Source organism: Actinomycetes bacterium, from assembly GCA_036000965.1.
GTDB lineage: Bacteria > Actinomycetota > CALGFH01 > CALGFH01 > CALGFH01 > DASYUT01.
The window spans coordinates 1-57,444 of the sequence record DASYUT010000063.1 but is presented as its reverse complement, the minus strand read 5'-3'; the positions used below and the strand labels follow the sequence as shown (position 1 = coordinate 57,444).

At 72.9% G+C, this 57,444-nt stretch carries 48 protein-coding genes and 1 pseudogene (1 of these 49 only partly in view); 17 read left to right on the top strand and 32 right to left on the bottom strand.

All coding sequences use genetic code 11. The annotated features are described in order from the left end of the window. Positions 1-505, top strand: the 3' portion of a protein-coding gene (locus tag VG276_04915; GenBank protein ID HEV8648745.1) for a TetR/AcrR family transcriptional regulator. 65 nt of this gene lie to the left of the window's left edge; 505 of the gene's 570 nt are visible here — the last part of the coding sequence; its start codon lies off the left edge, out of view; the stop codon is at positions 503-505. A gap of 39 nt (positions 506-544) precedes the next feature. Here VG276_04915 and VG276_04910 read toward each other — a convergent pair whose 3' ends face one another. Then, a complete protein-coding gene (locus tag VG276_04910) occupies positions 545-973 on the bottom strand; it encodes a hypothetical protein (GenBank protein ID HEV8648744.1) in 429 nt (142 codons plus the stop codon). A 412-nt stretch (positions 974-1,385) separates the two neighbouring features. Here VG276_04910 and VG276_04905 point away from each other — a divergent pair, with 412 nt between their 5' ends. The 4 genes from VG276_04905 to VG276_04890 all read left to right on the top strand — a co-directional run bounded on the left by VG276_04905 (position 1,386) and on the right by VG276_04890 (position 6,639). Further along, a complete protein-coding gene (locus VG276_04905) occupies positions 1,386-1,589 on the top strand; it encodes a hypothetical protein (protein ID HEV8648743.1) in 204 nt (67 codons plus the stop codon). A 209-nt stretch (positions 1,590-1,798) separates the two neighbouring features. Then, entirely contained in the window at positions 1,799-5,284 is a 3,486-nt protein-coding gene (locus tag VG276_04900; GenBank protein ID HEV8648742.1) for an AAA family ATPase, read from the top strand. Between the two features lie 58 nt (positions 5,285-5,342). Beyond that, the gene (locus VG276_04895; GenBank protein HEV8648741.1) at positions 5,343-6,089 is read left to right on the top strand and encodes a hypothetical protein; all 747 of its coding nucleotides are present in this window, start codon (positions 5,343-5,345) and stop codon (positions 6,087-6,089) included. Between the two features lie 58 nt (positions 6,090-6,147). Beyond that, entirely contained in the window at positions 6,148-6,639 is a 492-nt protein-coding gene (locus tag VG276_04890) for a hypothetical protein (GenBank protein HEV8648740.1), read from the top strand. A gap of 182 nt (positions 6,640-6,821) precedes the next feature. Here VG276_04890 and VG276_04885 read toward each other — a convergent pair whose 3' ends face one another. The 3 genes from VG276_04885 to VG276_04875 all read right to left on the bottom strand — a co-directional run bounded on the left by VG276_04885 (position 6,822) and on the right by VG276_04875 (position 9,403). Further along, entirely contained in the window at positions 6,822-7,391 is a 570-nt protein-coding gene (locus tag VG276_04885; protein HEV8648739.1) for a nucleoside monophosphate kinase, read from the bottom strand. Positions 7,392-7,537: 146 nt separating this feature from the next. Then, positions 7,538-8,647, bottom strand: a complete 1,110-nt coding sequence (locus VG276_04880) for a VIT1/CCC1 family protein (GenBank protein ID HEV8648738.1) — start codon at positions 8,645-8,647, stop codon at positions 7,538-7,540. A gap of 177 nt (positions 8,648-8,824) precedes the next feature. Then, positions 8,825-9,403, bottom strand: a complete 579-nt coding sequence (locus VG276_04875) for an isochorismatase family protein (GenBank protein ID HEV8648737.1) — start codon at positions 9,401-9,403, stop codon at positions 8,825-8,827. Positions 9,404-9,824: 421 nt separating this feature from the next. Between VG276_04875 and VG276_04870 the strand changes: the two genes are divergently transcribed. Next, positions 9,825-10,670 carry a sulfurtransferase gene (locus VG276_04870; protein HEV8648736.1) on the top strand — a complete coding sequence of 282 codons (846 nt, stop codon included), beginning with the start codon at positions 9,825-9,827 and terminating at the stop codon, positions 10,668-10,670. A 298-nt stretch (positions 10,671-10,968) separates the two neighbouring features. Further along, entirely contained in the window at positions 10,969-12,675 is a 1,707-nt protein-coding gene (locus VG276_04865) for a SpoIIE family protein phosphatase (protein ID HEV8648735.1), read from the top strand. Positions 12,676-12,811: 136 nt separating this feature from the next. Here the strand turns inward: VG276_04865 and VG276_04860 are convergent, their stop codons facing one another. Together VG276_04860 and dut are read right to left on the bottom strand one after the other, a co-directional pair. Further along, a complete protein-coding gene (locus VG276_04860) occupies positions 12,812-13,699 on the bottom strand; it encodes a hypothetical protein (protein HEV8648734.1) in 888 nt (295 codons plus the stop codon). 126 nt (positions 13,700-13,825) lie between these two features. Then, positions 13,826-14,266 (bottom strand): dUTP diphosphatase, encoded by a 441-nt coding sequence (dut, locus tag VG276_04855; GenBank protein ID HEV8648733.1) that lies wholly within the window; start codon positions 14,264-14,266, stop codon positions 13,826-13,828. A gap of 253 nt (positions 14,267-14,519) precedes the next feature. Between dut and VG276_04850 the strand changes: the two genes are divergently transcribed. Together VG276_04850 and VG276_04845 are read left to right on the top strand one after the other, a co-directional pair. Beyond that, positions 14,520-15,323, top strand: a complete 804-nt coding sequence (locus tag VG276_04850) for a hypothetical protein (GenBank protein HEV8648732.1) — start codon at positions 14,520-14,522, stop codon at positions 15,321-15,323. A 181-nt stretch (positions 15,324-15,504) separates the two neighbouring features. Beyond that, the gene (locus VG276_04845; protein HEV8648731.1) at positions 15,505-15,711 is read left to right on the top strand and encodes a cold-shock protein; all 207 of its coding nucleotides are present in this window, start codon (positions 15,505-15,507) and stop codon (positions 15,709-15,711) included. Between the two features lie 103 nt (positions 15,712-15,814). Here the strand turns inward: VG276_04845 and VG276_04840 are convergent, their stop codons facing one another. The 3 genes from VG276_04840 to VG276_04830 form a co-directional block, all read right to left on the bottom strand. Then, positions 15,815-17,806 (bottom strand): VWA domain-containing protein, encoded by a 1,992-nt coding sequence (locus VG276_04840; GenBank protein ID HEV8648730.1) that lies wholly within the window; start codon positions 17,804-17,806, stop codon positions 15,815-15,817. A 3-nt stretch (positions 17,807-17,809) separates the two neighbouring features. After that, positions 17,810-19,249: a sigma 54-interacting transcriptional regulator gene (locus VG276_04835; GenBank protein HEV8648729.1), complete on the bottom strand. Its 1,440-nt coding sequence runs from the start codon at positions 19,247-19,249 to the stop codon at positions 17,810-17,812. A gap of 168 nt (positions 19,250-19,417) precedes the next feature. Further along, a complete protein-coding gene (locus VG276_04830) occupies positions 19,418-19,939 on the bottom strand; it encodes a 5'-3' exonuclease H3TH domain-containing protein (GenBank protein ID HEV8648728.1) in 522 nt (173 codons plus the stop codon). 138 nt (positions 19,940-20,077) lie between these two features. On the opposite strand from VG276_04830, the gene VG276_04825 reads away from it, so the two are divergent. Then, complete coding sequence (locus tag VG276_04825) at positions 20,078-21,679, top strand: ISL3 family transposase (protein ID HEV8648727.1); 1,602 nt, start codon at positions 20,078-20,080, stop codon at positions 21,677-21,679. 3 nt (positions 21,680-21,682) lie between these two features. Here VG276_04825 and VG276_04820 read toward each other — a convergent pair whose 3' ends face one another. The 10 genes from VG276_04820 to VG276_04775 form a co-directional block, all read right to left on the bottom strand. Continuing rightward, entirely contained in the window at positions 21,683-22,246 is a 564-nt protein-coding gene (locus VG276_04820; GenBank protein ID HEV8648726.1) for a hypothetical protein, read from the bottom strand. A gap of 52 nt (positions 22,247-22,298) precedes the next feature. Continuing rightward, positions 22,299-22,970, bottom strand: a complete 672-nt coding sequence (locus tag VG276_04815; protein ID HEV8648725.1) for a TetR/AcrR family transcriptional regulator — start codon at positions 22,968-22,970, stop codon at positions 22,299-22,301. Beyond that, positions 22,970-25,201 carry an MMPL family transporter gene (locus VG276_04810; GenBank protein HEV8648724.1) on the bottom strand — a complete coding sequence of 744 codons (2,232 nt, stop codon included), beginning with the start codon at positions 25,199-25,201 and terminating at the stop codon, positions 22,970-22,972. Before VG276_04810 ends, VG276_04815 begins: the two co-directional genes overlap by 1 nt. Positions 25,202-25,281: 80 nt before the next feature. Next, positions 25,282-26,523: a cysteine desulfurase-like protein gene (locus tag VG276_04805; GenBank protein ID HEV8648723.1), complete on the bottom strand. Its 1,242-nt coding sequence runs from the start codon at positions 26,521-26,523 to the stop codon at positions 25,282-25,284. Between the two features lie 102 nt (positions 26,524-26,625). After that, positions 26,626-28,752 carry a nitrate- and nitrite sensing domain-containing protein gene (locus VG276_04800; GenBank protein ID HEV8648722.1) on the bottom strand — a complete coding sequence of 709 codons (2,127 nt, stop codon included), beginning with the start codon at positions 28,750-28,752 and terminating at the stop codon, positions 26,626-26,628. A gap of 402 nt (positions 28,753-29,154) precedes the next feature. Next, the gene (locus VG276_04795) at positions 29,155-29,358 is read right to left on the bottom strand and encodes a hypothetical protein (protein HEV8648721.1); all 204 of its coding nucleotides are present in this window, start codon (positions 29,356-29,358) and stop codon (positions 29,155-29,157) included. A gap of 280 nt (positions 29,359-29,638) precedes the next feature. Further along, positions 29,639-30,715 (bottom strand): ferritin-like domain-containing protein, encoded by a 1,077-nt coding sequence (locus VG276_04790; protein HEV8648720.1) that lies wholly within the window; start codon positions 30,713-30,715, stop codon positions 29,639-29,641. Between the two features lie 139 nt (positions 30,716-30,854). Further along, positions 30,855-32,324: a peptide ligase PGM1-related protein gene (locus VG276_04785; GenBank protein HEV8648719.1), complete on the bottom strand. Its 1,470-nt coding sequence runs from the start codon at positions 32,322-32,324 to the stop codon at positions 30,855-30,857. A gap of 304 nt (positions 32,325-32,628) precedes the next feature. Then, positions 32,629-33,069: a SufE family protein gene (locus tag VG276_04780; protein ID HEV8648718.1), complete on the bottom strand. Its 441-nt coding sequence runs from the start codon at positions 33,067-33,069 to the stop codon at positions 32,629-32,631. Continuing rightward, positions 33,066-33,983, bottom strand: a complete 918-nt coding sequence (locus VG276_04775; GenBank protein HEV8648717.1) for a sulfurtransferase — start codon at positions 33,981-33,983, stop codon at positions 33,066-33,068. The genes VG276_04780 and VG276_04775 overlap by 4 nt, the downstream gene beginning before the upstream one ends. A 329-nt stretch (positions 33,984-34,312) precedes the next feature. On the opposite strand from VG276_04775, the gene VG276_04770 reads away from it, so the two are divergent. After that, entirely contained in the window at positions 34,313-36,229 is a 1,917-nt protein-coding gene (locus VG276_04770; protein ID HEV8648716.1) for a DUF4012 domain-containing protein, read from the top strand. Positions 36,230-36,425: 196 nt separating this feature from the next. On the opposite strand, the gene VG276_04765 is transcribed toward VG276_04770, so the two are convergent. From VG276_04765 to VG276_04755, 3 genes are all read right to left on the bottom strand, one after another. Continuing rightward, positions 36,426-37,445, bottom strand: coding sequence for an ATP-binding protein (locus VG276_04765; GenBank protein HEV8648715.1), 1,020 nt, complete (start codon positions 37,443-37,445; stop codon positions 36,426-36,428). Positions 37,446-37,635: 190 nt separating this feature from the next. After that, positions 37,636-38,319 carry a response regulator transcription factor gene (locus VG276_04760; GenBank protein HEV8648714.1) on the bottom strand — a complete coding sequence of 228 codons (684 nt, stop codon included), beginning with the start codon at positions 38,317-38,319 and terminating at the stop codon, positions 37,636-37,638. Positions 38,320-38,404: 85 nt separating this feature from the next. Continuing rightward, positions 38,405-38,839, bottom strand: a complete 435-nt coding sequence (locus tag VG276_04755; GenBank protein HEV8648713.1) for a hypothetical protein — start codon at positions 38,837-38,839, stop codon at positions 38,405-38,407. Between the two features lie 392 nt (positions 38,840-39,231). On the opposite strand from VG276_04755, the gene VG276_04750 reads away from it, so the two are divergent. After that, the gene (locus VG276_04750) at positions 39,232-40,128 is read left to right on the top strand and encodes an amidohydrolase family protein (protein ID HEV8648712.1); all 897 of its coding nucleotides are present in this window, start codon (positions 39,232-39,234) and stop codon (positions 40,126-40,128) included. A gap of 193 nt (positions 40,129-40,321) precedes the next feature. On the opposite strand, the gene VG276_04745 is transcribed toward VG276_04750, so the two are convergent. Together VG276_04745 and VG276_04740 are read right to left on the bottom strand one after the other, a co-directional pair. Next, the gene (locus VG276_04745) at positions 40,322-40,663 is read right to left on the bottom strand and encodes an MmcQ/YjbR family DNA-binding protein (GenBank protein ID HEV8648711.1); all 342 of its coding nucleotides are present in this window, start codon (positions 40,661-40,663) and stop codon (positions 40,322-40,324) included. Between the two features lie 311 nt (positions 40,664-40,974). Then, a complete protein-coding gene (locus VG276_04740; GenBank protein HEV8648710.1) occupies positions 40,975-42,426 on the bottom strand; it encodes a PLP-dependent aminotransferase family protein in 1,452 nt (483 codons plus the stop codon). A 109-nt stretch (positions 42,427-42,535) separates the two neighbouring features. On the opposite strand from VG276_04740, the gene VG276_04735 reads away from it, so the two are divergent. Beyond that, positions 42,536-43,039, top strand: a complete 504-nt coding sequence (locus VG276_04735) for a hypothetical protein (GenBank protein ID HEV8648709.1) — start codon at positions 42,536-42,538, stop codon at positions 43,037-43,039. Between the two features lie 179 nt (positions 43,040-43,218). Here the strand turns inward: VG276_04735 and VG276_04730 are convergent, their stop codons facing one another. The 4 genes and pseudogenes from VG276_04730 to VG276_04715 form a co-directional block, all read right to left on the bottom strand. Continuing rightward, positions 43,219-43,515, bottom strand: coding sequence for a Clp protease N-terminal domain-containing protein (locus VG276_04730; protein HEV8648708.1), 297 nt, complete (start codon positions 43,513-43,515; stop codon positions 43,219-43,221). Continuing rightward, a pseudogene (locus VG276_04725) lies at positions 43,516-43,776 on the bottom strand (Clp protease N-terminal domain-containing protein). Then, a complete protein-coding gene (locus tag VG276_04720; protein HEV8648707.1) occupies positions 43,704-43,907 on the bottom strand; it encodes a helix-turn-helix domain-containing protein in 204 nt (67 codons plus the stop codon). The pseudogene VG276_04725 and the gene VG276_04720 overlap by 73 nt, the downstream one beginning before the upstream one ends. Positions 43,908-44,252: 345 nt before the next feature. Then, positions 44,253-50,717 (bottom strand): LAGLIDADG family homing endonuclease, encoded by a 6,465-nt coding sequence (locus tag VG276_04715; protein ID HEV8648706.1) that lies wholly within the window; start codon positions 50,715-50,717, stop codon positions 44,253-44,255. Between the two features lie 257 nt (positions 50,718-50,974). Here VG276_04715 and nrdR point away from each other — a divergent pair, with 257 nt between their 5' ends. The 3 genes from nrdR (at position 50,975) to VG276_04700 (ending at position 52,624) form a co-directional block, all read left to right on the top strand. Further along, positions 50,975-51,472, top strand: coding sequence for a transcriptional regulator NrdR (gene nrdR, locus VG276_04710; protein ID HEV8648705.1), 498 nt, complete (start codon positions 50,975-50,977; stop codon positions 51,470-51,472). Between the two features lie 205 nt (positions 51,473-51,677). Then, positions 51,678-52,223 carry a Chromate resistance protein ChrB gene (locus tag VG276_04705; protein HEV8648704.1) on the top strand — a complete coding sequence of 182 codons (546 nt, stop codon included), beginning with the start codon at positions 51,678-51,680 and terminating at the stop codon, positions 52,221-52,223. Beyond that, positions 52,220-52,624, top strand: coding sequence for a DUF1232 domain-containing protein (locus VG276_04700; protein ID HEV8648703.1), 405 nt, complete (start codon positions 52,220-52,222; stop codon positions 52,622-52,624). The genes VG276_04705 and VG276_04700 overlap by 4 nt, the downstream gene beginning before the upstream one ends. A 152-nt stretch (positions 52,625-52,776) precedes the next feature. On the opposite strand, the gene VG276_04695 is transcribed toward VG276_04700, so the two are convergent. After that, positions 52,777-53,157 (bottom strand): LysM peptidoglycan-binding domain-containing protein, encoded by a 381-nt coding sequence (locus tag VG276_04695; protein HEV8648702.1) that lies wholly within the window; start codon positions 53,155-53,157, stop codon positions 52,777-52,779. Between the two features lie 199 nt (positions 53,158-53,356). Here VG276_04695 and lexA point away from each other — a divergent pair, with 199 nt between their 5' ends. After that, complete coding sequence (lexA, locus tag VG276_04690) at positions 53,357-53,974, top strand: transcriptional repressor LexA (protein HEV8648701.1); 618 nt, start codon at positions 53,357-53,359, stop codon at positions 53,972-53,974. Positions 53,975-54,099: 125 nt separating this feature from the next. Here the strand turns inward: lexA and VG276_04685 are convergent, their stop codons facing one another. From VG276_04685 to VG276_04675, 3 genes are all read right to left on the bottom strand, one after another. Beyond that, entirely contained in the window at positions 54,100-54,738 is a 639-nt protein-coding gene (locus VG276_04685) for a GNAT family N-acetyltransferase (protein HEV8648700.1), read from the bottom strand. 89 nt (positions 54,739-54,827) lie between these two features. Next, complete coding sequence (gene hflX, locus VG276_04680; GenBank protein HEV8648699.1) at positions 54,828-56,210, bottom strand: GTPase HflX; 1,383 nt, start codon at positions 56,208-56,210, stop codon at positions 54,828-54,830. 59 nt (positions 56,211-56,269) lie between these two features. Then, complete coding sequence (locus VG276_04675; protein HEV8648698.1) at positions 56,270-57,436, bottom strand: LL-diaminopimelate aminotransferase; 1,167 nt, start codon at positions 57,434-57,436, stop codon at positions 56,270-56,272. Positions 57,437-57,444 lie beyond the last annotated feature (8 nt).

Below are 57,444 nucleotides of genomic sequence, written 5' to 3'. Positions count from 1 at the left end.
TGTCCTCGCCGTCGGCGTGAACCGCATCATCGCGGAAGCGGACGTGGCTCCCATGACGCTCTACCGGCAGTTCGGGAGCAAGGACGAGCTGGTCGCGTCCACCCTCGAGCAGTGGAGCACCCAGTGGCTGCACTGGCTGGCCGACAAGCTCGACCGGTCCGGAGACGACCCCGAGGCCCGTTTCGCGGCCCTGTGGGACGTGCTTGAGGAGTGGTTCGCGGCCGACGACTTCCACGGCTCCTTCGTGACCAATGCCGCCGCCGAGCTGCGCAGCGAGCCCGAGCATCCCGGCCACAAGGTGATCGCGGCCCACCGGCAGGCCATGCGCCAGCTGCTCGAGGACCTGGCCAAGGCGGCCAGCGCCTACGACGCGGCGATCCTGGCCGCCCAGCTCCAGGTGCTGATCGACGGCGCCGTGGCCACCGCGACCGTCGACCGCCGGCCCGGCGCGGCCCGCAGCGCCCGGCAGCTCGCGAACGCCGCTCTGGTCGCCAGCTCGTCGTAGCGGCACCCACCCCCGCGACCGCGCGGCACGCGTGCCCGCTCAGCCCGGCCCGTCGTCCAGGGCGATCTCGGTCAGCTCGCGCGCGTGCCTGGCCAGCCTCGGCTCACGGTCGACCAGGGCGCCCACGATGGTCCCCTCGACCAGCACCTGGAGCTGGACGGCGAGCCCGGCGGGATCGCGGACGCCGGCCGCGTTGGCCAGGTCCTCGAGCAGCTGGCGCATGGCCTGCCGGTGGGCCGCGATCACCGGATCCCCCGGGTCGCGTCGCGGCCCGGCGGTGGCGGCGGTCACTGCCGAGACGTGGAACTCGTCGGTCGCGAACCACTCCTCAAGCACGTCCCACAGGACGAGCAGCCGCGACCGCGGCGTGCTCCCGCGGTACGCGAGTTCCTGCCCCAGCCATTCGAGCCACCGCTCGCTCGACTGCTGAAGGGTCGTGGGTCTGCGGTCATTGTTGGTGTTGGCCATGCCACTGCCCTGCGAGGACGCTGTCTGCGGCGTAGATCGGACGCTTGAATCGAAAGGGGCAAAGGTCCGGGACATCCTTCTATCTGGATGCCGCCAGATGCAAGTCACGGCCCCTCCACTGCCTTGCTGAGCTGCGAGGACGTCGGCGCCCAACGCCTGGCGCAGCCGCTTGACCCTTGACTTAGAGATAACGATCTCTATCATATGACTCTGCGTCCCCGGAGCACACCGAGCCGGCAGGGCCCTCGTTTCGCTTGCTCATTTCTGCGCACTTTTAATAAATCGTTACTAGACAAACGTATGTCTAGTCCTATACAGCCGCGCCCCTGAGAGATAACGTTCTCTATCACCACCTCGTACAGCGCGAGGGTGGCGCCGCTCACGGCAAGCTCGGCACGACCCGGAGGTGCCCATGCTTCCCACCCGCCCCCTGCGGGCCGTCCTCACGGTCATGCTCATGGTCTTCGCGACCATGAGCAGCCGCATCCAGCACGCCCTGCTCTGCTCCAAGCACTGGCTCACCGACGGCCCAGCCCTGCGGGCGGGGTACGCCGCCGCGGTCTGGGCCGCCGTCGCGCTCCTGGTCTTCGCACCCTCGAAGATCGTGTGGGGGTAACGGCATTGGGGACAGCCGGCCTCTGAACCGCGCGGGTGCGCCCGGTGACCACCGGGCGCACCCGTTCCGCGTGCGGGGTGGCCTCCACCGGTGGGAAGCCCCGAGGGCACGACGGGCACGGCGCCGGGCGACTACGCTTTAGGGCATCGGAGCCGGTCGCGACGCCGGGGCGCGTGCGGCCGGCCGCGGCCGGCGACCGAGGAGCCGTCATGGGTGAGCCCGCTCCGCCCGGCGTCGCCCCGCCAGGGGCCGAGCGCAAGCTCGTCACCGTGCTACTCGCTGACGTGGACGAGGCGGTCGAGGACTTCACAGAGCCCGACCCCGAGGACGTGGCGCGGACGCTCGCCCGCCACCTCGCGCGGGTCCGGGCCGAGGTCGAGGCGTTCGGCGGCACGGTCGAGCAGACCGTCGGCGGTCGCACGGTGGCCGTGTTCGGGGTCCCGCGCACCCGCACCGACGACCCGGAGCGTGCGGTGCGCGCCGCGCTCGCGATCCGCGACGCCCTGAGCAGCCCCGGCCTGGGCGGGCCGGACCCCCGGACCGGTCCAGGGGTGCGGCTGCACGTCGCGGTCGCCACCGGCGAGGCGCTGGTCCGCCCCGGGACGGCCGCCGCCGGCCGCCAGCGGGTGCTCGGCGATCCCGTCACCGTCTGCGCCCGCCTGCTGGAGATCCAGCGGGAGGGCGCCGTGCTGGTCACCGAGGCGACCGGGCGGGCCACCGAGCGGACCGTCAGCTACGCGCCGGCCGGTGCCATCGCCCTCGGCGGGGGCCAGCCGGTCGCGGTGTGGAGCGCGCTCGGGCTGCGCACCGACCCCGTTGAACAGGCCGGGCAGCGGCCCTCCCACCCGCTGGTGGCCCGCACCCGCGAGCTCGGGCTGCTGCTGGACCGCTTCGAGACCGCCCGCGGCAGCGGCACGCCGCACCTGGTCACCCTGGTCGGCCCGCCCGGCATCGGCAAGAGCCGGCTGGTGGCCGAGCTGGCCGGCCGGGTCCGCGCCGGCACCGACCCGGCCACCTGGTGCCAGGGCTGCTCCCTGCCCTACGGCCACGGGGTGACCTTCTGGGCGCTGTCGATGATCGTCAAGGCCCAGGCGGGCATTCTCGAGACCGACACCGCCGCGCAGGCGGAGCGGAAGCTGGCCCGGGCCGCAGCCGCCGCCGTGCCCGACCCCGACGTCGCGACCTGGGTGGCCGGGAAGCTCCGCCGGCTCGTCGGGGCGAGCGCGCCGGCGGGGCCGGCCTCGGGCGACCGCGAGGAGGCCTTCGCCGCCTGGCGGCGCTTCCTGTACGGGCTGGCCCGGCGCCGCCCGCTCGTTCTGGCCGTCGAGGACCTGCACTGGGCCGACGACGCCTTGCTTGACTTCCTGGAGCGCCTGGCCGCCCCACAGGCCCCGGCCGAGGCGGGCCCCATCCCGCTGCTCGTCGTGGCCACCGCCCGGCCCGAGCTGCTCGAGCGCCGGCCGGACTGGGCGGCCGGCCCGCGCGACGACGCGGACGCCCCCGGCCCGGGCACGGCAGCCACCCCCGGCCCGGGCACCGCGGACACCCGCAGGCTGGGCACGGCAGCCACCCCCGGCCCGGGCACCGCGGACACCCGCAGGCCGGGCACGGCAGCCACCCGCAGCCTGGTCGCCCTCGAGCCGCTCTCCGACCGTGACACCGGCCAGCTGCTCGAGGCCCTCCTGGCCCGCCACGGGCTGCCCGGGACCGTCGAGCCGGCGCTGCTGGCCCGGGTCGGCGGCAACCCGCTGTTCGCCGAGGAGTACGTGCGCATGCTGCGCGACCGCGGGGCCATGGGGCCGCACGGCGACCGCGAAGCCTCGGCCAGCGCGGCAGCCATCCCCGAGACCGTGCACGCGATCGTCGCTGCCCGCCTCGACGCCCTGCCGCCCGGGGAGAAGGCCGTGCTGCAGGACGCCGCCGTGCTCGGCCAGGCCGGGTGGGTGGGGGCGCTCACCGAGATCGGTCACCACGAGCGGGCCGGCCTCGAGGCCCGCCTGCGCCGGCTCGAGCAGCGCGAGCTGCTGCACCGGGCCTGGCGGTCCCGGGTCGCCGGCGAGGTCGAGTACGCGTTCAGCCACGTGCTCGTGCGCGACGTCGCCTACGGGCAGATCGTGCGGGCCGAACGGGCCGGCAAGCACCGCCGGGCCGCCGCCTGGATCGAGGCGCTCGCCTCCGACCGCGCCGAGGACCGCGCCGAGCTGCTCGCCTATCACTACCAGGCCGCGCTCGGCTTCGCCCGGGCCGCCGGGCAGGACGTGCCGGGCCTGGCCGACCGCGCCCGGGCCGCCCTCCGGGACGCGGGCGACCGGGCCGCGGCGCTCGGCGCCTGGGCGACCGCGGCCCGCTACCACGCCCAGGCCAGGGACCTCTGCCCGCCCGGCGACCCCGAGCTGCCAGCGCTCGAGCTGCGCCTCGGGCGCGCCCGCTGCCAGGGTGAGGGCGCCGGGCAGGAGGAGCTCGCCAGGGCCAGGGACGGACTCCTGGCAGGGGGCGAGCGGGCGCTCGCGGCCGAGGCCGAGATGCTGCTCGGCGAGCTCGCATTCCTGCACGGCCGGGGTGAGGAGCGGGCCGCCCGCCTGGACCGGGCGCTCGCGCTGGCCGCCGACGCCCCGCCCTCCCGCTCCAAGGCCGCGGTGCTCAAAGGCTGCATGATGCACCTGGTGATCGCCAGCAGGCACGCCGAGGCCCACGGCGTCGCCGAGGAGGTGCTCGCCATGGCCGGAGGCCTCGGGCTCCACGACCTCGAGGCCGACGCCATCGGCACGATCGGGCTGGCCCGGGTCGACGCCGGCGACGCCCGCGGCCTGGCCGACCTCGAGCGCGCCACAGCGATCCTCGAGTCGCTCTCCTCCCCCGGGTCGATCGTGTGGCACCTCAACCTCGCCTATGCCCACGCCGCCCTCGGTGACCTCGTCCGCTCCTCGGCCGCCCTGTCGGCCGCGTCGCGGGCGGCAGGGCGGTTCGGGTCGATGCGGCGGCTGCGCTCGATCGCGCTGCAGCGGGTCGCCGAGTGCTACTGGGCCGGCCGCTGGGACGAGGCGGTGCGCATCGTCGACGAGGACCTGGCCGGGGACGACCGGGAACGCCACTACCTGGAATGGGAGTGCCGCGTCTGGCGCGGCCGCATCCGCCTCGCCCGCGGCCGGGTCGACGCGGCCCTGGAGGACGCCCAGGCGGCGCTGGCGCTGGCCACGGATGCGGCCGACCCGCAGGCCCTCAACCCGGCCCGAGCCTTCGGCGCCCGCGCCCTGCTGGCCGCCGGCCGGACCGACGCGGCCAGACGGACCGCCGACGAGCTGCTGGCCGGGCTCGGCGGGAGCGCCCTCGGGCCGGACCTCGGCGCCGACCTGGGCGCGGTGCTGGCCGCGCTCGGCTACCCGGACGAGGCGCTCGACGCCCGCCGGATCCCGCCTTCGGCCTGGCTGGAGGCGGCCCGGGCCCTGGTGGCCGGCGAGCCGCACCAGGCCGCCGAGGTCTACGCACGGATCGGGTCGCGCCCGGACGAGGCGTACGCCCGCCTGGCCGCCGCCGGCCGGGCCTGGGCCGCGGGAGCGGTCGCCGAAGGCGAGGCCGAGCTGGCCGCCGCGACCGCCTTCTACCGCGAGGTCGGGGCCGGCGCCTGCCTGGCCGAGGCCGAGGCCATGCGGGCCCGGCAGCCCGGCGCTTCCACGCCGGCCGTCCGTCCCCGGTAGGCATACCCGCGGATAGTGGCATTACCGTCGCATTAGCGCCGGCTGCGACCTTCCCGGTATGGAGCGACCCACTCCCAAGCACCTGGCCGAAGCGCGCGGGTACCCGGCGCTGGCGCGCAACTCGGTGCTCATCGAGTCCCTGGGCGCGCTGCTCGCCATCGCCCTGGCGGTCACGCTGGTGGTGGCGCTGCTGATCGAGCGCCCTGGGTCGCGCGGAGACGGGCGCCGAGCCCCGACGGCGTCGCCGGCGTCCACTGCGGCCCGGGCCGTCGCCCCACCCATCCCCACCGCTGTCTCCACGCCGAGGGTGGGCACGACCAGACCGCCCGAGCCCACCGGGCCGCGGTACGACCCCGGCTTCGAGGCGGGCCTGGAAGGCTGGCGGCCGGTTGGCGGGGCGAGGCTCGAGCGGCTGGACGGGGCCAGGAGCGGCTCCTGGGCGGCGAGCCTGGCCGCCGGGTCGTCGCCCAACCCGGGCATGAGCGCCTCGGACGTGGCCAGGTGCGCGCCCAAGACCGCCTACAAGGCGTCCGCCTGGGTGCGGGCGAGCCGCCCGGGCACGACCATCACCTTCAACCTGCTCGAATACGTGAACGGCAAGCGGCTCGCGGTCGACACGGTCGGCGCGGTGCTTCCCGGCAGCGACTGGCAACGCATCGAGGTCGACCACTTCACCCACGTCCCCAGGGCCAGGCTGGCCATGGAGCTCGTCGCCTCCGGCCTGCCGCCCGGGTCGAGCGTGCTCGTCGACGACCTCGAGATCCGCGCGACGCCCACCGCGCAGACGTTCACGACCACGCGCTGACGGCCCACCCCGGGCCCAGCCGAGCCCGCCCTCCGGGCGGGAGAAAGGATGAGAGCACATGCGGTGGTACCGGTTCCTCCTGGCCGGTGGGGTCACGGCCGCGCTGCTGCTGCCGTCGGCGGCCGTGGCCGAGGGCACGCGCGTCACCCTGGACGACATGACCTGCACCGGCATCGGCGTCATGGGCGCCGGCCTGCCCGCGGGCACCCCCCTGGACCTGGCCCTGGTGAACCGCGACAACAACAAGAACACGGTGATGACGCGCAAGACGGTACGGACCTCGGCCCAGGGACGGTTCGCGACCCGGATGGAGGCCCGCCTGAACCGGGTCCTCAGCCTGCGCGTGCTGGTGAGCACGAAGGACGGCAAGCAGATCGCCTTCGGCGACCACGTGATGCGGCAGTACCACGCCATGTGCGGCCTGCCCTTCACCGGGCCCGGGCACGCCGGGCCGACGCTGCTGGCCAGCTTGGGCTCGGTCGGGCTGGGCGTGCTGCTGGTCGTAGCCGCCTCGCGCCGGTCGAGGGCGACAGGCACCCCCACAGCCTGAAGCCGCAGCCGCCCGCCTCGACCCGGTCCCCCCTGTCCCCGGGATCGGCCCTGGCGGGCGGCTGCCCCTCCCCACGCCCGTCGGCCCCCGCGTCCGTGGACGCGGGGCCGACGGGCGTCCGGGGGACGGCGAGCTTCCGTGGCAGACCTGGGCCGCGGGAGCGGCCGCGGGAGCGGAGGGCCCTACGGTCGGGCGCCTCTGGGGAGCGAGGCCAGGGCGCGCTCGGCGCGCTGGAAGACCTCGTCGAGGTCACCTGAGGCGTTCACGCGCCGGACCCGCCCGGCGTAGTGGGCCAGCACCGGCGGCACGTCTCGCCGGTAGGCGACCAGCCGGGCCACCACCGTGTCCGGGTTGTCGTCGCTGCGGCTCTCCATGCGGGCCAGGCGCGAGAGCCGGGCCGACGCCACCTCGTCGGGCACGACCAGCTCGAGCACGAGCTGGACGCGGCGGTCGTCGGCTTCCAGCAGGGCGTCAAGCTCCACCGCCTGCCTGACCGTGCGGGGATAGCCGTCGAGGATGAACCCGTCGCCGAGCGCGGCCGTGACCACCTGCATCACGGCCCGGTCGGGCACGGCCTGGCCACGGCTCACCTGCTCGGCGACCCGGTGCGGGTCGCCCTGCTCGACCGAGGCGCGCAGCAGGCGCCCGGACGACACGTGGGGGACGCCGAGCAGCTCGGCCAGGGACGGGGCGAGCATGCCCTTGCCCGCTCCAGGAGGTCCGACGAGCAGGACGCGGCGCAGCTCGCTCACTGCCGCTGCCCCGGTGCGGGGCCGCTCCAGACGGGGATGCTGAACTCGCTCATGTACAGAGTGTACGTGCGCCGCGCCCAGGCGCCGAACGCGACAGCCGGCCAGAGCGCCGGTCAAGCATCGGCGCCGCGGGGGTGGCGGCCATCTCAGCTCAGGCTCACGCCGACCAGCCGGCCGATGCCGAAGGTGGCCGACGCGGCGATCGCACCGACCGCGAGCTGCCTGGCCCCCGACCGCAGCACCGAACGGCCGGTCAGCAGGCTGATGCCCGCGCCCACCAGGAACAAGGCGAGGGTGGACAGCGCCACGGAGCCGGCGAACGCAGCCCCGCCCGAGGCCAGCAAGAAGGGCAGCACCGGGACACACGCCCCACTTGCGAACGCGACGAAGCTGGAGGCCGCCACCCCCCAGGGCGAGCCGAGCTCGTCGGGATTCAGGCCGAGCTCCTCGCGGGCCATGGTGTCCAGCGCGCTCGACTCGTCGCGCATGATCCGGGCCGCCATCGCCTCGGCCTCCTCGCGGCCGATCCCCTTGGCCCGGTAGATCAGGGCCAGCTCGTTGGCCTCCTCCTCGGGCATGACCGAGATCTCCTCGGCCTCGAGGGCGATCTCCCGCTCGTACAGCTCGCGCTGGGAGGTGACCGAGATGTACTCGCCCGCGCCCATCGAGAACGCCCCCGCGAGCAGGCCGGCCAGGCCGGCCAGGAGGACCAGGCGGGGCTGGGCCTGGCCGCCGGTCACCCCCATGACCAGCGACAGGTTCGACACCAGGCCGTCGTTGACCCCGAAGATGGCCGCCCGCAGCCGGCCCGACGAGTCGCCCCGGTGCCACCGCTCGCCGCGCACGATCGCGCCCGAACGGGCCGCGGACGGGGTCATGCCAGCCAGGACCTTGGCGTGGATGCGCTCGTCGGTGGCCATGGCCCGGCTGGCCTCGGGCACGGCGTCGTAGTGCCCGGCGTCGGCCATCTCAGCCTGCTGGACCAGGGGGAACACCACGCCTGGGCCGAACCGGCGCGCGAGGAAGGACAGCAGGCGTGTCCGGACCGAGCGGCGGTGCTCACCCGGCCGCGGCTCGGGCTCCCCCAGCTCGGCCAGCTTGGCCGCCCAGTAGCGGGCGTGGCGCTCCTCGGCCCCGGCCAGCTCGAGGAAGATCTCGCGCTGCTCGCCGGAGGCCCGCTCGGCCAGGGCGCGGTACACCGCGGCACCGTCCATCTCGTCGGCCCAGTGCTCCCGGAACTGCCGTGCCTTCGACACCGCTCCCCTCCGGTTCGCTCACGCCTGGTTCACTCACGCCTCGCATGTCGAGAGTGTTGGCTCTCCGGGCGGGTCCTCGCAACCCCCGGCCCGGCGCCCGAGGCAGGGCGCCTCCCCGGCCCGGCGCCCGAGGCAGGGACCCCCCGCCCGGCGCCCGAGGCAGGGACGCCTGCCCGGTCAGGCGCCCGAGGACAGGGACGCCTCCTCGGCCCGGTCCTCGTGGACCCCGGCCGCGCGCAGCGCGTCGAGGGCGCGCTCGCCGTCGTCCGGGCGGACGTTCACGGCCCGGGTGGCGTCGGTGAGCACCACCACCTCGAAGCCGGCGGCCCTGGCGTCCAGCGCCGTGGCCTGCACGCAGTAGTCCAGGGCGAGCCCGACGGTGACGACCCGGCGGGCGCCCTGCCGGGAGAGGAAGTCGGCCAGCTCCTTGGTCCAGCCGGTGTAGCCGTCCTGGTCGCGGTCGCGGCCCTTGAACACCTGGAAGTCGGACCGGACGTCCAGGTCGGGGTGGGCCTCCCAGCCAGGGGTGCCCTCGACGCAGTGGGGCGGCCAGGGTCCGCCCTGCGCGGTGAACGAGCAGTGGTCGGCCGGGTGGGTGTCGTGGGTGGTCACCACGGTCGCGAAGCGGGGCGCGAGCCGGTTGATGACCTCCACCACCTCGTCGCCCTCGGGCACGGCGAGGCTCCCTCCGGGGCAGAAGTCGCGCTGGACGTCGACGACGATCAAGGCGTCGTCGCGGCTCGGGTCGAACGCCATCGGGTGCTTCCTCTCGTGTCGCCTGCCTGGGCTCGCGGTGTCACCGGCCGTCCATGTGCCGGCCACCGCGAGTACGCCGAGGGTATCAACCTGGTCCGCGCCGCCTGAAGCGGGCGAGGCCTCGGACTGGTTGACGGCGGACCGCGCAGGCTGGCAGCCTGGGCAAGCACATGATCGCAGCGACGGTACCTGGACCGGCGGTCGCGGCCTCGAGGTGGGGCCCGGCCGCCCTGACCACGCGTGCCTGCGCGCCCATGGGGCTCGGCACCGGCAACTCGGCCGCCGGGCGCCCTCCCTGTCGCCGGGCCGCGGCGCTCCCCGTCCGGTAGACGCACCGCGGCCAGCACCACCCCGCCGGAGCCGACCGCTCCGGTGTGCATGACGCCCATGCCCGACGCACACGTCCGAGGAGGCAAACCCTATGGCCGACCGGGAGCAGATCTTGGTCACCACCGACTGGCTCGCCGAGCACCTGAACGACCCCGCCATCCGCGTCGTCGAGGTCGACGAGGACACCGACGCCTACAGCCGGGGCCACATCCCCGGGGCGGTCGCGGTGAACTGGAACACCGACCTGCAGGACCCGCTGCGCCGCGACTTCGTCTCCCCGGAGGCATTCGCCAAGCTGCAGGACTCCCTCGGCATCGGCAACGACACCACCGTCGTGCTGTACGGCGGCAACAACAACTGGTTCGCCGCCTACGCCTACTGGTACTACAAGGTCTACGGCCACGAGAACGTCAAGCTGGTCGACGGCGGGCGCAAGCTCTGGGAGCTTGAGGACCGCCCGCTGACCACCGACACCCCGGTCGTCGAGCCGGCCGGCGGGTACAAGGCCGGCGAGGCTGACCTGTCGATCCGCGCGTTCCGCGACCAGGTCCTGGCCGACTACGTCGGCCAGGAGGGCGCCGCGCTGGTCGACGTCCGCTCGCCAGAGGAGTACAGGGGCGAGAAGCTCGCCCCCGACCACCTGCCCCAGGAGGCAGCCCAGCGGCCCGGGCACATCCCGGGCGCGGCCAACATCCCCTGGGCCAAGGCGGTGGACGGTGACACCGGCCGCTTCCTGGCCGACCAGGAGCTGTCCTCCCTGTACAGCGGGAACGGGGTCACGCCCGACAAGGACGTGGTCGCCTACTGCCGGATCGGCGAGCGCTCCGCCCACACCTGGTTCGTGCTGCACGAGCTGCTCGACTACCCGCGGGTGCGCAACTACGACGGCTCCTGGACCGAGTGGGGGTCGCTGGTGAACGTGCCGATCGAGCGCTGAGCAGGACATCAGCAGTCCCGCCCGTAGCCCGGGCCAGCGACCAGGGCCTTCCCGTCAAGTTACGGACAGGACTGCTGAGCAGGTGCTCGTCGCGGCGCGAGGCCGAACGCGCCGGCCTGCGCCTGTCCGTGCGCGGGCTCCTGGCTGAGCTGGCGCCGGCGCGCCTTCTGGAGACCGAGGGCCCCGCCAGGTGGCGGGGCCCTCGGTCGTGGTCTGGCCGCCCGCCCTGCCGCGATTGCCCCGCCGGCCACGCTGGGGCAGACTGCGGTCACAGCTCGGAGGTACTGTTCTGGACCCCATGGACGACGCGCAGCCAACCTCGCCCGCGGGCGCGGGCGCCGATCCCCCACGCATCGCCGACCTTCACCCGGAGACCCTGGAGCAGGTCGTGGCGGCGCTGGTCGACTACAGCCCGCTTGCGATCGCGGTCCTGCGCGCCCCCGGCCTCGAGCTCGAGCTGGTCAACCACGTCTTCGCCGGTCTTCGGCCCGAGGCAGGCATGGTCGGCCGGACCCTCGCCGAGGTGTTCCCCGAGGCAGGGCCGGCCGGCTTCACCACCATGCTCAAGCAGGTCGCGGCCACCGGCGAGACGATCTCGGCGACCGACACCCCGGTCGACTTCGTGGGGCCCACGGTGCGGTACTTCTCGTTCACCTGCTCGCGCCTGCCCCAGCCTCCCGGTCGCCCGACCCGGGTGCTCGCCGTGGCCAGGGAGACCACCGCGGAGGTGGTGACCCGGACCAGGGCCGAGGCGATCGCCGACGAGCGCGCCCGCGACCTGGCCCGGGCAAGGGTGACCTCGGCCCGGCTGCGCAGCCTGGTCGACCTGGCCGCCGCCATGGCCTCGGTCGAGGACCTCGACCGCCTCCTCGACCTGGTCACCGGCGAGGCGGCCCGGCTGCTGGGCGCGGACACGGCCAGCTTGTTCCTGCTCGACGAGCGGGGCACGCTGATCGGGCGGGCCGCGGTCGGCATGCCCGAGGACGAGATCATCGGCATGCGCATCGAGCTGCCCGGGTGGCCCGAGATCGCCGAGGTGATGCGCACGGGCCACCCGGCCGTGCACGTCCGGGCCGAGGAGGTGCGGGGGCCCGAGCAGCCCTCCATCCGGCGCTACGGCATCCGTTCGTACGCCGCCCTGCGCCTGGGCACCCTGGACCGGCCGCTCGGCGTCCTGTTCGTCAACCACACTCGCCGCCGCCACCGGTTCACCCGGCCCGAGCTGGCCTTCGTCGAGACCCTGACCAGTTACCTGAGCGTGACCATCGAGCGCGCCCGCCTGGTCGGCAGCCTGCGCGAGGCGGTCACCTCGCTGCAGGACGCCCTGCTGCCGGCGTCCTTCCCGGAGGTGGCCGGGCTCGACGTCGGCGCCCTGTACCGCTCGGCCAGCGAGGTCGCGCAGGTGGGCGGCGACTTCTACGACCTGTTCCCGATCGGTGGGGACCTGGTCGCGGCCGTGATCGGCGACGTCTGCGGCAAGGGGGTGGCCGCCGCCAGGCACACCGCCCGGCTCCGGTTCGAGCTGCGCGCCCTGCTCGAGGCCGACCCCGACCCGGGCCGGGCGCTCGAGACCTTCAACCGCAAGGTGTTCGAGGAGTTCGCCGAGGACGAGTACGCCACCCTGCTGGTGCTCGTGCTCGACCCGTCGACCGGGGAGGTGCGCTGGTCGAGCGCTGGCCACCCGCCGCCGGTGGTGACCGACCCGGCCCCGCGGGTGCTGGACTTCCCGGGGTCGCTGCCCGTCGGCCTGTTCCCCGAGGCCGAGCACGCCACCCACCGGCTCGTCCTGCCCCGCCGCCACTGCATCGTGCTCTACACCGACGGCGTGGTCGAGGCCCGCTCCTCCGACGGCGACGAGCTCGGCCCGGGCGGCCTGCTCGCCGCGCTCCCGCCGGTCCCGGCCGGCGCGGCGGGCGTTGCCGAGGTGATCCTGAAGGAGGTCCAGCGCCACACCGGCGGGGAGTTGGACGACGACGCAGCCGTGCTCGTCATCGCCCGCGAGTGAGGCGGGCCGGGAGCATCCCGTCGCCTGAAGCGCGGAACGACCGTTGCCTGAGCCGCAGGAGTCTGGTCGCCCGAAGCGCGGAACGCCCGGTCGCCTGACCGCAGGAGGCCGGTCGCCCGAAGCGCGACGCCTGGGCTCAGGTGGGCGGTCGCCAGGTCGGGTCGGGCGGGGGCAGGGAGCGGGTGTCACCTGGGCCCCGCGGGCCGGCCGGGTTCCCGCCGTTCCAGGTCGACGGCCCCCAGCTCACGGTGGTCCGGGGCAGCAGGCGAAGCTCGCCCCAGCGCTGCTCGCCGGTCGCCCTGATCGACTGGGAGGCCAGCCGGGCGGCCCACACGGCCCCGACCAGCGGGGCGATCACCTCGGGAATGACGATGCGGGCGAAGCGGGCCGGCATGAGCTTGGCGATCCGGGCCGCGGTGCGCCGGACCGCCGCCTCGGGCAGGGCGCGACGCAGCGAACGCCTGCGCAGCTTCTGCAGGCCGCCCTGGGCCTGCACCTCGCCGAGCACGCCGGCCACCAGCTCGCGGGGCGTGAGGACCCGCTGGCCGGCCAGGGCGCCCAAGTCGGCCCGGAGCTTCGCCTCGATGACGAACAGCAGGAGCACCTCGGCCAGGGCGGTGACGCCGACCGTGCCGAGCGCGACCCCCGCGGCCGGCGGCACCGGGGACGTGGCGACCGCGATCGCCTCCTGGGCGGCCAGGATCCCGCCGACGGCGATGGCGATCCCGGCCGCGGTGCGGGCGGACCGGTCGATCAGCTTGCGCGCGACCTCGTCGTCGCTCTGGCCCGGGTAGCGTGCGCGCAGCTCCTCCGGGGTGGCCGGCCGCACCTGCGCGGCCGCCTCGTCCAGCAGAGGCTGGATGCCGCCGCGGGCGACCTCGGAGAGCCGGCCGCGGACCACGCCGACCGCGTCGGCGACCAGGCGCCGGATGGAGGGCTCGCCGCCTCCCGCCGCCGCCCGGTCGGCCAGGCGCTCCCCCCAGGGCTGGTCGCGGCCGCCGCCGCGTTCACTGTGTGGATCCATGCTGATTTCTGTCTTCCGCCCCAGGGCCGGTCGAAAACGGCGATCTCGGACTGCTCCCCCGCGGGTCGAGCCAGACCTGCCGAGCACCCCGGGCCGTTGGATCGCGCTCCGCAGTCGCGTGCCCGCTCATGAGCCGGTCGAGCCGAACCCGCCGGGACCGCGGGCGGCTGGGGGCAGCTCGGCGACGGCGACCAAGCGGGCCCGGAGCACGGGCTGGACCACGAGCTGGGCAATCCGGTCGCCGCGGCGCACGACGTACGGCTCGGTCGGGTCGGTGTTGAGCAGGACGACCTTGACCTCGCCCCGGTAGCCGGCGTCGATCGTGCCCGGAGCGTTGACGACGGTCAGGCCGTGGCGCGCGGCCAGGCCCGAGCGCGGGTGGACGAAGGCGGCGAACCCCTCAGGCACGGCAACGGCCACCCCGGTCCCGACGACCGCGCGGCCACCGGGCGGCAGCTTCACGTCCTCGGCGGCGAACAGGTCGGCGCCGGCGTCCCCCGGGTGGGCGTAGCCGGGCATTGGCAGCTCGGGATCAAGACGGTGCACCGGCAGGTCGATGTCCACCATTGGACCCTACCACGGGGACGGGACCTGGACGGACAAGGGCCCCGGACCGCGCTTCCCCTCGCGGTCCGGGGCCCGCTCGTTCCCGGCCGAGGGCCGGGAAGAATTACAGCGATGTGATTATAGCGACTGCGGCCGGTTCGGCAAGCCCGCGGCGCGGGACGACCCGTCCCGCGCCGAAGCAACGCTTTCACCGGAGGCCGGCACCTGCCACGCTGACTACCGGCGAGCACCCGGGGCTTGGAGGTGGAAGCGCATGGCGCTGGAGCGAGAGCTCGACCGGCTGTTCGGACTGCCGCTCGACGCCTTCGTCGCGGCCAGGGACGAGGCCGTCCGCATGCTCAAGCGCACCGGGGACCCGGGCGCCGCCGCGCGCGTGGGCGCGCTGCGCAAGCCCTCGGTGTCGGCATGGGCGGTCAACCAGCTCGCCCGGAGGCACGCCGACCAGCTCGGCCAGCTCCTCGAGAGCGGCGAGCACCTGCGCGCCGCCCACCGGGCCGTCCTGGCCGGGGGCGGGCGCGCCGGCCTGGCCGACGCCGCCCGGGTCATGCGCGCGGCCGTTTCGGAGCTGGTCGAGACGGCCGCCGGGGAGCTGGAGGCGGCCGGCCGGCCGGCATCCGAGGCCGTGCGCAACCGCATCGCGGGCACCTTGCACGCGGCCGCCCGCGGGCAGCAGGGGGCCGAGCTGGTCCGCAAGGGCCGCCTGCTCCGCGACCTCGACCCCTCCGGCTCCGCCTTCGCTGACCTCGCCACCGGTGCCACCAGCGAGCCGGCTGGCATGCTGCGGCCAGCCGACGACACCGCCGCCCGGGAACGCCGGCAAGCCAGGCGGCGCGCCCGCGACCAGGCGCGGCGGCAGGCCAGCGCGGCCGCGGACGCCGCCGTCCTGGCCCGGCGCCAGGCCGAGCGGCTCCGCTACGCCGCCGACCGGGCCGAGCAGGCGGCTGCCCGGGCCCGGGAGGCCGCCGACGCCGCCGCCAAGGCCGAGCAGGCGGCCAGGGAGCGCGCCACCCGCACGGCAGCCGAGCTGGCCGACGCGGAGGCTCTCCCGACCGAGTGACCACGAGAATGCGCAGGGTACGCGCATGGTTAGCGCAACGGGCGCGCGCATGCTAGCGTCATCGCCGCAAGGGGTTCATGTTTCGCTTCGCATCCTGCGGTCGAGCTCGTCCCTCGCCGTCGGCGTCTACCACGTCGGCGTTGTTCGTACCTCCAAGCGATGGAGGGGAGGGACAAAGTTCATGACCGTTGGAACCGTGAAGTGGTTCAACGCCGAGAAGGGGTACGGCTTCATCGCCCCTGAGTCAGGCGAGGACGTCTTCGTACACTTCAGCGCGATCCAGTCTTCCGGCTACCGCTCGCTCAACGAGGGGCAGCAGGTCGAGTTCGACATCACGCAGGGGCCGAAGGGCGCCCAAGCGGCGAACGTGCGGCCGCTCGAGCAGTAGCATCGCGTGACAAGGGCCCACCGGACCGACAACCTCGGTCCCGGTGGGCCCTGTGGCGTCCCCGGCGGTCAGCCCGACAACCTCGGTCCCGGCGCCTCGGTGGTCAGCCGGCGCGGCGACCCCGCCGCGCGCGGAGGTAGTCCTGCACGACGTAGTCGCCCAGCCGCTCACTCGACGGGGTGAACACCCGGCCCCCGTTCAGCCTGGCCAGGGCCTGGACGAAGCGGACCAGGCGCGGTTCGGTGTCGAGCATGAACACGTTGATGGTGGCGCCCCTGCGGGTCAGCCGGAGCACCGCGGCCATGGTCAGCTCGATGGTCTCCGGGCTCGGCGGCCACTCGAACCAGGGGTAGCCGCCCGGCTGCAGGTGGGCGGTTGGCTCGCCGTCGGTGACTACCAGGATCACCGGCTCGGCGTCGGGATGGTGGTCGAGGTGCCGGCCGGCGAGCAGCAGCGCGTGCTGCAGGTTGGTGCCCTGCTGCTCCATGTTCGGGCCGAGGTCGGCCAGCTCGCCAGGCTTGAGGATCCTGGCCACCGACGAGAACCCGATGATCTGGAGCGCGTCCTGCGGGTAGCGGGTCGAGACGAGGCTGTGCAGCGCGAGCGCGGTCGACTTGGCCGCCCCCCACGCCTCCCGCAGCAGCATCGAATACGAGAGGTCGACCAGAAGGCAGACCGCTGCCCGGGTGCGATGTTCGGTTTCGAGCACCTGGAAGTCGGCTGCTTCAAGCGTCACGGCGGGCCTGGGCGCGGCTGGCGCCGTGATGCCGACCTCCGGGTGGGGGGTTCCCGCGCCGCGCAGCACCGCGTTCTTGACGGTGCCGACCACATCCAGTGGCTGCTCGTCGCCGAACTGCCACTGGCGGGAGCTGCCGGTCAGCTCGCCCAAGGCGCCGGCGCCGGGTACGTCGTGGTCGCCCCGGCGGCGGGTCTCGAGACTCGAGAAGATACGCCGGAGGGCGGTGGCGCCGATGCGCCGGATCGCCTTCGGAGTGAGCTTCAGCTCGCCGTGCTCGCGGGTCAGGTAGCCCTGCTCGGCCAGCTCCCGTTCCAGCGCGCGGAGCGCCTCGACGTCGGCGGTCGCGGCGCGGCCGAGCGCCCGCTCGACCGCCTCCAGGTCGATGTCGTCGAGGGAGGCGCCCGCGTAGCCCTGGCCCAGGCTCGCCTCGAGCGCCTCCAGGTCGGCCAGCTCCTCGAGCGCGGTGGTGGCGTCGCCGAGCCCGAGCGCCTGGTCGCCGCCCATGGCCGCGGGCTGGCCCCAGCGGAGCTCGGGCCGGCGCCACTGGAGGGCGTGGCCGAGCCGGTCCAGCTCGCGCTCGAGCCCGAGGTCGGCCATTGCCGCCTGCATGAGCGCGGCCAGCTCCTCCCGCTGCTCGGGCGAGAGCGAGGCGAGCAGCCGGCTGGCTGCGGCCGCGCGGCGGGCGAGCGCGTCGACCAGCTCGTCGAGGTTCCTCGGGCGCTCCGGGAACATGTCCCCGTACTCCTGCATGAACTGGTCGAACGCGGCGGTGGTGTCCTCGCCCCTGGCGTCGGCGTCCAGCATCGCGTTCAGGTCGGCCAGCATGTCCCGCACCCGTTCGAGGTCCTCGCTGCTCGCGCCCGCCAGGGCCTGCCGCATGCCGCGGAACTGGGCGTCGAGCACCTCCCGGCGGAGCAGGTCGCGGATCCGCTCGTAGGTGGCGGCGGCCTCCGGCGAGCGCCACTGGCGGTCGGCGAGCTGGCGCACGGCCCCGGCGGTGTCGGGCGGGAGCTGGTCCAGCTCCGCCTCTGCCAGGCGGGCCGCATCCGACGGGTCGGCCGCGAGCGCCTCCCGCTCCTGCTCCAGGGCCCGGTCGAGCAGCTCGCGGACCTGCTCCAGGGTGCCGTCGAAGGTGCCCCGCCCGCGCAGCTCGCGGCGGCGCTCGCGCACCCGGCGGAGCAGGTCGCGCAGCCCGCGCAGGCCCGGCATGCCCTGGCGGAGCAGCGAGGACAGCGCGTCGCCCGGCCGCTCCCCGGCCAGCACCCGGTCGCCCAGGCGGTCGAGGGCAGCGGCCAGGTCGAAGGGCGGCTCGAGCGGGTCGGGCCCGCCCTGCCAGCGCCCGTAGCGGTAGGCCATCCGCTACCCCCCTCCGTACACGGTCCGGCCAGGCAGCTCCTCCTTGGCCAGCCGCTTGGCCAGGTGCAGCCCTTCCATGGCGAACTCGAGGGCGGCCGCGGCCAGGCCCGGGGTCTCGGCGGCGGCGTCGTCGCCCAGGCGCCGCAGGAGCTGGGCCAGGCCGGGCACCGGCCCGACCCGGCGGAGCAGCTCGGCGGCTGGCACGAGGTCGCCGGTCTCCACCGTGGCGTCTTCGTCGAACCGGCGCAGCAGCCCGGAGACGTCCTGGCCGCCGAGCCGGCTGCGGTAGGTGTCGGCCACGGCCCGCCGCAGCAGGTGCTTGAGCAGGTCGAGCTCGCGGCCCTCCTCGAGCTGGTCGAACTCGACCTTGCCGAGCGAGGTGGGCACCGCGGCGGGCAGGTCGACGATGCGCACGACAGGCACGGCCTCGCCGGTGACCGCGGCCCGGCGCACGGCCGAGGCCGCCGCGGTCTCGGCCGCCGCGATCGCGAAGCGGGCCGACACCCCCGACCTGGCGTCGATCTGGGGCGCCTCGCGCACCCCGCGCGTGAACCTGGCGATGACCTCGAGGACGTGGTCGGGCACGACCGGCGTGCCGAGCGGGCTGCCGGCCCAGTGGAGCACGGCCTCCTGGCGCATCAGCTTCAGCTCGTCGTCGAGCCGGAGCGGGTAGTGGGTGCGGATCTCCGCTCCGAACCGGTCCTTCAGCGGCGTGATGATCCGCCCCCGGTTGGTGTAGTCCTCCGGGTTGGCGCTGGCCACCAGCAGCAGGTCCAGGGGGAGCCGGAGCTGGTAGCCGCGGACCTGGATGTCGCGCTCCTCGAGCACGTTGAGCAGCGCGACCTGGATGCGCTCGGCCAGGTCGGGCAGCTCGTTGACGCTGAAGATGCCCCGGTTGGTGCGGGGCACGAGGCCGTAGTGGACCGTCTCGGGGTCGCCGAGGGTGCGGCCCTCGGCCACCTTGATCGGGTCGACGTCGCCGATGAGGTCACCGACGCTGGTGTCGGGGGTGGCCAGCTTCTCCCCGTAGCGGTCGGCGCGGTGGCGCCAGCCCACCGGCAGGGCGTCACCCAGCTCGGCCAGGCTGGCCTGGCAGGCGGTGCAGGTCGGGGCGTAGGGATGGTCGTTGATCTCGCACCCGGCCACGACCGGGGTCCACTCGTCGAGCAGGTGGGTGAGGGAGCGGATGAGCCGGGTCTTGCCCTGCCCGCGCTCGCCCAGCAGCACGATGTCGTGCCCGGCGAGCAGGGCCCGCTCGAGCTCGGGGAGGACCGTCTCGTCGAACCCGACGATGCCGGGGAAGCGGCGCCGGTCGGCGGCCAGCCCGGCGATCAGGTTGTCGCGCACCTCGTGCTTGACGGTCCGGTGGCGGTGCCCGGACGCGCGCAGCTCGCCCAGGGTGGTGTCGGCGGGTGGCGTCAGGGCCGGCACGGCATGGGTCATGGTTCCTCGCTCGCTACGCTGGTCGCTTCGTCGTCGGTATCCACCCTCCGCCTCCACGCCCGGGCTGGCAACCGCTAGTTCGGCCGCGCCTCCGCGAACCCGACCGCGGGGGCCACCGATGAGAGGCAGGCGACCGCCGGCTCGCACCGGAGCCGCTCGGCGACCCGCTCAGGCGGGTGGGGCGCTCGCCCGCCACGCGGCCCGTCCGAGCAGGGCGAACCCGGCCACGAACCGTTCGGCCACGTCCTCGATGCCGCGCTCGCGCAGCACGGTGACGACCGTGCGGGCCTGCAGGGGCCGGTTGCACGCGTCCACGTCCAGGGGGACGTCGGTGCGGATCGCCATCAGCTCCCGGTTCAGCAGGTAGGTGCCCTGGTGGGTGACGAGGGCCTCGACCACCCAGGGGCCGAGCAGCCGCGCCACCCCGGCGGGGTCGGCCATGGCCGCCTCCACGTCGGGATAGGCGGCGAGCAGGCGGGCGGCGGTCACCGCGCCGATCCCGCGCACCCCGGGCAGGCAGTCGCTCGAGTCCCCGCGCAGGGCGGCGAAGGCCGGGTACTGGGCCGGTCCCACGCCATACCTGGCCCGCAGCCAGCTCGGTGAGACCTGCTCCATGCGCCCCCCGCCGAGCAGGAAGAAGACCTGCACGGTCGGGCTGACGAGCGCGAACGCGTCCTGGTTCTGGCCCACATTCCGTGATCGGACTGGCCCCGGGTCGGTGCTGGAGGCCGTGATCATCGCCGGACATGTGAATACCAGGATCTCGATGCTCTCTTACCGCACCTGGCAGGCGTAGCTGTCGAGCAGGTCGAGCAGACCGACCTGGCCGTGCGGGTCTGGGCGTCCTCACGGGCCGGCCAGGCCAGGTGCCCCACCTGCGGTTACCTGTCGACCAGGGTGCACAGCCGCTACGAACGTAGCTTGGCCGACACCGCGCTCGGCAGCCGCCAGGTGGTGCTCAGGCTGCGGGTCCGTCGGTGGTTCTGCGGTAACCCCACCTGCCCAGCCCGCACCTTCGCCGAGCAGATCGCAGGCCTGACCTCGCCGTACGCCCGCCGCAGCCCGCTGGCGCGTGGGATATTGGAGGCGATCGGCCTGGCACTGGCGGGTCGCGCCGGAGCGCGGCTGGCGGGCGCGTTGGGGCTGCCGACCAGCCGCAGCACGCTGCTGCGGCTGGTCCGGGCGCTGCCAGATCCCGAGCCGGCTGGCGTGGCCGTGCTCGGCGTCGACGACTTCGCGCTGCGCCGCGGCCGCGTCTACGGCAGCGTGCTGGTCGACATGGCGACTCACCGCCCGGTCGATCTGCTGGCTGACCGGGAAGCCAGCACCTTCGCCAGGTGGCTGCGCGAGCACCCCGGCACGAAGGTAGTCTGCCGGGACCGGGCCGGCGCCTACGCCGATGGCGCTCGGCAGGGAGCGCCGGGGGCGATCCAGGTCGCCGACCGCTGGCATCTGTGGCACAACCTGGCCCTCCACGTGGAGAAGACCGTCGCCGCCCACCACCGCTGCCTGAACGCGACCGAGCCGACCAGCACTGCGCCGCTCAAGCAGCCACCGACCCACGACCCCGACCCTGGCCCTGCTATCCCCGACCCCGACCCTGGCCCTGCTGTCGACGTCGAGCAGGTCGCCAGCGACGCGGCCGCCGCCCGCGCCGACAGCAGGGCCATCGTCGTGCGTACCCGGCAGCGGTACGCGGCCGTGCAGGCGCTGGTCGCCCAGGGCAAGGGCATCAAGCCGATCATGCGGGAACTCGGCCTGGCCAAGGAGACGGTGCGCCGGTTCGTCCGCGCCCGCAGCGTCGAGGAGCTGCTGGCCACGCCGCGTGCGGGGCGGCCCAGCATCCTCGACGCGTTCACGCCCTACCTGCACCAGCGGTGGAACGACGGCTGCACGAGCGCCTCGCAGCTGTTCCGTGAGATCCGCGAGCAAGGCTACGCCGGCAGCCTGGGCACCGTGATCGCCTATGTGCGCCCCTTCCGCGTGGCCGGGGCGACCGCCGCCGCGGCCGGCGCAGCGCCGCCCGCCACGCCCGCACCACCCAAGGTCCGCCACGTCACCGCATGGCTGCTGCGTCATCCCGACAGCCTCGACGCCGACGAGCAGGTCAAGCTGAAGGAGGTGCTGGCCCGCTGCCAGCACCTGGAAGCCCTCGCCGGCCACGTCACCGGGTTCGCCGAGCTGCTGACCGGGCTGCACGGCGACCGCCTCGACGCCTGGATCGACCAGGTCGAGCGCGACGAACTGCCCCACCTGCGCTCGTTCACCGCCGGCCTGAAGCGCGATCACACCGCCGTGGTCAACGGCCTAACCTTGCCCTACAGCTCGGGCGCGGTCGAGGGCACCGTCAACCGCATCAAGATGCTCAAGCGCCAGATGTACGGCCGCGCCAACTTCGACCTGCTCCGCAAACGGGTCCTACTCGCATGAGGCTCACCGACCCGGGGCCAGTCCGATCACGGAATGTGGGCCAGAACCCGCGTCCTGGTCGCCGGTTGCCAGGGCGGCCGGCACCGTCCGCCTGGTGGCGAGCTGCGCGGCCGACCCGAGCACGTCGTCGGCCTCCAGCCCGTCGGGCACGGCCACGCACAGGCCGAGCAGCCCGAGCAGGCCGGGCAGCTCGTCGAGCAGCTCGACGAGGGCGTCCTCCTTGGGCGGGCGGGCCGCCTTGTACTGCGGGGCGCGCTGGCGCCGGACCGACCGGACCGGGTCGTCGAAGCCGACCACGCAGGCGGTGGGCCGGACCGTCCCGGCGATGCGGGCGAGCATGGCCACGACCCGCTCCAGGGCCGCGCCGGGGGGTGCCTCCGCCCCCCCGACCGCGTGGAAGGCACGGTGCGCGAGCCCGTTGCCGTCCACCGCGAGCAGGTTCGGGCCCGGGCGCCTGGGCGGGCGGCCCCGCCCGGTTCGCGGCGCGTCCCGGCGGCCGGCGCCAGGCTCCCCCTGCTCGGGCAGCAGGAACAGCCGGAGGTCGTCGGCGGCGGGCGCGGCAGCCATGCTCAAGACATACCCCGGGCGCTCGAGGCGCGCAAGGGACCGTAGGCCGGGGTCATGCAGGCCGGCTCCGGCCCGGGGGACCGGGGTCACGCAGGCCGCCGACGTGGTGGACCAGCAGCTGGTCCACCAGCTCCTCGGGGCGCTGGGGCCAGGGGAACGACGGCAGCGAGATGAGCAGCGAGGTGACCCCGTGGACCAGCGCCCAGAGCCCGAAGGCGACCACGAACGGGTCCTCGCGGCGGATCGCGCCCGCGTCCATGCAGCGCTGGACGGCCTCGACCAGGTGGCTGAAGGCGGCCGACTCCTGCACGGCATGCAGGGCGGCCTCCTCCGGCATCTCGTCGCCCCGGCCCATGAAGAGGATCCGGTAGGCCTCGGCGTTGTCGAGCCCGAACCGGACGTAGGCATGGCCGCGGAGCCTGAGCGAGTCGAGCGGGTCGCTGGAGCCGGCCGCGGCCTCCTCGCACGTCTCGTCGAGCTTGCGGAACTGCTCCTCGCAGACCGCCCAGAGCAGCTCGTCCTTGTCGGCGAAGTGCAGGTAGATGGAGGGCGTGGTAACGCCCACGGCCTTGGCGATGGCGCGGATGGAGACCGCCGACCCGTCGCCGGTCTCGAACAGCAGGCGGGTGGCGGCGTCCAGGATCTCGGCGCGCAGGCGCTCGCCCTCCCCCCGCCGCGCGCGGTGGCGGCGGGGGGAGGCGGCGCGCTGCGCGTCGGCGGCCATCAGGCCCTGACCGGCTCCGGGTCAGGGTGCGCATGCGGCGCCGGCTCGGCCGGACCGCCCTCGGACAGGCCGATCCGGTCGTGGAGGCGGCGCAGCGGGCGCGGCGCCCACCAGTTGGCCTGGCCGGCCAGGCGCATGAACGCGGGCACCAGCAGCGCCCGGATGAGGGTGGCGTCGACCACGACCGCGAGCGCGCTGCCGATCCCGAAGAGCTGGATGAAGCTGACCTGGGAGGTCGCGAAGGCGAGGAACACCACGGCGAGCACGGCGGCCGCGGCGGTCACGATGCGGCCGGTCCGCTCCAGCCCCAGGGCGACCGCGGCCACGGTGTCGCCGGTGCGGTCGTGCTCCTCCTTGATCCGGCTCAACAGGAACACCTCGTAGTCCATTGACAGCCCGAACGCGATGCAGAACAGCAGCACGGGCATGGAGGTGTCGATCGTACCGGTGGCGGTGAACCCGAGGAAGCCGGCCAGGTGCCCCTCCTGGAAGATCCAGACCATGGCGCCGTAGATGCCGGTGAGCGACAGCAGGTTGAGGACCAGCGCCTTGGCCGGGATGACGACGCTGCCGGTCATGAGGAACAGCACCACGAAGGTGACCAGCGCGATGACCGCGGCGGCGGCCGGCAGGTGGCCGAACAGCGCGGCCTTGGTGTCGACGAGCTGGGCGGCCGGGCCGGCGACCTTGACCGCGAAGGGCGCCGAGAGGCCACGGACCCGCTCGACCAGGGCCTCGCCCTCGGGGGAGTTGGTGTCGACCGAGGGGACAACCGAGAGCCAGGTGGCGGTCGCGGCGGCGAAGCGGCGGGAGGCGGGGCTGGGCCCGGCCACCCGCCGGCCGTGCGCGTAGGTGCCGGTCAGGGCGTCGACCCTGGCCACCCCGGGCAGGGCCGAGAGCTCGCCGGCGTAGCGGTCGATGTCGGCGGCGTGCCCGGCCGGCCCCTCGGCGCCGGTGGTGACCACCGAGAGTGCGGCGGCCTCGTTGGATTCGAAGTTGGCCCGGACGGCGTCCGACACCTGGCGGCTGGGGGCCGAGACGGGCAGGACCCGGTCGTCGGGCAGGCCGAAGCGGACGTTGAGGAACGGGGTGCCGAGCAGGACCAGGAAGGCGACGACGGCGAGGGCGACGGGCAGCGGGCGCCGCATCACCGTGACCGCGATCCGGTGCCAGAGGCCCGGGCCGGCGGCGCGCCGCCGCCGGCCGAGCGGGAGCCGGAAGCGGTCGATGCGGCGGCCGATGAGGGCGAGCAGGGCAGGCAGGACGATCAGGGCGCCCACCGCGGCCAGGGCGACGACCGCGATCCCGGCGTAGGCGAACGAGCGCAGGAAGTACAGCGGGAAGACCAGCAGGGCGAGCAGCGAGACGGCCACCGTGGCCGCGCCGAACAGCACCGTCCGGCCGGCCGTGCGCACGGTGACGACCAGGGCGTCGCCGGGCTCGCGGCCGGCACGCAGCTCCTCGCGGTAGCGGGAGACGATGAACAGGCTGTAGTCGATGCCGAGCCCCAGCCCGAGTGCGGTGGTCAGGTTCAGGGAGTAGATCGACACGTCGGTGAGGCCGGCCAGGACGCGCAGCACCAGCAGCGTGCCGACGATCGCGAGGCCGCCGACGGCGAGCGGCAGGGCGCCGGCCACGGCGCTTGCGAACACGACCACGAGCAGCAGCAGGGTGAGCGGGACCGAGATGGCCTCGGCCCTGGCCAGGTCCTCCTGGACCTGGGCGCCGATGTCGTGGCCGACCTGGAGCGAGCCGCCCACCTGGACCCTGGTGGCGGCGCCGTCGCGCCCGTAGGCGGCGGCCAGCTCCGCGATGCGCTCGTCCTGGGCCTGCTCGTCGCCGGTGACGCGACCGAGCACGAGCGCCTGGCGGCCGTCCCTGCTCCGCAGCGCGGGTGCGTCCAGGGTCCAGTAGGAGCCGACCTGGGTGAGGTCGGGCTCGGCGGCCAGCCGCTCGGTGAGGGCGCGGCCCTCGGCCGCGGCCGCCTCGCCGTCCACCGTCCCATGCTTGGCGGTGACCAGCAGCACCAGGTTCGGGTCGCCGGCGCCGAAGGTGTCGCGCAGCACCGCCGCCGCCCTGCTGGACTCGGCGCTGGGGTCGTCGAAGCCGCCGGACTTGAGGCTGGCCACCGCCCCGCCCCCGAAGACCCCGGCGGCGACCACGAAGGCCAGGGTCGCCGCGAGGACCAGGAGCCGCCGGCGGAGCAGGAACCGTGCGAGCCGTGCGAGCATGACACTCTCCTGACGCAGTTAGGTTAACTGGGTCAACTTAACTTCGTCAGACTCGATGCTGTCAAGCCCTGATGTGGGAGTCAGCTGGACACGGGGGCCGGCAGGCCGGCGACCACGGCGAGCAGCCGGTCCACCTCCTCCTCGGTGGTGTAGGGGGCCACGCCGGCCCGGACCAGGCCACCGGAGGCGGCCTGGCCGAGGCGCTCGACGACGGTCACCGCATAGAAGTTCCCGCTCCAGACGTAGACGCCCGCAGCGGCGAGCCTGGCCGCGGCCTCGTCGGGGTGGACGCCGTCGACCGTGAAGGAGACCGTGGGCGCGCGCTGGGCCTCGCCCACCTCGGGCCCGAAGCGGCGCACCCCGGGCAGCTCCCCGAGACCCTGCCAGAGCCGCTCCAGGAGCCGGCGCTCGCCGTCGTAGACCGTGGTCATGGCCGCCACCAGCCGCTCGCGCAGCTCCCCGTCAGCGGGAGTGGCGGGTGCCAGGCCGGCGACGAACTCCACCGCGGCGGTCACCCCGGCCAGGGCGGCATGGTTGAGGGTGCCGGTCTCCACCCGCTCGGGCGCCGCGTCACGCTGGGGCCGCACCCGGTCGGTGGGCAGGGCGTCCAGGGCGCCCGGCCGGGAGTAGAGCACGCCGACGTGGGGCCCGAAGAACTTGTAGGCCGAGCAGAACAGGAAGTCGGGGTCCAGCGCGGTCACGTCGACCACGCCGTGGGGCACCCAGTGGACCGCGTCCACGGCAAGCAGGGCGCCCACCTCACGGGTCCAGGCCCGGATGGTGGCCAGGTCGTTGACGGTCCCGGCCGCGTTGGAGGCGTACCCGGCCGCCACCAGGCGGGTCCGCTCGCCGACCAGGGCGCGGAACGCGTCCATGTCAAGGGTCGCGTCCGGGCGCACAGGGACGTGCCTGAGCACGGCGCCGCGCTCGGCCAGCACCCGCCAGGGGGTGACGTTGGCGTCGTGGTCGAGGTCGGTGACCACCACCTCGTCGCCGGGCCGCACACGGCGGGCGAGCGCGTGGGCGAGGGAGAAGGCGAGCGTGGTCATGTTCTGCCCGAACGAGATGGTGGCCGGGCTGGGCGCGCCGAGCAGCGCCGCCACCGCCGCCCTGGCGTCGGCGATCACCGCGTCGGTCTCGACGCTGGCCGCGAAGACGCCGTGGGCGTTGGCGTTGCTGCTCTGGTAGTAGCCGGTGACGGCCGCGATGACCCCGGCCGGCACCTGGGTGCCGCCGGGGCCGTCCAGGTAGGCGACCGGGCGGCCACCCACGACCCGCTCGAGGGACGGGAACTGGCTGCGGCAGCGGCTGAGGTCGGGCATGGGCGCTCCTCGCAGAGTCGGACGGTCCGCCAGGATCGTGCCAGAGATCGACGCCCGGCCCGGCCGATGCGACCGGGGCCGGTGCAGTGGGGTGGGGCGCGCTCAGCTACCCGGCCAGCGGCCCAGGGGGCTGTGCACCATGGGCACGCGGTGGTCGGGCAGGGCGGGGGCGGCCCCTGCCCGGCTCATGGCGGCCGGCTCGCCGGCGTCCTCCCGGGTGAGCTCGCCGGGGAGGGCGTCGGGGCCGGCTGGCTCGCTCACCACGCCCGCCGGCAGCAGCACCAGGGCGGTGACCCCCCCGTACCAGGAGTGGCGGAGCTGCACCCTGATTCCCTGGCGGGTGGCCAGGTGCCCCACGACGACGAAGCCGAGCATCTTGGCCAGGGCAAAGTCGGCGACGGGCGGGTCGCTCAGGCGCTGGTTGACCTTGACGAGCTCGTCGTCGGTCATGCCCACGCCCTGGTCCTCGATCTCGAGCAGGTACCTGCCGGGCGGCAGCGCCTGCCCGGCGAGCCGGACCTTGGTGCCCGGCGGCGAGAAGGAGATGGCGTTGTCGATCAGCTCGGCCAGCAGGTGGACCACGTCGGTGGCGGCCCGCCCGGCGACCTGGGTCTCCTGGAGTCTCGCGAGCTCGACCCGGTCCTGCTGCTCGACCTCGGCGGCGGCCGCGGCGACGACGTCGGCCAGGGCGATCGGTCCCCGCCAGCGGCGGTTGGACTCCGCCCCCGAGAGCAGGATGAGGTTCTCGGCGTTGCGGCGCATCCGGGTGGCCAGATGGTCCAGCTCGGTCAGGCCTTCGCGCAGCTCCCGGTTCGGCGCCTTCTGGTACAGCTCGCCGACCAGCTCGAGCTGGCGCGCGATCAGCCCCTGGCTGCGCCTGGCCAGGTTCAGGAACATGTCGCCGACGCCGCGCCGCAGCGCAGCCTCCTTGCCGGCGACCTGGACGGCGACGTGGTGGACGGCGTTGAACGACTCGGCCAGCTGCCCGATCTCGTCCCCGGAGCGGGTCTGGATGGGCGCGGCCGACTCGGTCGCCAGGTCGACGCTCTCCCCCTGCTGCAGGCGCCGCACGATGCCCGGCAGCTTCCGCTCGGCCACCTCGTCGGCGGCGTCGCGCAGCCTGCCGAGCGGCCGGATGAGGGACCTGGCGGTGGCCAGCGCGAGCACCAGCGCGAGCACGAGCGCGGCAGCGAGCAGGAAGCTGTAGAGCGCGGCGCGCCGGTCGGCGGCGGCCTTGATCCTCGAGCTGACCGAGAGCAGGTCGGCGCTCAGCCGCTGCTCGACGCTGCGGAGCAGGTCGAGCTGCACGGCCATGGCGGAGAACCAGGCCCGGGGGTCGGCGGCGATCTGCCGGTCGTTCTCGCTCTCCACAGCCAGCTCCCGCAGCTTGGTCACCCGCTCCACCTCAGGGCCGGCCAGGACGCGCTTGTACATCTCGTGCTGCTGCGGGGTGGCCGCGCTCTCGAACTGGGCCGTGTAGATGGCCTCGGCGGCCATGACCGAGGTGAGCTTGCCGTACTGGCCCGACCGGAACCGGTGCTGGGTGAAGACGTCGTTGAGCAGCCCGTGCTGGGCGTCGGTGAAGTCCTTGGCCCGGGACAGGGCGACCGAGGCGGTCACCGCCCGGAGCAGCTCGGCGTTGTCGCTCGTGGGCGCGAAGCTGCTGTTGATGTCGAGCAGGTCGTTGATCGTGTCGGTGTACTGGTCGAGCGCCTTGCCGGGCGTGTCGATCGGGCCGTGCCCCTGGTCGGGGTGCTCCTCTCCCTCCTCCTCGTGCTTCTCGATGCCGGGCTCGACCGCGAGGTCCTCGGGCGTGACCGGCCTGGTGTCGATCGCCCGGCGCTGGACCGGCAGGTTGCCGAGCTCGCGGAGGCCGTAGGCGACCCGCTCGGTCAGCCCGCGGTCGGTGGCGGGCAGGTCCAGCCGCCCGGCCGCGACCTTGCAGGCGGACGCGGCCAGGTCGACTGCCCGCCGCTTGGCGGCCAGCTCCGGGCCGCCCGACTCCCGGTTGCTGCTGAGATAGCTCGAGGACAGGCTCCGCTCACCCTGCAGCTCGTGCACCAGCGGCGCGAGGCTCCCGGCGAAGACCACGAATTCGTTTACCCGCGCTGCTCTTGCGCTCTCGGCAAGATTCGACCGGATCCCGACCAGGGCGAGGGTCGTCAAGACCAGCAGCGGAGCGATCAGGGTGGCGATGAGCTTGGTCCGGATCGGCGCGTTACGAAACATTTGCCACCTTTCGCTGTCGACCGGAATTGGGAAGCGACGCCGGCACGGCCCCGAGCCAGGGCGGCGCGGCCCGCCGCGCCCCTGGCGCGCGCTCCGAAGCCGGCGCTGACCTGGGCATCCATGGATGGCGACCGCGGTGCGCCAGACGCCTCGACGACGCATGGCCGCAGCACCGCGCCGAGAGGTTGGGGCGTCTGCTTCTTCATCGGCGTTCGGCCTGGCGCCCGTGCGGGCATGGGGGAGGAAACTCGCGGAAGCCTATCTTTCGCGCCATAGGGGCGCAACCATTCAGGCCGCCCGCCTGACGCGTCGGGTTTGCCCACGCAATTCAGGAATACCGGGCGTCGACGCCGGGACGCAGAATTCGGGACAGCCAAACGGGTCGGCGGTTGCGCGGTGCCGTCAGACCAGCGCGGCGACCCGTCGCTTGCGCTCGGCGTCGGTGACCGGGCGGGCGGTGGCGACCTCGTGCAGCCACCGGCCCTGCTCGATCCCGCGGTTGAACTGGCGCGTCGCCTCCTGCTCGATCCGGTGGGCGGCGAACATCGCCATGCCGGCACCACCCCCGACGGCCCCGACCAGCAGGGCGAGCAGTACGATCATCATCCTTGCTTCCCCCTCAGGACGTACCACTGCCTCAGGACGAAGGCGCCACGAGCGCCTCTGGACGAAGGCGCCACGAGCCCGACCTGGGATACGGGCCGCCCCCGGCCGGGGACCGAGGCTGGCACCAGCGCACGCACTAGTGCCGGGCCGTAGCGCCCGCGCCAGACCGGACCTGGCGGACGAACCGGCACGGGACTAGCCCGCTCCACGGGCCCGGCGGGCGCGCCGATGGTCCGAAGGGACGAAATCTTCCGCGGGCCCTCAGGCGCCGGCGGCGACCTCAGGCGCCGGCGGCGATCGTCTGCTCGACCTGGGCGCGCCGCTCCGCGTCGATGCCCTCGGCGATGCCCTCGTCGGAGGCCATCAGCTCCTCGACGTCGACCGCCTCGAACCCCAGGACGCCCATGTCGGTGAAGGCCGCGCGGACCTTCGGGCCGAACAGGCCGATGTCGCGCAGGGTCGGCACGATGCGGGTGAACAGCAGGGTGCGAAACTGCAGGAAGGTGCTCGACTCCTTGACGAAGCGGATGCTCTCCTCGGCGTCGAGGTCGAGGTTGCCCCAGACCTCCTCGGCCAGGAAGCGGTCGCGCATCAGGTAGCAGGCCTCCACGCAGAACTCCTCGCGCTCCTCGCGCTCCTTGGCGCCGAGCTCGCGGTAGTAGTCGCGCAGGGCCAGACGCCCGAACGCGACGTGGCGGGCCTCGTCCTGCATCACGTAGGCGTTGATCGCCTGCGCCAGCGGGTTGCGGGTGAGGTCGCGGATCAGCCCGAACGCGGCCAGGGCGAGCCCCTCGATCAGCACCTGCATGCCCAGGTAGGTCATGTCCCAGCGGCCGTCGGAGATGACGTCGTTGAGCAGGGCCTTCAGGTGGGGGTTGATGGGGTAGGCGAGCTGCAGCTTGGAGTGCAGGTAGCGGGAGTACGCCTCGACGTGGCGGGCCTCGTCCATGACCTGGGTGGCCGCGTAGAACTTCGAGTCGAGGTCGGGCACCGTCTGCACGATCTTCGAGGCGCAGATCAGCGCGCCCTGCTCGCCGTGGAGGAACTGCGAGAACTGCCAGGCCGTGACGTGGTGGCGGACCTGCGCGCGTCCCCGCTCGTCGAGCGCCTCCCAGGCCCGCGAGCCGAAGATGGGCACCGACTCGTCCGGGGTGAGCAGTGGGTTGTCAAGGTCGACGTCGAGCGACCAGTCGATCCGCTCGGCGGCGTCCCACTGCTTCTGCTTGCCCCGGTCGTACAGGCTGAGCAGCCGGTCGCGGCCCTCGTCGTACTCCCAGGAGAAGGCGGTGGTGCTGCCACCCGGGACCTGCCAGCCGGTCTGCTCGATGGGTAGGGTGTAGATGCGCGTCGAGCTCACGTCGCCTCCCAGGGTCTGCGGTGGGGTCTGCGGTCGCCACCACCATCAAGGGTACGAAGCGTTGTGACACGGCGTCTACCGCGCGGATCCTTCCCGGTCGCCGCCCCGAGCTACGTGCAGGGCTGCTGATGGCCAGGGCTCACCCCTTGCCGGTGAGCAGGCGGGTCACCTCGCGGTAGAGGTCGTCGGCGGCCGGCGGGGAGTCGGCGATGCAGGTCACGCCCACCTTGCCGAAGCCGCGCAGCGCGCCGAGCAGGTGCAGGGTCGCCCCTGTCCGGGTCGCGGGGTCGTAGGCGAGGCCGGCCTGACGCACCCGGGTCACTACCTGCGCCGGCCCGAGCCCGACCAGGTCGCGGGACTTGAGGTTGTCGCTGGCCACGTAGGCCTTGGCCCGGCCGGCCGCGACGAGCTGGCCGGTGGCTGGCTCGTAGCGGCCCTCGGTGACCAGCAGGGCCATCCAGAGCGGATGGGTGGTGCCGCCGATGCGCAGGTTGATCTCGCTCAGGTAGGTCTCGACCCCGGAAGGGCTGGGCGCGATGATGAAGTCGATGCCGAGCCAGCCGATGACGCCCCGGGCGGCGAGCACCTCGCCGACCCGCAGCGCCCAGCGCTGGATGTCGAGCCGGTAGGCGTCGTCGGCCGGGAAGCGGCAGCCGAGGTAGACCTGGCCGCCCGGGCCGCCGAGGAGCTGGCTGTGGGTGGAGACCAGCTCGACCTGGCCGCCGGGGGCGATCCGCAGCTGCACGCTCGGCGAGACCAGGCCCGGTGCCTGGATCAGCTCCTCGACGATCGCGCCGTCCGCCTCCACCTTGGCCGCGAACGACGGCCAGGACTCCTCGGCCGCGCCGAAGGTGGTCGGGCAGTCGACCAGGACCCCGCGCGGGTCGCGCAGGTCCACGATGGCGTTGCCCTGGCCGGAGAAGCCGTCGTTCAGCTTGACCACGACCGCCTCGGGCGGGGGCGGCGTGCGCGAGGCCAGGCGCCGCACCGCGCGCTCGACGTCGGCCAGCGAGCGCAGGTCCTCCCACCCGTCGATCATGGGGACGCCGGCCGCCCGGGCCGCGCGCCTGCTGCCGGTCTTCGACCCCAGGCGGACGAGGTCGGGATGGGGCCCGTAGATCGGCAGCCGGACCTGCTCGGCGAAGGTCCGCTCGAACGGGGTGACGTTGAACGGCAGCACGTACGCGTCCGGCCCGTCGCCGGCCAGCGACCGCACCCGGGCCAGGAGCCTCGGCCGCTCGAGCAGCTTGGCGGTGAGCGCGCGGGGGTCGGGGTCGCCGGCCCAGACCAGGTCGAGGCGCTCCCGGGCGCCGGCCGGGTCGGGCAGGAAGCTGAGGTAGTAGGCGATGATTGCCGGGTCGACCGGCTGCGAGGTCAGGTAGACGACGCGGAGCTGGGGGTTGCGCAGCAGCAGGAGCACGAACAGCATGCGCTCCTCGTAGTGCTGGATGCCGACGATCTTGCGCAGCTCCGACACCGGGAACGACAGCGACGGGAGCACCACGACCGTGCCCGCGTCGAGCAGGAACGGGTCGCTCCCCCACGTGCGCCCGGCAAAGCCAGCCTGGAGCTCCTCGAAGGTCGCCGGTCGTGCCCCGGTCGTCACCACGGTGGGCCGATCACGTCGCGCTCGTCCTTCCTGCGCGCACACCCGCGCACGTCGGTCCCGCGGCGTTGCCGGCGCCTGCGCCGGCGGTGGTCACGGCGCCAAGGACGCGCGGATGCACCCGGATTGTACTTGTTGTACCTGCACGGGCGATACGGGCCGCCGCCCGGCGCCCGCGGGCGGGGGGATACGGGGTGCGGCTGCCCGGCGCCCGCGGGCGGGGCGATACAGGGTGCTGCCCGGCGCCCGCGGGCGGGCGATACAGGGTGCGGCTACCCGGCGCCCGCGGGCGGGCGCCGGGCTGGAGTCATGACGAGGCCCGCACGCGGAGCTGGCGCTTCACCCGGGCCAGGATGGCCGTCATCCCCCGCAGGCGCAGGGGCGAGATGACCTCGTGCAGCCCCATCGTGGTCCAGAAGGCGTCCGGGGTGGCGAGCACCTCGCCGACCGTGGCGCCGTTCAGCCCCTCGGACAGGATGCCGGCAAAGCCCCTGGTGGTCGGCGCCTCCGGGGGCGCGTCGAACCAGAGGGTCACCGTCTGGTCGCCGGCCACCTCGCTGGCCACGAAGAACGGCGTCTGGCACTCGTGGACCTGCTCCATGGCGTCCCGGTGGCCCTCGAGGCAGTCGGGCAGCGGCGGGACGCGGCGCGAGTAGTCGAGCAGCGCCTCGAGGCGGAACTCCCGGGGCAGGTCGGCGAACTCCTCCACCACCTCCTGGAGGCGGGCCGGCACGGCGGCCTTGGTCATCCCTTCTCCGGGGACAGCCGCACCGGCTCGGCCGACCGCTCGATCGGCACCCGCACCGAGTTCCCCCACTCGACCCACGAGCCGTCGTAGTTGCGGACCTGCGGGAAGCCCAGGAGCTGGGAGAGCACGAACCAGGTGTGGCTGGACCGCTCCCCGATCCGGCAGTACGCGATCACGTCGTCGCCGTGGGCCAGGCCGAGCTCGCCCTCGTAGATCGCGCGGAGCTCCTCGGCGGTCTTGAACGTGCCGTCGTCGTTGGCAGCCCGCTTCCAGGGCACGTTGGCCGCGCCCGGGATGTGGCCGCCGCGTAGCGCGCCCTCCTGCGGGTAGTCGGGCATGGCGAGCAGCTCGCCGGAGTACTCGCCGGGCGAGCGGACGTCCACCAGCCGGCCCCCGGTGGCGACGTGGGCGAGGACGTCCTCGCGGAACGCGCGGATGGCCTTGTCGTCCCGGTCCACCACCGGGTACTCGGCGGGCGGGCGCTCGGGCACCTCGGTCGTGAGCGGCCGCCCCTCCTCGATCCACTTCTGCCTGCCGCCGTCCAGCAGCCGCACGTCGGCGTGCCCGAACAGGGTGGTCACCCACAGGGCGTACGCGGCCCACCAGTTGGACTTGTCGCCGTAGAAGACGATCGTGGTGTCCCTGGTGACCCCCTTGGACGACATCAGCCCGGCGAACCCCCGGCCGTCCACGTAGTCCCTGACGACCGGGTCGTTCAGGTCGTTGTGCCAGTCGATCTTGACCGCCCCGGGGATGTGGCCGGTCTCGTAGAGCAGCACGTCCTCGTCGGACTCGGCCACCACCAGCCCCGGGTCGTCCAGGTGGTCGGCCAGCCAGGCGGTGGTGACCAGCCGCTCCGGACGGAAATAGGCGCGCAGCTTCTCGGCGGGGTCGCGCTCCACCACAGGACGCATCGGCTCCTCCTCGGTCTCGGTGATCGGTCCCGGCGCAGCGGCTCGGGGCGGGGTCGGGTGAACCCCGCGCTCGCGCTGCCGATACATGTCACCGTACGCTCTCGTTCGGACCGCTGTAGCCCGAACGGGGGCCACCTGGCGGGAGGGGGGCTGATGGCGCACACGACGCTGCTGCCGTGCTCGCGCGCATCGCGTAGACGGCATCCCCCTTCCGCAGGTCGACAGGTCCGTTCCTGGAGCCGGAAGGTGCTGCCCAGCAGAATCGGGCATCTCGGCGCTCCGGCCGCCTCCTGGCCGGCGGCGCCCCGCTGCAGTCGAAGAGGTGGCGCATGGCCGCCGGGCTAGGAACCGTCACGCCGGATGGCACCACCGCCCCCGGCCGCCCCCGCCGGCGCTGGGGCCGCTGGGTCGCTCTGGCGATGCTGCTCGCGGTCGCGGGCGCCGTCGCGGCCGGTGCCTGGCTCGCGCTCGGCCTCACCCGCGCCGCCCGGGACGTCAAGACGTCGGCCACGGCCGCCCGCGCCGACCTCAAGCGTGCCAGCCGGGCGCTCAGGGCCGGCGACGACGCCGGGGCGCGGCGGGCCGTGCAGGCGGCCCGGACCGAGCTGCGCCGGGCCGACGCCGCCGCGGCGCGCACGCCCGTGCGCATCGCCGGGCGCCTGCCCGTGGCCGCCTCGCCAGTGGCCGACCTCGGCCACCTGCTGGCCGCCGGGCACGTGCTGGTCGGCACCGCCGACCGCGCCCTGGGCGTCCAGGCACGGGTCACCGGCGACAAGGCCACACTGTTCCGCAACGGGCGCGTCGACCTGGCCACCGCGGCCCGGGCCGTCACCGACACCACGGCGATCCTCGGCGACCTCGACCGGGCCAGGGCCGAGCTGCGCCAGGTGCGCGGGGGGCGGTTCGCCCCGGGCGCCGCCCAGGCCCGCGACGCCACCCTCCGGGAGGTCGACGACCTCGACCGGCAGGTCCGCCCGCTGGTCACCGTGCTCCGGGCGCTCCCGCCCGCGGTCGGTGCCGACGGCCCTCGCACCTACCTGGTGGCGGTCATGAACTCGGCGGAGCTGAAGGCGATGGGCGGGGCGCCGCTCGCGGTCGCGCTGGTCCGGTTCGAGCTCGGCAAGGTCTCGATCCTGCGGCGCGGCGAGGCCACCGAGCAGCGGCTCAACCTCGGCGTGAGCTGGCCCTACCTGCCCGGCGACCCGTGGCACCCGCCCGGCTCGGTGTCGAGGTTCACCAGCTCCGGCCTGTCTCCCCACTTCCCCACCTCCGGGGAGGAGATGCTCCGCGCCTACCAGGCCATCACCGGGACCCGCGGCGACGGGGTGATCGCCATGGACCCGACCGCGTTCGCCAAGCTCCTGCGTGTCACCGGGCCGGTCAGCGCGCCTGGCTACGGCTCGGTGAGCGGCAAGAAGCTGGTGCGGCTCCTGCTCGCCGACAGCTACCAGCGCATCCCCGACAAGGAGGCGCGCCACCGGGTCAACGAGGCCCTCATGGACGCGATGCTGGGTCGCATCCTCACCGGCGGCAAGCTCCTCGGCCAGGTCGAGGCCCTCGGGGAGGCGGCCAAGGGCAGGCACGTGCAGCTCTACTTCCGGGACGCCGGGCTGCAGCGCACCACCCTCGCCCACGGTCTCGGGGGCGACCTGTCGCCCGCCCCCCAGGACTACCTCGCCGTCTACACCCAGAACGGCAACGCCAGCAAGGTCGACTTCTACCAGCGGCGCTCGATCGAGCAGGTGGTGCGTCTGGCACCCGACGGGTCGGCCCGGGTGACCCGGACTGTCCGCCTGGTGAACGCCACCCCGGCGGGCGCACCGGCCGGGGAGCGGAGCGGGTACTTCACCAGCTGGGGCCGGCCCGGCGTGATCGCCTACCTGCCCGACCGGGCCACCGCCGTCTCGGCCCGGGTCGACGGCAAGCAGGCCGGCTGGGCGCCGTTCCGCGAGCTCGGCCGCCAGGTCGTCCGCCTCCTGGTGTCCATGCCGCCCGGCTCGACCCGCACCGTCACGGTCGAGTACCGGCTGCCCAGGGCGGCCGTGCGCGATGGTGCCGGCCTGCGGTACGCGCTCGCGGCCGACACCCAGCCGATCGTCAACCCGGCCTCCCTGCGGGTGGTGGTGGTGCCCCCGCCGGGGTTCGGCGCGCCGCCCCAGCCCGGCTGGAAGGCCGAGAAGGGCACCCTGGTCGCCACGCGCCCGTTCACCAGCGACCAGGCCCTCACCCTCCGCCTGCAGCACTGAACCCGCTGCCCACGAGCGCCGCCTGCCACAGCCGTTCCAGCACCGGGCGGCAGCGGTCGGGTCGAGCGCGCGGAGCGTCACGGCCTCCATGCCGGTGACGGTCGCAGCCCGCTGGCACGACGTGCGAGCATGGCGCCTGGCGCGGGCCGCGGCCTCTCGCCGGTGCAGGGAGAGCGCCGGGCCGGCCGTAGTGCCGTCAGCGGGAGGGGGCGGCGGTCGACCCGTCCTGGACCGGCAGCACCACCCGCATCGTGGTGCCGCCACCCAGCCGCCGCTCGGCGGTGATCTGACCGCCGTGGGCCTCCACGAGGCTCCTCGCGATGGCCAGGCCGAGCCCGGCGCCCCCCGAGTTGGCCGACTTCACGAACCGGTCGAACACGTGCGGGAGGTCCCACGCGTCGATGCCCGGGCCCGTGTCCGAGACCGCGAGGGACACCCCGGCCGCTGCCGGCTCCACCGTGACGGCGACCGAGCCGCCCCGCGGGGTGTGGCGGACGGCGTTGGACAGCAGGTTCGCGAGCACCTCCCCGATCCGCACGGGGTCGACGTCCAGCTCGGGCAGGCCGGGAGCGGCGCGCCAGTCGAGCGTCACCCCGGCCGTGTCGGCCCGGACCCGGAACGCCGCCACCGCGTCCTCCACCAGCGACACCGGGTCCACGCGCTCGGGGTGAAGCCGGAGCATCCCCACCTCGGCCGTGGAGAGCGTCTGCAGGTCCTCGAGCAGCCGTGCCATCACCGCGGTCTCCTCCAGGATCGGCCCGAGGTGCGCCGCGTCGGCCGGGTACACCCCGTCGAGCATCCCCTCGACGTTGCCGCGGATCACCGAGAGCGGCGTGCGCAGCTCGTGCGCGACGTCGGCGAGCAGGCTCCGGCGCTGCGCCTCGTGAGCCTCCAGGCGCTCGGCCATCTGGTTGAACGAGCGGGCCAGGCGGCGCACCTCGCTGGGGCCTCGCGCCTCCACCCGCGCCTCGTAGTCGCCCCCGGCGACGCGGTCGGCGGCCTCCATGACGTCGCCGATGGGCGCGGCCATGCGCCGCACCGCGCGCCCAGCCACGAGCACCGCCACCAGCACGCCCACGCCGAGGACCGGGAGGGGGACCAGCGGCGGGCCGCCTCGCGGCCCGCCCGCCCCACCGAAGCCACCCGAGAGCAGCCTGACCGCGATCCCGCTGGCCACGAAGGTCAGCCCGAGGAACAGCGCGAACAGGATCCCCACGCGCCGGGGGAAGCCCCGGCGCCTCCCACCCCACCCGCCCGGCCCGCCTGGCCCCTCCGGCGCGCCTTGCCCACCCCACCCGCCCGGCGCGCCGGGCCCGCCCCACCCGCGTGGCCCGCCTGGCCCGCGCGGCGGGAACGGCTCGTTCTCCGGCCACCACGGGGGGCGTGGCCCGGGGCCGCGCCGGCGGTCAGGCATCGGCGAACCGGTACCCGACGCCGTGGACGGTGAGCAGGTAGCGGGGCCGGCCCGGGGCCGGCTCGAGCTTCTTGCGGATGTTCTTGACGTGCGCGTCAACGGCCCGCTCGTAGGACTCGAACGCCACGCCGTGGACGGCGTCGAGGAGCTGGCCACGAGTGAAGACACGACCCGGCTCGCGCGCCAGCGCCGCCAGGAGCTGGAACTCGGTCGGGGTCAGCTCGACCGGCCGTCCACCGACCGAGACGCGCATGCGGGCGACGTCCACCTCGACATCCGCTACGCGGAGCACCTCAGGCCCGCCGGTCCGCGCAGTCTCGGTCCGCCGCAACACGGCACGGACCCGCGCGACCAGCTCCTTGGGGCCGAACGGCTTCACCACGTAGTCGTCCGCGCCGAGCTCGAGGCCGACGACCCGGTCGGTCTCGTCGCCACGCGCGGTGAGCATCACGATCGGCACGTCCGACGTCCGCCGCAGCGTGCGGGCGACGTCGAGCCCGTCCCGCCCGGGCAGGCCGAGGTCGAGCACGACGAGGTCAGGCCTGGAACGGCGTGCGTTGGCCAGCGCGGCGTCGCCGTCGCCGGCCACGAGCACCTGGAACCCGGCGTGCTCGAGGTAGTCGCGCACGAGCCGCGCGATCTTCGCGTCGTCCTCGACGACCAGGATCAGCTTCACCGTCTACCTCCGGTCCTCCCGCAGCCTGACGAGCCAACGGGGCGGAGGCAAGCCTCCGCCCCGTGCCCGCGGCCATGCCGGCGCCTCACGTGCCGGCCGGCTCGCCCCTGACTGTGGCCTGCTCGCCCCTGGCAGGCGGCTGCTCGCCGGCCTGCTCGTGCTGGCGGCGGTGCCACTCATCGAACGCGGTCGGCCCGCCCGGCCCCCACGGGCCAGGCCCGCCGTTGCGGGGGCCGTACCAGGGGCCGCCCCACCGCCCGCGCCACAGGACCCCCCGAGCCAGCAGGAAGATCCCGAACACCAGCAGCGGGAACAGGATGAGCCCGAACGGGAAGAACCCGAAGCCGGGTCCGTAGCCCCAGCCCCGGCCGACCACCCGCACCACCTCGACGTTGTCGCCGCTGCGGACCAGCTCCCGGGAGACTCCCTCGGAGACGCCCAGGTTGTAGGCGCCGACCCCGATCCCGACGGCTGCCAGGACCGCGAGGAGCACCAACCCCATACCGATCGCCCGTCGCATCTCGTCCTCCTTCTTGTGACCTTGACGGGTTCCTTCTTCCAGAACCGATGGTGCCTGGGCGGTGTGAAGGAGCTGTGAACGCGGTGCGGAGGCCGATCGGAGGAACCGTTCGGAGGAACCGTCCACCCGTGGCCGGCCTGTGGGTGCGCTAGAGTCAGTCGCCGGTGGGCTGACGCCGGTGCCTTCGGCCCTCACTTCGCGGCGGGCTGCTGGACCCGGATGCGCTCCACGCGCGGGGCCGCCAGCATGGCCGTCCTGCCGTCCGAGGTGGCCGAGTACGGATGCGCTCCACGCGCGGGCGCAGCGGACGTGGTCGCTGGTGGCCAGCGGCGCGCCCGTGGTGACAGCCGGGAGCGGCGCGCCCGTGGCGACAGCCGGGAAGCGAGGCGCGCGTGGAGAACACCTGTGGGTCGGCAGCAGCGCGCCAGCCTTCGCGGCTGCGCCTGTTCGACGCGCACCTGCACATCGTCGACCCGCGGTTCCCGCTCACACCCAACCAGGGCTTCGTCCCCGAGCCGTTCACCGTCGCCAGCTACCGCGCGCGCACCGGCACGATCCACGTCGACGCGCCCGTCGGCGTCGCCGGCACCGCCAGCGGCGTGCCCGTGGAGGTGACCGGCGGCGCGGTCGTGTCCGGGTCGTTCCAGGGGTTCGACGACGCCTACCTGCGCGACGCGCTGGCCCGGCTCGGACGCGCCTTCGTCGGCGTCGCCCAGCTTCCGGCCGTCACCGCTGACGGGCGGATCCTGGCGCTCCACGCCGCGGGTGTGCGCGCGGTGCGGTTCAACCTGCGCCGCGGCGGCGGCGAGGCGCTCGAGCACTTGGAGGCACTCGCGCACCGGGTCCACGACCTGGCCGGCTGGCACGTCGAGCTGTACGTCGGCGGCGCCGACCTGGCCGGCCTGGAGGCACGGCTCGCACGCCTGCCGCAGGTCGTCGTCGACCATCTAGGGCTGCCCGACGAGCGCTGCGGCGGCCTCGACGGCGAGGGGTTTGCGGCGCTGCTGCGCCTGGTCGAGGGCGGCGCGAAGGTCAAGGCGACCGGCTTCGGCCGGCAGGCCTCCACCGTGGACGTCGCCGAGGCGCTGCGGCGCATCGCCCGGGTCGATCCCGGTGCCCTGCTGTTCGGCACCGACCTGCCCTCGACCCGCACGCCGCGGCCGTTCACCGACGCCGATGTCGCGCTGGCGCGCGACACCCTCGAGGCCGCCTTCGGCGAGGACGCGGTCCGGCGGGCGTTGCACGACAACGCCGTGGCCCTCTACCGTCCTGTCAGCACCGCAGCGTGAGCAGTGCCGCGTCCGGCTGCACCGCCATGCAGCGGCTGTAGAGCGCGGCGGCGAGCCCGTCGAAGCCGCCGAACGGGTCTTGGGTCGGCCCGCGGACGTGGTCGTGTACGGCCAGGAAAGCCAGCGGCCGGTGTCGGCCGCCTAGGAGCTGATCCGCCGCCGCGAACTGGCCCGCTGACCACGCCGGGTGGGCTCACGGCCCCGGGTAGGAGGCGGCGACCCGCTTGGGCACGACCATGCGCCACGCCTCCACGACAAGCTCCCGCATCTCCGCCTCGTCGATCGCGTCCAGCCACACCCGCACCCAGTTGTACCGCTCATCCGAGGCGACCGGCATGTGGAACTTCTCCGGCTCGCTGGCCACGAGCGCCGCCCGCTCCTCCTTGGGAAACGCGAACCCCATCGACGCCTCATCCGGCGAGATCGAGACGAAGACGAGCCTGCCGACCCGGAACTTGACGTGGTCTCGTATCAGCCGCTCCTCGCTGCGCGGCAGCGAGCCAGCCAACCGCCGCACGTCCTCGGCCGTGACCATCCCCCACAACACCTCCTCAGGATCGGCTCCCCAGACCCCGTCTCATTTCGGCGAGGATCGCCTCCGTAGCCGCAGGGAACGCCGTGCGCGGTGCGAACTGTCCTGGCATGAATACCGCGACATGCAGCAACGCTACCGCGCCCCACCGACGGTCCCAGCCACGCCCGGCGAGCTTGCATCAGATGCAACAGAAATCCGACCACGAGGAGAGGCGGGGCACCGACATTTCTTCGGCAACCCGCTTCTGACCAGGCGATTCCTGCTGGGCAGTGCCTGATTTGCTGGGGCAGAGCATGTATTCGAGCCCTGCGTTATTCCGGTCCAGATCTCGTCCAGTCGTCGTCTGGAGCGGGTGCGGGCGGTGGCCGGGCGGTGATCGTTCCAGCCCGTCGCAGCGCGCGTGCAAGCGCGATGACCGCTCGTTCGACCTCGTCTTCGTGAACCCGCCCGTAGCCGATCACCAAGCCGCCTCGGTCCGACGCAGTGGGCTGGAGCCGATAGGTGGACAGGGGAATGATGCGCACCCCGTCGCGCTCTGCCTCACAGGCGACCGCTCGGTCGTCGACACCCGGTGGTAAGCGGAGCAGCACGTGCATGCCGGCAGCGACGCCCTGTACGGCGAGGCCGGGCAGCTTCGCGTTGAGCGCCGCGAGAAGGCGGTCGCGCCGCCGGTGGTAGATCGCGCGTGCGCGCCGGACATGGCGGTCATAATCGCCGCGCCTGATGAACCGTGCGAGCGCCATCTGGTCGATAGGAGGCGAGCAGACGTCCAGCAAATGCTTGATCCGCACGGCCTCGCCGGCAAGCTCGGCCGGGACGGCCAGCCAGCCCAGGCGCAGAGCTGGAGCGAGGGACTTCGAGGTCGTCCCGAGATAGGCGACCCGCTCGGGGTCCAGGCCCTGCAGGGCGCGGACCGGTCGTCGGTCGTAGCGGAACTCGGCGTCGTAATCATCCTCGATCACGAGCGCGCGCCGCTGGTTCGCCCATTCGAGCAGTGCGCGGCGGCGTCCGCCACTGAGGACGGCGCCGGTGGGGAACTGGTGCGCGGGCGTGACGAGGACCGCGTCGGCGCGCAGGCCGTCGACGACGAGCCCCTCGGCGTCGGTGCGCTGCCCGACCACCTTGAGCCCGTGCGCGCGGATTCGCTGGGGTTGGCTGTCGAGCGACGGATCCTCGACGGCGATCCGGCGGGCACCGCGTACCGCCAGCACGCGCGCGAGGAGATCGATTCCCTGCGCGGCGCCTTGGACGACGAGAATCCGGGCCGGGTCGGTGACGATGCCTCGCGTCCGTCCGAGATGGTCGGCGAGCATCTCCCTGAGCTCGCGCTCACCCCGCGGGTCGCCGTAGTCGAAGGCGGCCGAAGGCGCGGTCCGCGCGACCTCGAGCAGCGCCGAGGTCCACTGTCGGATCGGGAACAGCTTCACGTCCGGCGTTGTCGAGACGAGATCGTAGCGCGGCGCCTTCAGCGCTGGCTCGAGCGGCTCGGCAGATCGCCTCGGCCGGGCGATCCGGGCGACGACTGGCGTCGCCTTGGTCCTGCTGACCAGGAACCCCTGCGCCTCGAGCTGGCTGTACGCCTCGGTCGTGACGCCGCGCGAGACGCCGAGCTCGGCTGCGAGCGCGCGTGACGATGGCAGCCGAACCCCCGGCCGCAACACCCCGCCGAGAATGGCCTCCCGCAGGATCCGTTCAACCGCGGCGCGCAACGTCTCCCGCGGACTGCGGTCGAGACGCAGCCAACTGGCCTCACCAATGTTCACTGTACTGGATCTTCTCACGAGTCCAGTTGGCGGCGAGACTCGATGGTGTCGAGGGCGGCAGCCCGCAGTGCGCCCGCCGAACCCTCACACCTCGACAAGGAGGCAGTGCATGAACGAGACGCAAGCCGCCGACGACGGGCGCCGGGACTTCGACTTCTGGTACGGGCGCTGGCGTCTCCACAACAGGAAGCTCGCCAACGTGCTGGACAGGGAATGCACCGAGTGGGTGGAGTTCGAGGCCACCGCACACGCGTATCCGATCCTCGGTGGGCTCGGCAACATCGACAGCTTCTCGGCAGCGGCCCTCCCCCCTGGCGGCCAGCCGTTCGAGGGGATGTCGCTGCGGCTGTTCGACCCCGAGACCCGGTTGTGGCGGATCTGGTGGGCCTCCACCACGCGCCCCGGCCACCTGGACCCGCCGGTAGTTGGCCGCTTCACCAACGGGCACGGCCAGTTCCTCTGCGATGACGTGCTGAACGGGCAGCCCGTCAAGGTCCGCTTCGACTGGAAGGACATCACCGCCACCTCGGCACGCTGGGAGCAGGCGTTCTCGTACGACGACGGCCAAAGCTGGCAGACCAACTGGATCGTGACCATGACCCGAGTGGAGTAGCGGAGGCCCGACCGAGCAGCTTGCCCAGGAAGGAGAACCCGCTCCAAGAGCACCACGCGCTGTGAACAAGCAACGAGGGGGAGCCAAAGTCGCCGGCTCCCCCTCCGTTCAGGGTCTTCACGGCGCCCATGGTCTCGTCCCGGCTGCTCATGGCTGGTCCTCCAGGACGTCGTGGCCGGTCAGGTGTCGGACTTGCCGATGCGGTTGCGCACGGCTGAGCGGTCGATGCCCAGCTTTGCCATCAGCTCCGCCGCAGGGTCCGGCTGCTCGCATGCCAGCAGGGCCATCAGCATGTGGTCCGCTGTGACGTGCCGACGGGTCTTCGCGCTCGTCGCCTCCCTGATGCCGCGTTGGAGGACCGACCGGGCGGCAGAGGTCAAGGGCGCGCGCTTGCGCGAGGGGACCAGGCTTGAGGGCCGAAGACCTCCGACGTCGATGCCGACCGCGGCCAGAGCCGCTTGATCGAGGGCGTCCAAGGCCGCGCGCGCGGCCTCCAGGTCGACGCCGAGTGCCCGGGCCGGGACGGAGTTGGGGTCATGCAGCAGGCCGAGGAGCAGGTGCTCGGTGCTAATGCGCCTGTCGCCACGTCGCCGGACTTCCTCAAGAGCCGACCTGAGCGCCACTGCCCGAGGATCTCTCGCCAATCGTTCGAACACCGGAACTCTCACCTTCCATACTTCGCGTGCACCGACTGCCGTGACACGCCCAGGGCATCCCCGATCTGCTCCCAGGACCATCCCTGCTGCCTGGCGAGCGCGACGGCGGTCGCCTCGACCTGCTCGGCCAGCCGATGCAGCGCACCCACCGCCCGCAGCCCGACGGCAGGGTCGTTGGACCTGATGCGTTCTGCGAGATCTCCTGTTTCCATGCGTGTCAGCCTAGACTGACAGCCGCGCCGTTGTCAACCCAGACTGACAGCCTGCGGAGGGGTGTTGCGGTGTCGGGCGCCGATCCGGTGTTCCCATGCGGGCCCTCAACTGATCAGGGTCCGGGTAGTAGCGGGCCTGATCCACGCCGGACAGCTGTTGACCGTCCTGCACATCAGTTCGGTGGATTCAGGCTCTCAGCTGCGTTTGATGCAGCCAACCCCTGCGCTCATCAGCTCAGAGATGCCGAGAGGGGCGCCAGCAGGCTGCCGGCGACCCCTCTCCACCTGCTCCTTCACGCTTCCTCACGTCAGACGAATTGTTGCAGCAGATGTAATTCCGCTCGTTTAGCTGCAGCCGCTGGTCGTCCCGCAGGACTCGCAGACGAAGCAGGAGCCGGCCGGCCGCATCCGCACCCCGCAGGTCGAGCAGAACGGCGCGTCGACCGCTGCCGTCCCCGGGGTGAACGCGAGCCCGCTCGCCACAGCCGGGGCAGCCGATGTGGGCCCTGGCGGCTTGGGCGCCGGTGGCTGCGCCGCGCGCGCCTCGGCCACGCCCTGCGCGGGTGCCTGGGCCGGGGCGGGTGGCGCGGTTGGTGTGGTCGCGTCTGTGCCGTTCAGGGCGGCGGTGCGCTCCGCCGTGGTCCGGATGCCGAGCGCGTGCCGGGTCTCGGTGTCCAGGTAGTCGATGGCCAGGCGGCGGGCCAGGTAGTCGACCAGGCTCTGGGCGATGCGGACGTCGGGGTCGTCGGTCATGCCGTTGGGCTCGAAGATCATGTTGGTGAACTTCGCCACCAAGGCCTCGAGCGGCACCCCGTACTGCAGGCCGACGCTCACCGCGATCGCGAAGGCGTCCATGACCCCCGACAGGGTCGAGCCCTGCTTGGACACCTTGACGAAGATCTCGCCGAGGCCATCGTCCGGGTAGCACCCGGCGGTCAGGTAGCCCTCGATGTCCCCGACCCGGAACGAGGTCGTCTTGGACGGGCGCGACTTGGGTAGGCGCCGCCGGACGGGCGCGTGGTCGACCTCGATCACAGCGCCGGTGTCGGTGGTCACCTTCCTGTCGGCCGACAGCGGCTGCCCCACCTTGCAGTTGTCCCGGTAGATGGCGAGCGCCTTGAGCCCAAGCTTCCACCCCTCGACGTAGACCTGCTCCACGTCTTCGACCGTGGCCGATTCGGGAAGATTAGCGGTCTTTGAGATCGCGCCGCTGATCAGCGGCTGGGCGGCCGCCATCATGCGGATGTGGCCCATGTAGTGGATGGGCGAGTCGCCCATGGCGCAGTCGAAGACCGGGTAATGCTCCTCGCGCAGGGCGGGCGCCCCTTTCACGGAGTTATGCTCGGCGATGTACTCCACGACGGCCTGGACGTGCTCCTCGGCATAGCCCAGTTTGCGCAGCGCCCGCGGCACCGTCTGGTTGACGATCGACATCGAGCCGCCACCCACCAGCTTCTTGGTCTTCACCAGCGCCAGGTCCGGCTCGATCCCGGTCGTGTCACAGTCCATGAGAAAGGAAATAGTGCCAGTCGGGGCGAGTACACTCGCCTGCGCATTTCTGAACCCGAATTCCTCGCCGAACTGCAGCGCGTCGTCCCAGGACTGGCGGGCGGCCTCGAGCAGGTCCGGCTGCACCAGGTCCGCGTCGATGTCGTCGACCGCCCGGCGGTGCTTGGCGATTACGCCCAGCATCGGCTCACGGTTCTTGGCGTAGCCGGCGAACGGCCCCACCACCTGCGCGACCCGGGCGCTGGTGCGGTAGCTCTGCCCGGTCAGCAACGCGGTGATCGCGCCTGTCCAGGCCCGGCCCGCGTCGGAGTCGTAGGGCAGGCCCTGGGTCATCAGCAGCGCTCCCAGGTTCGCGTACCCGATGCCGAGCTGGCGGTAGTCGACCGCGTTCTTCGCGATCCGCTCGGTCGGGTAGGAGGAGTTGCCGACGATGATCTCCTGCGCGAGAAAGACGATGTCGATCGCGTGCCGGTAGGCGTCCACGTCGAACACGTCGTCGTCCCGGAGGAACTTCATCAAATTAAGGCTCGCCAAATTGCAAGCCGAATTGTCCAGGTGCATGTACTCCGAACAGTTGGCGACAATAAACCCTTGAACAATATACGAATGGTTTCGCGGCTCCGCAAGATTGTAAGTGACCGCAACCCCGTCGTCCTCACGGCTAATCAGCGTAGTCGTTCCCTTTGCGTGACACTTCTCGGCAACGGCGAGCTGCTTCAGCCGAGCTGCCTTGCTCGGCAGGTCGAACCCAACTAGAGCGACGAAGCGGTCGATGCCGTGCCCGCCGATGCGGAGGTCATAGCCCGGAGACGAGTCATATGCACGCTCGGCACCAGCTCGGGTCGTGTAGGTGAACTTGCCCTTGCTACCCGGGTCGTTGGCGTAGACACGGCTCGTGATTCCAAGTGACGACAGCAGCGCCTGAACTGAACGCAGGAGGCCGATCGACCGGCTGCCGAGGCCCACGTATCGCGTCGTCTTCCCGTTCACCACAGTCCCGTCGGCGTCGAACAGCCCGCGGAGGAAGGCAGTAATAGCCTCCTCCGGTGCCTGGAGGATCGACCAGGGTACGTCCTTCTCGGCCGCCTTCACCCGCTTCAGGCCGAGCGCCTCGAAGAAGAGGGTGAGCGCCCGGCGCGACAGGCGGAGCTGCACGGTACCGTTGGCCTGTACGCTGGCCTTGGGAGCGCGACCGCAATTCAGCTCTGCGAACACGCGCTGATGCCTCGGCAGAATGGCCTCGCGGTCCTCGGCCGAGCCGTAGATTGCCGAAATCACGTCGCCGCTGAAGGCGCCATCGCCAACAAGCCAGCCGAGCAGGTGGGCGAAGTCGGGCTCCCACTTCTCGGGCAGCGACATCGGAGAGGCGTGGTCGCCCTTGGAAGCGTAGGCGGCGACATCGGTCGGGACGGGCAACCGCCGCTCGGCCGACGTGGCGGGCGTCTCCTGGTCGAGCAGCCGGACCCGGTCGGTCGCCTCAAGGTCCTGGGCGGCGACCCAGCCGCGATTGGCCGTCCAAAAGCGGTGGTTGGGCGTGCAGCGGACCTCGGCGCCGTTCGAGAAGTGCAGACGCACCACCGGGTTGGTCCCAGTAATCATGACGGCGTCGTGCGAGCTGAGCGTCACTGTCTCGGCAGGGGCGTCTGGGTTGGTGGCGTCGTGGGTGTAGATCCCGAAGGTCTCACCCTCGACAGCCCGACGGGCCAGCTCGTCGAAGCGGATCAGCCCCTTGTCGGTGTGCACGAGCGTCTCGCCCGTGAAGCAGGGGTTAGATGCATTGATTCGGCCCGACTCAGGCGTCGTGTGCCAGACGTTGATCGTGGTGTCGTACTGCATGCCCGGGTCGGCGCACTCCCAGGCGGCCTGGGCGATGTCGCGCATGAGGTCGCGGGCCCGGACGGTCTCGACGGTGCGCCCGTCGAGCACGGCGCGCAGGTCGAACGAGGCGTCGGCCTCATAGGCGCGCATGAAGTCGTCGGTGACCCGGACCGAGTTGTTGGCGTTCTGGTACTGGATGCTGATCGAGTCGCGGCCGTCGAGGTCCATGTCGAAGCCGGCGTCGCGCAGCGCCCGGGCCTTGTGCTCCTCGCGCGCCTTGCACCAGATGAAGTCACGCACGTCGGGATGGTCGACGTTCAAGATGACCATTTTGGCCGCCCGACGGGTCTTTCCGCCCGAGTTGTGCGTCACGACGTTATGGACGAGGTACTCGTGCACGTCCTCGACGGTGAGGTCGAACGTCGGCCCCTCTGCGGCAGGCTCGACGGTCACAGGCGCGTACATCTCGTCGCCCAACGCGAACCGGACCAGGGAGGACGACGAGAGCTCCTGGGGGAAGGCATTCAGCAGGGCGCGGGCTCGGAGGAGGCTCATGCTCCGGCGACTGGCGTACCGGGCGTAGGGCGCAAGCGCGCGCCTGAGAGCGCCCGTCGACCGCTGCCACAGCACATCCAACTCGTCGCCGACGTGGGGCAGGATCCAGGCGAGCTCGTATGGGCTGCGAGCCTTCCGCGCCACGGCGGCCTCGAGGAGTCGCGACTTGCGCTCGGAGAGGAAGCCGACGAGCTTTGCGAAGCGGCGGACCCCCAGGCCTCCAGCGACCCGCACGGTATGCACCGGGTTGCGACCGTACGCCGCCACCCGGTCGTTGATGACACCCACCTGGGACGGGATCCCGATCGACAGCAGGAGGCGGTGAAGATCTCTAGCGAACTCCGCGCTGACCGTCGAGACGATCGGGTAGCCGTTGCCGACATGGCCATCCGCCTCGAAGACGCCGGCCAGGAACGCTGCACGCACCGCAGGAGGGGAGGACTTGACCAGGCTCGGGACGCGAAGCTCCGCGGCCTTGCCCTTCCGGAGTCCGTTGACCTCGAGAAACCGGATCACCTGGGAGGAGCAGAACCGGACCGACGCCGACGCATCGGCCTTGTCGAGGTGTCGGTCGATGAAGAAGTGCGCCTGCTCCCCGAAGATCGTCCTCGTCAGGGCCGTGTAGCGGGCGACGAGCTCGGGGTCTCCGTCGCCAAGCTGCATCGCGATGAACTTGGTGGCCGGTCGGGTGGTGATCGACCCGTCGCCGTACACCCAGCCGAGCCAGAGCGCGAACGCTTCGTCGAGGACGTTCGGCAGCTCGTGGCTGATCTCGTTGTGGTGACCCGGCCCCACCGGGGTGAGCGCCTGCAACGACCCGTGCTGCGTCGCCCCGAGGTCGATCATCACGTAGTCATCGGCCCTGAGATCCTGCGCCCGACGCCAAACCTCCCCGTCGGCGCCGCGCACACGGAACCGGTGCTCGGGAGTGCAGAGGATCTCGTCACCGAGCGCGGTCCGCACCCGCACGAGCGACCGCGTGCCGTTGTCATGTACCTCCTCCACCCGCTTGAACCCGTGGCGGGTGAGCACGCGCGAGCCGGGCAGCACATCGGCGACGCGCACGACTCCGGCGTCGGTGACGACCTCGGTGTCGCGGTGGAGGCACTTGATCGTCCCAGCCGAAGCGTCGGCGCCCCGCATGAACGACACCGGCCCCGACGCCTCTCCCCCGTTGCCGAGCGGCTCGCGGGACGAGCGGATCGTGGACAGGTTGACACCCGACCCGGACCCGCCCTTGAAGATCATGCCCTCCTCGACGTACCAGTTGAGGATCGAGGGCATGGTGTCGTCGACGGAGAGGATGAAGCAGTTGTGGACCCGAATGTTGTTCGAGAGGTATTCGCCACTGTCGGTCTGGATGTCGAACACGGGCTGCATGCCCCGGTCCTGGATGGCGAGGATCTCCTCCTCGCGCAGCGACGGGCAGACCTTGCCATCCAGGCCGAGCGACGCGTCCAGGGTGGCGACTTTCTTGGCGGAGAGGAACCCAACCTTCGACCGGAAGGTCGCACGCTCGGAGCGCATGCTGATGCTCACCTCGAACAGGTCCGAGCGGTCGGGCCGGGCGTCCGCCTTGCGGAGCCGCCGGGAGTAGATGCCGAGGCGGAGCAGCAGGACCTGGAGGTCCTCCATCCACCGCTCGCTGATCACGGCAACGGCGACATGCCCACTGCCGCCCTGCACGGTGACATACCCGTCGGCCTGGAAGACGCTGCGCAGGTAGGCGGCGACGGCCTCGTTGGGGGCGCTCCAGAGCCGCATGGGCACCCGGAGCTCGTGCCGGCGGGCGAGCAGACCCCAGGACTCGACGAAGGGCCGGAGCACCTCCCCGTAGAGCCGGATGCTCCGGCCGACGAGCGTGGCGTCGCGGGTCTCGAACGCCCGGACGTGCTGGTGGATCCCTGGGAAGACGACCTGCAGGTGCCGCTGCACCCAGTCGTGTTCCTCCTCGGTCGCCGTCTGGAACTCGATCGTGAGCGAGGTGTTGGTTCCGGTCGGGTACTGGCCGACAAACCCGTCCGCCTGAAGCCATCCGGCCAGCGCGGCCTCCGAGGCCTCCCCGGTGGTTGGCTCGCTCCGGACGAGCGTCGCCGTGCCACCGCCCTCCTCGGAGCGCCGCTCGAGCGAGGCCGCCAGCCGGCCGACGGCGTCGTCCTTGGAGGCGCGATGCGGGTAGAGGTGCAGCCGCATGCCGGGCTGGAGCTGGTCGATGCGCAGCCACGCGCCGTGGGTCCGCCGCTCGGGCACGGCGTACACCAAGTGGTCGGCGGTCGCCTCGAGGAACGAACCGTTGCGCAGCAGCACCCGGTAGACGCGCTTGTCGCCGTTGGCCTTGACCGCCCGCACCCGGGTCTCGCCGTGCGCATCGTAGACGACGGTGCCGATGGCACTGCGCTCGACCAGCTCACCAATCAGCACCATGCCGGTCGGCGTGCTGACCAGCGCGTCGTAGGGCTGGCAGGCAGAGCACTGCGGCTCGGGCTCGACCCCGACGTTGAACCAGACCGGCGAGTTGAAGGCCGCCTTCTGGTTGACCAGGATGTGGGTCAGCTCGGACTGGAACGCCTCGGCGTCGGCGTCGCTGGCGAAGTAGCCGTCCTTGACCCCCCACCGGGTGATCGTGCCGGCCACCCGGTCGACCATCTGGCGGACCGAGCTCTCGCGCTGCGGCGTGCCGAGCGGCCCCCTGAAGTACTTCTGGGCCACGATGTTGGTCGCGTTCTGCGACCAGGTGCTCGGGAACTCGAGCCCGCGCTGCTCGAAGGCGGTCGTGCCGTCGCGCCAGTTGGTGATCACGGCGTCCCGGCGGTCCCAGGTCAGCTCGTCGTACGGGTGGGTTCCGCTGCGGGAGAAGAAGCGGCGCACCTGCAGGCCCTTGCGGGCCGGGCCCTGCTCGACCGACAGGGCGTCCCGGGTCTTGGCCACGATGACCTCCTAGCCAATCCCCGGCAGGGGATGGCACCTCTTCACGTCCCGGAGAAGTGGTGCGCAGGCGGCGGACCGGCTCCGCGGACCGAGTGGGACGGCTACGGACAGAACTACAGCGCTGTGATTAAGCAACGGACCGGGCGCGTTGGTCAAGCGCTTCATACACAACATGTTGTGGATAACTTGCACTCCGGAGGCGATTATACCACTATATCTTGTGGTGGCCGATTCCTGTCGGCCGGGGAAGGAGACCGGTGCGCTGCCCCTTTTGCGGTACCGACGACGACCGCGTGATCGACTCCCGCCCGTCCGAGGACGGGGGGACGATCCGTCGCCGGCGGGCCTGCGCCGGGTGCGGGCGGCGCTTCACGACCTTCGAACGGGTCGAGGAGACCCCCCTGCTCGTCCTCAAGCGGGACGGGTCGAAGGAGCAGTTCGATCTGGCCAAGTTGATCTCCGGGCTCGAGAAGGCCTGCAAGAACCGTCCGATCACCAATGCCCAGATCCTACGGATGACCAGTGACATCGAGGAGACGCTGCGCGCCCGCGGCCAGCGCGAGGTCGAAAGCCAGGAGGTCGGCATCGAGCTGCTGAACGCGCTGCGCGAGCTCGACGCCGTTGCTTACATGCGCTTCGCCAGCGTCTACAAGGACTTCCAGGACCCGGCCGACTTCCAGCGGGAGCTGGCCAGCCTGCGGTCGCTGCGCAAGACCACCCCACCCAAGCCGCGCAGGCGCGCCGCAACCTCCTGAAGGAGAGCTGGGTGTCGGCCTGCGCCGAGGTCGCCCGCCAGCTCGGCGCCTCCCGCCAAGCCGCACCTGGCCGATTCGTTCCTGCGTCACGCCCTGCCTGTCGGTCATGACAGTCAGCTCAACCCAAGACCCCTCTAGCTGCGGGTAGTAACGGTTGCTACACTCTCCTAGTAACGCAGGGGGCTCCTGTAACGCCGGAGGTGCGATGCGCTGGGTGCTGCTGCTGGTCCACCTACCGACCGAACCGTCCCGCCACCGGGTCGCGGTCTGGCGGGAACTGCGCCGGCTCGGGGCGCTCTCGATCGGCCCGGGCGCCTGGGCGGTCCCAGCCGTGGCCGCGTTCACCGAGCGCATCCAGCGGGCGATCGAGCTGGCCGGGCGCGGTGACGGGGAGGTGCTGGTGCTGGACGCCGCCGCCCACGACGAGGCCACCGCCGCCCGGCTGGCCGCGCTGTTCACCCAGGCGCGGGAGGCCGAGTGGACCGAGTTCACCACCGAATGCGACCGGTTCGAAGCCGAGATCGCCAAGGAGATCCGCATCGGCAAGCTGACCCTGGCCGAGCTGGAAGAGGAAGAGCAGAGCCTGGAGCGGCTGCGCCGCTGGTGGCGCGACCTCAAGACCCGCGACGTGTTCGCGCTGCCCGCCGCGGTGGCCGCCGAACTGCGACTCAAGGCGTGCATCGAGGCCTTGGAGGACTACGCCGAGCGGGTCTACCAGGCGGTCCACGAACCATCGAGGAGGCAGGCATGAACGGCTGGTTGCGGGCGGGGCTGCTGGCGGCCGCGCTGATGGTGGGCAGCTGGGCGGTGCTGGTGCTGCTCGCCCGCCGGCTGCCACCCGGGCTGCTCCGCGACTTGGCCAGCTTCGTGCCCGACTGCGTGACCACCGTGCGGAGGCTGCGCCGCGATCCGAGGGTGCCGCGCCGGGCCAAGGTCGCGGTCGCGCTGGCGGGGCTGTGGCTGCTGTCCCCGATCGACCTGCTGCCGGAGTTCCTGCCGGTGATCGGTCCGCTGGACGACGTGGTGGTGGTCGCGCTCGCCCTGCGGTATGCGGCCCGGCAGGTGCCCCGCGAGGTCCTGGTCGAGGCGTGGCCGGGTGAGCCCCGGCTGTTGCAGCGCCTGCTCGGCGACCGGACCCCGGCGGCCGGCTAGCGTCGACCGTGTTCGTCGCGCTGTTCCTCGCGCTGTTCGTCGGCGGGGCGTGGATGGCCAAGTGGTACTTCCGCTCCCCGGACGACGCCCGACCGTAGGCGTCGCGTCTCACCGCACGGGCCAGCGAGGCGCACGCCGCGACACCGTCCCGTCTAGCGGCTCGGCACCGGAAGCGAGAGCTGCTGGCCGGGCTGGAGCTGGCCGCGCAGGCGGTTGTCGCGGAGGAGCTGGTCCACCACCTCGCGCGGGTCACGCTCGGGAGCGGCCCGGCGGGCGATCCCCCAGAGCGTGTCGCCGGCCTGGACCGTGTAGGTCACCCGAGCCACAGGCCGCTCCGGACCGTCACCCCTGGCCAGGCCGGGCGCCATGAGCAGGAGGAAGGCCACGACGGCGAGGAGGGCGAGCGCCCGGGCCCGCCGTACCCGCACCCGCACGCGCGGGGGCGGCTGGTGAGCCGGCAGCCGGGCCCGGATGCCGGGCTGGCCGGCCGCCGTCCCGGCCGCACGGCCGGAGGTCGCTGGCTGCATCTGCATGGCGGGTTCCGTCAGGTAGGGAACACTTGTTCGGTCCTCATCCTTACCCAAACACGTGTTCGATGTCAACGACGTTCGTCCCCAGACTCGAACAGATGTTTGCTTCCGCTCATCTGCGCTGCTAGAGTCCGTGCCAGTGCAGGAAGCAGCAGCACGTCGCCTGCCGGCCAGGGAATCCGACCACCTCGGGGGAAGGGCGATGTCCGACGAGCTCACCAGCAGACAGCGGAAGATCCTCGACGTGATCCGCGACGCGGTCACCGACCGCGGCTATCCCCCTTCCATCCGCGAGATCGGCGAGGCCGTCGGGCTGACCTCCACTTCCAGCGTGCATTCGCAGCTCGAGGCGTTGCAGCGCAAGGGGTTCATCCGGCGCGACCCGACCAAGCCGCGTGCGATCGAGGTCCATATGGACGGCCCGCCGGTGGCCGTGCCCAAGCCGCTGCCCACCTACGTCCCCTTGCTCGGTCAGATCGCGGCCGGTGCGCCAATCCTGGCCGATGAGCAGGTGGAGGAAGTGATGCCGCTCCCTCGCGAGCTGGTCGGGCAGGGCGAGCTGTTCATGCTGAGGGTCCGAGGCGACTCGATGACCGAGGACGGCGTGTTCGACGGCGACTATGTCGTCGTCCGCAGCCAGCGCGACGCCGACGAGCACGAGATGGTGGCCGCAATGCTGGACGAGGAGGCAACCGTCAAGCGCCTGTCGCGCAAGGGCGGCCGGATCCGCCTGCTGCCCTCCAACCCGGCCTACGAGCCGATCGACGGCGACCAGGCTACCATCCTCGGCAAGGTGGTCGCTGTCCTCCGGCGCCTGTAGCACAACGGCGGGTCCACGCACACCCGGCTCGGCCGCACGGGTCAAGACCTTCGGGCTCGCGAAGCCGAACAGCCGTGGACCTGTGGCCGTGGACCCTGGCTACGCGTCCAGATGTGGAGTGCTGCTCAGGCTGGAGACAGCTGCTTGACGAACTGGTACTCCAGCGAGCGGCTGGCGTCGTGGAGTTCTCGCACACTTGGCGTTCGGAGGTAGCCGAGCCGCTGGTAGAGCCGGTGGGCGTCGGCGAAGCGGGTATCCGACCACAGCGCGACCCGAAGTGACCCACGGCTCCTGGCCTCGGCTTCGACCAGCCCGACGAGCTGGGCACCAAGCCCCCGCCGACGTGCCCCGCGCGCCACGTAGAGGGCGTGCAAGACGACCGTGCCCTGCCGCGCGGGACGCAGGCCCGCCGACCCGACGATCACAGCACCCGGCCCCGTTGCTCTCACAGTCGCGACGCCATCCGACCCGGCCGACCCCACGATCACAGCACCACTTGATCCCGTCGCCCTCACGGCCGGGGCCCCATCGGACCCCGCCGACCCGACGGCCAGGGCGCCACCCGACCCCGCGGAGCCGACGGTCGCGGGGTCGCTGGACTCGGCGACCCAGAGGCGTCCACGGCGGGCCGCGGTGGTGGCGGCGGGAGCCCGCAGCCATGGCTCCTCGCCGTCGACGTCCAGGACGCAGCCCGGGTACTCCGCGTAGCACGCGCTGATGAGGCTGATGAGCCCATCCGCGTCGCCGTCTCGGGCCTCGCGCATCCTCGGGAGCTGCTCGAGCGTGTCCAGACGGTCCCCCTTCCGGTCCCCTTCGCCACCGGAGCCGGCGCTCGAAGGCGTTGGGACGTGGCTCAGCGCCGCTCCCCCGAGGTGGGGGCGTCCGGCGCGGCGTGCGCCGCCTCGCCGTGGTCGAGGGCCACGTAGGGCTCGAGCGCCGCGGCCAGCGCGGGCGGGGCCCGCAGGGCCAGCCAGGTGCCTTCTGGCAGGTGCTCGACCGCCAGGACCTCGCATTCCCGATAGGCGCGATCGACCAGGTCGCCGCGCTCGAACGGGAGCAGCACAGTGAGCAGCACCTCGGGGTGGGGCAGGCGCGCAGCGATCTCGGCCAGCAGGACGTCGATGCCCTCCCCGGTCGCCGCCGACACCAGCGGCACACCAGGGAACTGCCGGGTCAGCCGGGCACGGGTCACCTCGTCGACCAGGTCGGCCTTGTTGAGCACCAGCAGCTCGGGCACTTCGGCCGCTCCGACCTCGCCGAGGACGGCCCGTACCGCGGCGACCTGCTCGGCCGGGTCCGGCCGGGACGCGTCCACCAGGTGGACGAGCAGGTCGGCCCTTGCCACCTCCTCGAGGGTCGACTTGAACGCCTCGACCAGGTCGTGGGGCAGCTTGGCGATGAACCCGACCGTGTCGGTGAGGGTGGCCGAGCGCCCGTCGGGCAAGTCCAACCGCCGCGTGGTCGGGTCCAGGGTCGAGAACAGCTTGTCCTCCACCAGGACGCCCGCGCCCGAGAGCCGGTTCAGCAGGGTGGACTTGCCCGCGTTGGTGTAGCCGGCAAGGGCGACGGCGGGAACGCCGGCCCGCTCGCGGCGCTGGCGCTTGACGTCCCGGGTGCGGGCCAGGTCGACAAGGTCGCGTCGGAGCTTGGTGATCCGGCGCCGGATCCGGCGCCGGTCGAGCTCCATCTTGGTCTCGCCCGGACCCCGGCCCGGACCCCTGGTCCCGATGCCGCCGCCAGCCCTGGTCAGGCTCTCGCCCCAGCCGCGGAGGCGCGGGAGCAGGTAGTTGAGCTGCGCCAGCTCGACCTGGGCCTTGCCCTCCCGGCTGGTGGCGTGCTGGGCGAAGATGTCGAGGATGAGCGCCGTGCGGTCGATGACCTTGGCGTCGACCAGCTCCTCGAGCTGGCGGAGCTGACCGGGCGACAGCTCGTCGTCCATGATCACGGTGTCGGCGTGGAGCGCCCTGACTGTGGCGGCCAGCTCCCTCGCCTTGCCCTTGCCGACGAACGTCGCCGCGTCCGGGCGGTCGCGGCGCTGGAGCACCATGTCGAGCACCTCGGCCCCGGCCGTCTCGGCCAGGCGGGCCAGCTCCTCCAGCGACTGCTCGGACGCTGCGATGGAGCCGTTCACAGCCACGCCGACCAGCACCACGCGCTCGAGGCGGAGCTTGCGCAGCTCGATGAGCTTGATGTCGGTGTCGCTACGGCGGACGTCGATGGAAACTTGGTTGGCCATGTCGTCAACGGTAGCGGGTCGCGCCGGATCCGTCGCGCGGGTTTCCTCGGCCATCGCACCTACCCCCCGACCAGCGCCTTGCGCACGCGCTCGCAGCCCTCCTCCAGGCGGGCGTCCGGGATCGTGAGCGAGAGGCGGATGTAGCCCTCGCCGCTCGGCCCGTACCCGGACCCGGGCGCGACGACCACGCCGGCGTCCTCGAGCAGGCGGGCGGTGAAATCCACGCTCGACTCCCCCTGCGGGCTGGGCAGCCAGACGTAGAGGGCGCCCTTGGGGGGGTCGACCTTCCAGCCGGCCTCCCAGAACACCTCCATGATGCGGTCACGGCGCCGCTGGTAGGTTGCCACCAGGCCGGGCAGGTGGGACATGTCGCTCGAAAGCGCGGCCACCCCGGCCCGCTGCACCGCGTTGAAGATGCCCGAGTCGATGTTCGTCTTCACCCGACCGAGTGCCTCGATCGCGGTCGGGTTGCCGACGACCCAGCCGACGCGCCAGCCGGTCATGTTGAAGATCTTCGACAGCGACCCGAACTCGACCGCCACGTCCGTCGCGCCCGGCACCTGGAACACCGACGGCGCGACGAACCCGTCGTAGGTGATCTCTGAGTACGCGTTGTCGTGGGCGAGCAGCAGGTCGTGCTCGGCCGCGAAGCGCACAGCGGTGTCGAACTGGTCGATGGTGGCCACGGCCGCGGTCGGGTTGGACGGATACCCGAGCCAGAGGATCTTGGCCCGGTCGGCGACCGGCCCGTCGACCCGGCCGAAGTCGGGGAACCAGCCCTCCTCGGCGGTGAGCGGGATGTGGACCGGTTCGCCGCCGGCCAGGATCGTGCCGATCTCGTAAACCGGGTAGCCGGGCTCGGTCACAAGCACCGGGTCGCCAGGGTCGACGAACGCCCAGGGCAGGTGGGCGATCCCCTCCTTGGAGCCGATGAGCGGCAGCACCTGGGTGGCCGGGTCGAGGGCCACCCCGAAGCGCCGCTCGTAGAAGTCGGCGATCGCCTGCCGGAACGCGGGCAGCCCGAAGTAGCTCGGGTACTGGTGAGTCGAGGGGTCATGCGCGGCGCGGGCCAGCTCCTCGACCACGAACCCGGGCGTGGGCAGGTCAGGGTCGCCGACCCCGAACGAGATCACGTCGGTGCCGGCCGCCCTCGCCGCTGCCACCTTCCTGTCGATCTCAGCGAAGAGGTAGGGCGGGAGCGCCGCGATTCGTCGCGCGGTCTGCATGCTGGCTG

Coding starts and splice junctions, on each gene's coding strand:
- VG276_04910 (HEV8648744.1), bottom strand. CDS start 973: ATGGCCAACACCAACAATGACCGCAGACCCACGACCCTTCAGCAGTCG.
- VG276_04905 (HEV8648743.1), top strand. CDS start 1,386: ATGCTTCCCACCCGCCCCCTGCGGGCCGTCCTCACGGTCATGCTCATG.
- VG276_04900 (HEV8648742.1), top strand. CDS start 1,799: ATGGGTGAGCCCGCTCCGCCCGGCGTCGCCCCGCCAGGGGCCGAGCGC.
- VG276_04895 (HEV8648741.1), top strand. CDS start 5,343: ATGGAGCGACCCACTCCCAAGCACCTGGCCGAAGCGCGCGGGTACCCG.
- VG276_04890 (HEV8648740.1), top strand. CDS start 6,148: ATGCGGTGGTACCGGTTCCTCCTGGCCGGTGGGGTCACGGCCGCGCTG.
- VG276_04875 (HEV8648737.1), bottom strand. CDS start 9,403: ATGGCGTTCGACCCGAGCCGCGACGACGCCTTGATCGTCGTCGACGTC.
- VG276_04870 (HEV8648736.1), top strand. CDS start 9,825: ATGGCCGACCGGGAGCAGATCTTGGTCACCACCGACTGGCTCGCCGAG.
- VG276_04865 (HEV8648735.1), top strand. CDS start 10,969: ATGGACGACGCGCAGCCAACCTCGCCCGCGGGCGCGGGCGCCGATCCC.
- VG276_04860 (HEV8648734.1), bottom strand. CDS start 13,699: ATGGATCCACACAGTGAACGCGGCGGCGGCCGCGACCAGCCCTGGGGG.
- dut (HEV8648733.1), bottom strand. CDS start 14,266: ATGGTGGACATCGACCTGCCGGTGCACCGTCTTGATCCCGAGCTGCCA.
- VG276_04850 (HEV8648732.1), top strand. CDS start 14,520: ATGGCGCTGGAGCGAGAGCTCGACCGGCTGTTCGGACTGCCGCTCGAC.
- VG276_04845 (HEV8648731.1), top strand. CDS start 15,505: ATGACCGTTGGAACCGTGAAGTGGTTCAACGCCGAGAAGGGGTACGGC.
- VG276_04840 (HEV8648730.1), bottom strand. CDS start 17,806: ATGGCCTACCGCTACGGGCGCTGGCAGGGCGGGCCCGACCCGCTCGAG.
- VG276_04835 (HEV8648729.1), bottom strand. CDS start 19,249: ATGACCCATGCCGTGCCGGCCCTGACGCCACCCGCCGACACCACCCTG.
- VG276_04820 (HEV8648726.1), bottom strand. CDS start 22,246: ATGGCTGCCGCGCCCGCCGCCGACGACCTCCGGCTGTTCCTGCTGCCC.
- VG276_04815 (HEV8648725.1), bottom strand. CDS start 22,970: ATGGCCGCCGACGCGCAGCGCGCCGCCTCCCCCCGCCGCCACCGCGCG.
- VG276_04810 (HEV8648724.1), bottom strand. CDS start 25,201: ATGCTCGCACGGCTCGCACGGTTCCTGCTCCGCCGGCGGCTCCTGGTC.
- VG276_04805 (HEV8648723.1), bottom strand. CDS start 26,523: ATGCCCGACCTCAGCCGCTGCCGCAGCCAGTTCCCGTCCCTCGAGCGG.
- VG276_04800 (HEV8648722.1), bottom strand. CDS start 28,752: ATGTTTCGTAACGCGCCGATCCGGACCAAGCTCATCGCCACCCTGATC.
- VG276_04795 (HEV8648721.1), bottom strand. CDS start 29,358: ATGATGATCGTACTGCTCGCCCTGCTGGTCGGGGCCGTCGGGGGTGGT.
- VG276_04780 (HEV8648718.1), bottom strand. CDS start 33,069: ATGACCAAGGCCGCCGTGCCGGCCCGCCTCCAGGAGGTGGTGGAGGAG.
- VG276_04775 (HEV8648717.1), bottom strand. CDS start 33,983: ATGCGTCCTGTGGTGGAGCGCGACCCCGCCGAGAAGCTGCGCGCCTAT.
- VG276_04770 (HEV8648716.1), top strand. CDS start 34,313: ATGGCCGCCGGGCTAGGAACCGTCACGCCGGATGGCACCACCGCCCCC.
- VG276_04755 (HEV8648713.1), bottom strand. CDS start 38,839: ATGCGACGGGCGATCGGTATGGGGTTGGTGCTCCTCGCGGTCCTGGCA.
- VG276_04745 (HEV8648711.1), bottom strand. CDS start 40,663: ATGGTCACGGCCGAGGACGTGCGGCGGTTGGCTGGCTCGCTGCCGCGC.
- VG276_04735 (HEV8648709.1), top strand. CDS start 42,536: ATGAACGAGACGCAAGCCGCCGACGACGGGCGCCGGGACTTCGACTTC.
- VG276_04720 (HEV8648707.1), bottom strand. CDS start 43,907: ATGGAAACAGGAGATCTCGCAGAACGCATCAGGTCCAACGACCCTGCC.
- VG276_04705 (HEV8648704.1), top strand. CDS start 51,678: ATGCGCTGGGTGCTGCTGCTGGTCCACCTACCGACCGAACCGTCCCGC.
- VG276_04700 (HEV8648703.1), top strand. CDS start 52,220: ATGAACGGCTGGTTGCGGGCGGGGCTGCTGGCGGCCGCGCTGATGGTG.
- VG276_04695 (HEV8648702.1), bottom strand. CDS start 53,157: ATGCAGATGCAGCCAGCGACCTCCGGCCGTGCGGCCGGGACGGCGGCC.
- lexA (HEV8648701.1), top strand. CDS start 53,357: ATGTCCGACGAGCTCACCAGCAGACAGCGGAAGATCCTCGACGTGATC.
- VG276_04685 (HEV8648700.1), bottom strand. CDS start 54,738: ATGCGCGAGGCCCGAGACGGCGACGCGGATGGGCTCATCAGCCTCATC.
- hflX (HEV8648699.1), bottom strand. CDS start 56,210: ATGGCCAACCAAGTTTCCATCGACGTCCGCCGTAGCGACACCGACATC.
- VG276_04675 (HEV8648698.1), bottom strand. CDS start 57,436: ATGCAGACCGCGCGACGAATCGCGGCGCTCCCGCCCTACCTCTTCGCT.